Genomic DNA, 57671 nt, shown 5'->3' with positions numbered 1-57671 from the left:
CAGACACCGGCCTTTCGCCATCGCACAAACCGGTTGTAGCATGTGGTATACGGACCATATCGATCCGGAACCTCTGCCCAAGGCGAGCCTGTCCGAAACCGCCACAAGATGCCGTTGATCACCCGACGGTCGTCAACGCGGGGTACGCCGCGCGGCTTATTCGGCAACAATGGTTGAATAACATTCCACTCGATATCGGTGAGATCAAACCGGCGACGGGTCATGAGAAGCCTCCAAATCAAGGCTTCAGTGAATCAAAATCAGACCAATTTGAAAACCCAGTTTATGAGTGTGCGACCTAGGTAAAATCAGACCCGATGTTACTGCAATGCAGAACAGCGGCAAAAGCCGCTGCAGTATCCTGATAAACTCCCCCATGACACAAGCTCAATGTGATGGGCGCGAAATCACATTCGCTTTGAGCTGTTTGAACTCATCTTCATCAATAGCCCCAGAAGCACGAAGTGAGGCGATTTTTTCAAGCTGATCGAGTGGTGCAGCAGCAGTGGCATTCGATGGCGCAATGCCGTGCTGGTTTGACGTCAGTTTCGCAGTGGCATTGTCAGCAAAATTACTGCCAAAGCGGTTTGCGAGTGGTGTTGATGGCGAGCACATGAAAACCAGCAGCGCAATTTGACCGATGAGTGGCACGAACCCTGCCAAGATCCACCAGCCCGACCGATCGGTGTCGTGCAAGCGCCTGACAGTGATTGCAATGGCTGGCAGTAAATGCGCCAAGTAAACAATCGCCGTGAAAAGCCCTGCAGGCTCATTGCGCGTTGTGTCGCCAACCGTTTGGTCGATGACCATAGCCACCACGAGCATAATGAAAAACGCTTGGCTGAAAAACCAGTATTGCGAACGGCTGGCGCGCCCTGAAAACACGGCATAGTTGCGCATTGCATCGGTATAGTATAGTGTATGAAATCCCCCTAATGACACCCAAATGTGAGAAACGGCACGCCCTTTGTTTTGCGAACTGCAAAGGGGTGCCGTTAGCTCAAGCATAGCAAATATTAAATAGGAGATCAACAGTCCGTCGATTAACAGGCCGTCAATATGATTGCTGCGTGATCATGGATGTTAAAAAAATCATTGGCTGGAACTTGCGATATATTCGCTCTGAACGTGGCCTTTCGCAGGAGCGATTGGCGCTCGAAGCTCAAATCGATCGATCATATGTCGGTCGAGTTGAGCGCGGCATGGAAAATGTTACCGTTTCAACGCTCGAGGCGATGGCAACAGCGCTAAATGTGCCTGTATCAGCACTCTTCGTAGAGCCACAACCGGACGCAGAAAAGCCAAAGGGGCTTAAAGCAGGCAGAAAGCCAAAGCAGACCTAAAAGCCTCAGCTGTTGAAGCGGCCTTCGAAAAAAGATTTGCCAGTCAGGGAAAACATCAAAATTGATATAAAGTAAATACGACTTATATTATTGTCTTTTTTTGGAATGTGTCATCATGATTGAGCAAATAATATTAATTATAATCTATTGAGGCGCAGCTCCGGTCCTGCCCCCGCTACCGTGGTTTTTTAATATTTAATGTTTACTCTCTAATTTAGTACAACCTTGATATATAATTCAGTTAACTTTGTTTCAAAATATCTAAATTATTGAAATATCCGAAAATATTATCATCGCATTCTTTTATTATAAAATTTAGGCGCTACGATGAAGTGTAATTTCATCTCGAAAAACTGAAAGAAGATGAAAATAATTATTGCTCTGGTTAACCGTACAAACTGCACGAATTTACCACGCTTTTACATATCCCCGGCTGAACATATGGCAAAAGTCAGCTTTTGCCATATGTGCGCCCGCACTCCTCAGGATGCGGTTTCCGATAGTAACTTTCCTAAGGTTTGCGCAATACCTCCAGTCAGGGGAACTAAACTCATCTGCGAATGCGCACATGATTGAGGTTGTAATTACCTTAAATCAAGTTGTTACAGCCAAAACAAGATATCTTACAACGGATCTATCACGCCCTCCAAAAAATGAATTAGCAAACATATATTAAAAGTTAAGCCTCCAAACGGATCTCATCAACACAGCGAAAGAAGACAATCAATTAAAGAGAATCTATTGACCGCTTGACAGGATCACCAAAAGTTTGTTGTATGCTCGAAACGCAAGGCAACGTTGCCGATATATGCGTAGAAAAACAATCTAAGGGAACGTGGTGGCAATGAAGCCCGCAACACATCGTGTTGGCGGGATTTTTGTCGTTTGTGAGGTGAAATGGGTGAGCTGACTTGCAAGATCGGCATATTGATTTCGACAACTGGTGCTTACGCAGCCGTTGGACGTGCGATCTTGAACGGAACCCTGCTTGCTTGCGCTCAAATAAATGCTGACATTGAGTTGGGAACAACTCTGGAGCCGGTGCATTACAATCCAGGTGGTGATTTGGAAGAATATTCGGTCGCGACCAAAAAGATGATCGATTCCGGAATTCGTCATGTCGTCGGTTGCTATACATCATCCAGCCGAAAGGAAGTCATCCCGCTTTTTGAGAAGTATGACGCGCAGCTCTGGCATCCATCCCATTATGAAGGGTTCGAAAGTTCCCCAAACGTAATCTACACGGGTGCTTCGCCCAACCATCACATGTCTCCATTGATGGATTACCTTCTAACAAGATACGGTCGCAAAACATTTTGCGTTGGCTCCAACTATATTTGGGGTTGGGAAAGCATCCGCGTCCTGCGTGAATATGTCCACGTAAGAAAAGGTATTGTTCTGGCTGAGCGCTATCTCGGCGTAGGTGAGACTGATCTTCAAAAAATCATTGAAACCATCTTCGAAGAAGAGCCTGACTTTATATTCAATGCATTGATTGGTGACTCCTCCTACGCCTTTTTCGAACAGTTTCGACGCGCATGCGAGGCACGTGGCATCAATCAAACCGAACGGTTCCCAATCGCCAGTTGCAATCTTTCTGAACCCGATCTGACCGAGATAATACCCGAATGCAGAGATGGGCATATCAGCTCTTCAGTTTATTTCTCCACTCTGACCAATCCTGAGAATCGTTGCTTCGTAGCCGAGTACAATCAGGCGTTTCCGGAAGGTCCGCCACCCGCAGCAGAAGGCGAAGCTGCCTATATTGCTACTCTCATGCTCGGAAGAGCGATTTCTGCAGCTAAATCAATCGATCCTATACTGGTCAGAAACGCTGTTGCAGGAATGCAGTTACAGGCACCTCAAGGACTTGTAACAATAGACCCCGAAACCCATCATGCCTATCTCACACCCCGCATAGGACTATCGACGCGAGATGCCGAATTTCAGGTGCTTATCGAGGCACCAGAACCTGTCCGACCAGATCCCTATCTCGTATCAGCAGATAGCCTAGCCCTCACTTCAATAGGCCAGGCTAGTTTGAGGGTTGTACGATGAGCAACCGCTTCATACAGAATTTCAACAACCGCCGAGGGATCATCATCTCCCGTGATTTCAGAGCGATTAGTGCCTTGGATTCGACCTTACCAAAACTCGGTTTGAGTCCGTCATATGTACCTCTGAAAGAGGACCGTGCTGGTCTCTTAGAATCGGAACTAAATGTCGATCGTGATGTTCTGTTTGTAGATGGTGATCTGGACAGCCCGCTCTCGCTGCCTGTCAGTTCTGTCAGCGGCTTGGCTTGCGTACCGATCATTGGGTTAGTCGGTGTTGAAGCTCCCAGTCGTTTGAAGGGACTTGTGCAGTCAGGCGCCACTGCCTTTTTACGTAAGCCTGTTTACGGTTCCATTGTCTATTCCGCAATTGTTCTTGGCATTAATTCCTATCAGCAGAGGCAGCAGATGGAGACGACGATTGCTCTCCACGAAATGCGCCGATTGCAACGTCGGAGTCTGATTAAAGCAATTGTAGAGATTATGCGTTGTCACAATGTTTGTGACGACGAGGCCTACAACATTCTTCGCAAAGAAAGCATGAAAGCGCGAATGAATGTTGAAACATACGCAGAACACTTCATCAGCGAACTAATGAGGGTGAAGGACCGCGAAACAGAAACCACTCAAAGGTCAACGATCGCGAAATAACCTCCGAGGAGAATAAGAAATGTCTATGATTACAAAAACCGCAGTACTTGCGGTAACGGGAACGCTTGCGCTTTTTTCCAGTGCAGCACATGCTCAGGAGCCGATTAAAATCGGTGTTCTGGAAGACCAATCTGGCGAGTTCGTCGTCCCTGTAATCGGGAAGGTCCATGCGATCCAGCTTGCGACCGAAGAAATCAATGCAAAAGGTGGTATTGCAGGGCGTCCGATTGAGCTGGTCATTTACGACACGCAGTCAGACAATACGCGGTTCCAGGAATTCACACGCCGTGCGCTTCAACGCGATAAGGTCGATGTAATTTTCGCAGGCTTTTCATCGGCGTCCCGAGAGGCTTATCGACCAATCGTACGCCAGTTTGACGGCTTTGCCTTTTATAACAACCAGTATGAAGGTGGTGTATGCGACGCAAACATGGTCATTACGGGCGCAGTACCGGAACAGCAGTTTTCGACGCTCATTCCCTGGATGATGGAAACCTATGGGAAGAAGGTTTACACCATCGCTGCTGATTATAATTTCGGCCAGATTTCTGCTGAATGGGTCCGTGAAATTGTCAAGGAGAATGGCGGCGATATGGTGGGTGAGGAATTCATCCCGCTTGGCGTTTCGCAATTCTCACAGACCATTCAGAACATCCAGACTGCCAAGCCCGATGTTGTCGTGACTTTGCTGGTCGGAACTGCGCAAGCTTCCTATTATGAACAGGCCGCTTCAGCAAATCTGAAATTGCCTATGGCTTCATCGGTCAATGTGGGACAGGGCTATGAACACAAGCGTTTCACACCGCCAAGTCTTGCGAATATGCATGTGACGACAAACTACATCGAAGAAGTTGACACGCCAGCAAGTAAGGAATTCATTGAGCGCTTCCACGCCAAATTTCCGAATGAGCCCTACATCAACCAGGAAGCGGCCAATTCCTACATTGCAGTCAATCTCTACAAACAGATGGTTGAGCGCGCCGGCGGGTCAACCAAACGCGATGACCTACGCAAGATAATTGCCGAGGGCGACGTTTGCTTTGATGGTCCTTCCGGAAAAACCTGTCTTGATCCCAAGAGCCAGCATATTTCGCATACCATTTATCTTGCCAAAGTTGGTGATGATCACAGCGTTTCTTTCCCGAAAGTCTGGAATGATGTGAAGCCTTACTGGTTGGGTGAAGCCGGTTGCGACCTGACCAAAAGCAATCCGGGTGAACAGTACACACCATCCAATCCCCCTTCGAAGCAGTAAAGTCTCAACCGGCACACACTTTATGTGTGCCGGTTGACGAAAGACCTCCCGATTAAGGACTACTATGATGGAGTTATTGGGCTCTCTTTTTGCTGCCTTTTATCAGTTTGGCGACACGTTCGCCTTCCTCGTTCTCTCAGCATGCGGATTAGCCGTTATCTTTGGCATGATGGGCGTTATTAATCTCGCACATGGTGAGTTTATCATGTGCGGCGCCTATGTGACCGTTATGTCCACAAAAGCCGGCCTCCCCCTGCCATTGGCCATACTTACCGGCGCCTTGGTTGCAGGCCTCATCGGTATGCTACTCGAGCGACTTGTGATCCGTCATCTCTATGGCCGACCACTTGATACAATCGTTGCGACATGGGGTATCAGTCTTATTGCAACACAAGGAACGCTTATCCTGTTGGGTTCAACGATGCAGGGCATTGGCACTCCATTGGGCTCGTTCACTCTGGGAGCTCTGTCGTTTTCCTTTTACCGAGTGGTCTTGATGCTGGCAGCACTCGCCATTCTCGCAGCTCTCTATCTCGTGTTCAACAAAACTCGCTTTGGAATTCTAGCACGTGCGACGATTCAGGTCCCGGAAATGGCCAAATCGCTGGGCGTGAACACTAACTACATTTATGCACTGACTTTCGGTCTAGGTGCTGGTTTGGCCGGGCTAGCTGGCGGCCTTTATGCACCGACTATGACCTTGGTGCCTACAATGGGTTCAAGCTTCATCGTGGAGTCATTCGTAACCGTTGTTGTCGGAGGCGCTGATGTCTTTCTAGGCACCGCTCCCGCCGCCGCCATTCTAGCGGTCGTGAAAGCAACTCTTACTTCAGTGTACGGCCAGTTGTTCGGACAGATTGGCCTGCTCGTGGCCGTGATCCTTGTTATCCGTGTGCTGCCAAATGGCCTGTCAGGGCTTTTCATTAAAGGAAAAGGTTAATGGCATTTAAGCTCTTCGGGCACCTCGAAGGCCCGCAAACCAAGGGGAGAGGCCCCCTTTTCTGGAGTGGCTTTTTTGCCGTCGTCTTGCTCGCAATCATTTACCCTATGTTTTCTGATGGTTACACCATCGGAAACAATGTCTACTTCCTGATTTGGACATTCATGGCAATGGGGCTCAGTCTCATATGGGGCTATGGTGGTGCTTTATCGTTCGGGCAAACAGCTTTCTTCGGTGTTGCTGGCTATGCCTATGGAGTACTGACAATCAATATTGGAGATGCCTACGGACTTACAATTATAGCTTTGGTATTGGCAATTCTTCTGTCTGGTCTGTTTGCGGCAATCATCGGGTATTTTCTGTTTTTTGGACGCATAACTGGCGTCTTTCTGGGCATTGTCACTCTTTCGGTAACGCTTGTACTGGAGCGTTTTATGGCGCAGACCGCCGGCCCGGAATGGGCGATAGGCAAGGCACGTCTTAACGGTTTCAACGGAATGAGCGGTATGCCGCCCATTACGATACCTTGGTTCGGTGGTGATATTGCGCTCTATCCAGATATCGGACTTTACTATGTTGTTCTTGGCCTTGTAGTTCTGGTCTACCTGGCTTTGCGAGTTCTGCTCAACTCGCCATTTGGCAATGTTCTCGTTGCTATTCGCGAAAATCCGCAGCGTGCTGAGATGCTGGGCTACGATGTTCGCATCTATCAGTGGGCAGCGTTTATAATAGGTTCGATGTTAGCTGGCCTTTCAGGCGTTCTTTACACTGCTTGGGGTCAATATATCACACCATCCAGCATGAGCATTACAGCTGCTGCACTGCCGATCGTTTGGGTAGCTGTTGGCGGTCGTAGCGATATTACTGCCACGTTGATTGGAACACTTCTTGTTCTTGCAGGATTTCAGGCGCTGACAATTTATGGCGCTCAATATGCGTTGGTCGTAATGGGCGCTTTGCTTGTTTTCACGGTACTACTTGCACCACAAGGTATTGTTCTTGGTCTGGCAAATTTGGTCGGGCGTGTTCTGTCCTTCAAACGTAAGAGGTCAGCACAATGAATATTCTGGAAACACGTAACCTGCATAAAAGCTTCGGTGGATTGCACGTAACCAATGACGTCAACCTCCATCTTAAAAAGGGAGAAATTCACTGTTTGATCGGACCAAACGGTGCAGGAAAAAGCACCCTCTTCCGGCTCATTCTGGGCGAGTATCTGCCAAGCAAAGGTGACGTCATTTATAAAGGTGAAACGATTACGCGATTGAAATCGTTTGATAGAATTGACCGAGGCATTAGCGTAAAATTTCAGGTGCCTGGAATCTTCAAAGAGCTAAGTGTGCACCAAAATCTGGAAATTGCTGTTCAAAGAAAGCATCGCGGCGCAGATCTCAAACGGGAGATCAATCGTCTTCTAGATTTCTTGCAGCTAGAGGATTCTAACACAAAACTTGCAGGCAATCTCAGCCATGGCCAGAAACAATGGCTGGAAATTGGAATGGCGATCAGTCTTGAACCGGAATTGCTGCTTCTTGATGAGCCGACAGCAGGTATGACGCCTGATGAAACATTTGCCACAGGTGAAATGGTTCAAAAATTGAACGCCGAAGGCGTGACCGTGTTGGCTGTTGAACATGACATGGCATTCGTTCGACAAATTGCACAACAAGTTACCGTGCTGCATTTTGGTAAAATCTTTGCGCAAGGTTTGATCGAGGACATCGTTAAGGATGACCGGGTCGCCGCAATCTATCTGGGGCAAGCCGATGCATAAAGAAATACTACTTCAAACACGCGGGCTGTGGTCAGGATATGGTGGAAAGCCGGTCCTGCAAGGTGTCGATATCGATGTGCATAAAGGTGAAATTGTAGCCGTCATCGGTCGTAACGGCGTTGGTAAGTCCACACTCATGAAGTCGCTGATCGGGCTGTTACCAGCTGACAGAGGATCAATACATTTCAACAAGCATGACCTTACCCCTTTACCGCCTCACAAGCGCGCACGGCATGGCATCGGTTATGTTCCGCAAGGACGGGATGTTTTTCCTCGGATGACTGTTGAAGAAAATCTGGCAGTTGGAGAATCTATAACACCGGGTGCAAGTAAAGAACTTTACGACGAAATTTATGCCCGGTTCCCAATTCTTGCGGAGAGACGTCATCAACGCGCCGGAACCATGTCAGGTGGTCAGCAGCAACAATTGGCAATTGGTCGTGTCTTGATAGGACGCCCATCTCTTATCCTTCTCGACGAACCGTCCGAAGGAATTCAGCCAAATATCGTTATGGATATCGCAAAGTTATCCGTCGAACTAAACCAGAAAACCGGAGTGTCCATCGTTCTGGTTGAACAGAATATCGACATGATCCGGGCTATGGCCCAGCGCTGCTATGTCATGGACAAAGGACGTATCGTAGCAACCCTCACATCCGACATGCTGGAAGATCGGGATACGGTGCGCAGATATCTGGCTGTGTGACCATGGCAGGTGTCGGTCTTTGAGTTGCCATCCAATCTTCGATTACTCCGAGCCGCGAGTTGCTCGGGAACTTATTAGATCAAAATTTGATAGAGGAGACTTGTATGTCCTGGTTTGATGAAACGATCATGGCTCGTAAAGGCGTTGCAAAAGGTATCGCCGGAAAATCTCACCACATTAGTGAGGAAACGCAGGGGAAGTATCAATATGTTTATGGTGCTTTTGTTGAGCCTGTATTGCATGTAGAGCCGGGCGCGATCATTTCCGCAGAGACACACGACGCTTTTGAGGGGAAAATTCGTAAGGAGACTGACAAACCTTCGGAGATTTTGAATTTTCCATTTCTCAATCCCCAGAATGGACCAATCTATGTCGAGGGCGCGGAAAAAGGCGACACGCTGGCGGTATACATTAAGGAAATTCGTCCGCGCGGCGAACAGCCATCCGGCACTACTGTGATCATGCCAGAATTTGGCGGTCTTGTGCCGACAGCAGATACCGCGATGCTAAGCCCTACGTTGCCGGAGGTGGTCAAAAAATTGCATATTGACGCTGACAAGGGCATCAAATGGAACGATCGTATAACCCTGCCATATGAACCATTCATCGGTACAATCGGCACAGCACCGGAAATCGAAGCGATAAGCGCCCTTGTGCCTGACTATTATGGTGGCAACATGGATTTGCCTGATGTTGCACCGGGTGCGGTCATTTACCTACCTGTGCAAACCAAGGGGGCCTATCTGTTTCTTGGCGATTGTCATGCTGCGCAAGGTGATGGTGAACTTTGTGGTGTAGCTGTTGAACATCCAACAGTAACTACGGTTCAGGTCGATCTGATCAAAAACTGGGCTATTCGTACGCCTCGTCTAGAGAACGAAAAATTCTACATGACGATTGGTTCTTCTCGTCCTATGGAAGATGCAGCTCGACAAGCTTACCGGGAACTGATCCGCTGGATGGCCACGGATTTCGATTTTGATGAAATCGATGCCTATATGCTTTTGACACAGGCGGGACGCGTACGTCTTGGAAATATGGTAGACCCCAAATACACTCTTGGCGCTTCCATTTTAAAGACTATTTCTGGCATCGCGAAATAGTAGGGCTCTACGGTGGCGTGTTCGGGATGGTCCGCCGCCGCTACTTGCAAGCCCCTATTAAAGAGCTGAGAAGACTGAAGGCCTTCAACACGATATGACGTCAAAATTTGAGCCCCGCATTTTTCTGAAGTCTTTGTTTGATGCAGCGGTCGCTGCGGCGGACCCAGAATTGGTGATCCGCGCCAATCTACCTGTAAAGCCCAAGGGCCGTACGATTGTGATTGGTGCAGGCAAAGGCTCGGCGCAAATGGCAGCTGCTTTTGAGCGGGCATGGAATGCGCCACTCGAAGGTGTTGTGGTCACACGCTATGGCTATGGAACGCCCTGTGAGCGTATTGAAATCATCGAAGCCGCACATCCGGTTCCGGATGATGCCGGGCTTGCGGCTTCAAAGCGGCTTTTCGATGCCGTGTCTAATCTCACAGCGGACGATCTTGTCGTCGCGCTCATTTCCGGTGGCGGTTCGGCTTTGTTGCCATCGCCGCCCGAAGGGCTGACCTTGGAAGATGAGATCGCCGTCAACAAGACGCTGCTGGCATCTGGTGCGCCGATTTCGGCAATGAATGCCGTGCGAAAACATCTTTCTACCATCAAAGGCGGAAGGTTAGCTGCTTGCGCCCATCCGGCAAAAGTCTTCTCGCTGGTCGTCTCTGATATTCCCGGTGACAATCCAGCCTTTGTTGCGTCAGGCCCGACTGTGCCGGATAAAACCAGCCGCGACGAAGCGCTGAAAATCATCGAACGCTATAAGCTCGAAATGCCAGATGCTGTGCTCGCGCATATCAAAAGCGAGAAGGCTCATGCTCCCAAACCCGACGACAAAATCTTTGCCGACAATGAAGTGCGGGTGATTGCGTCAGCAGCCGTTTCGCTGGAGGCCGCAGTCAAGGAAGCGAAGCGCCATGGCGTTGAGGCGGTGGTCCTGTCCGATTCAATAGAAGGTGAGGCGCGCGAAGTTGCCCAAGTTCATGCGGCAATCGCGCGGGAGGTGGCTGATCGTGATCGTCCGTTCAAGAAGCCGGTGGTGATCCTGTCGGGCGGTGAAACGACCGTGACTATTCGGACAAAAGGCGGCAAAGGCGGACGCAACAGCGAGTTTCTGCTGTCCTTCGCGCTCGATATTGATGGTTACACCAATATTCACGCGCTTGCAGCGGATACCGATGGCATTGACGGTTCGGAAAATAATGCAGGTGCTTTTGCCGATGGCACAACAATTTCGCGGCTGCAAAAGGCCGGTGAAGATGGGGCTGCGCGGCTTAACGCCAATGACGCGTGGACGGCTTTCGATGCGATTGATGATCTATTCATACCGGGGCCAACCGGTACCAATGTGAACGATCTACGAGCAATTTTGGTTATGATGTGACACGCTCGTTTTGTCTGCTCGGTCACATTTGAAAATAGTTTGCGTATGCTCCTACCGCCTAACGGCTGGTGCCTCAACAGCGATATATGAAAGCCGACAATAGATGACTTCTGCCAATATTTTAATCTGCGATCTTCTCGGCTTACGATTTGATGAACTTAAAAAGCCAGACTTCAGTGAGATCAAGTCCTACATTGACTCCAAGGGTGGCGTTTTCCACGAGTGCGGAATCGATACCGCACCATTGCTTGAAGCGAGCAAACTCCATTTTTTCTACCAGCCGGATATTGGTTCTCCGGAGAATATTCTCAACGCTACAGCTGATGGACAATACGATGCAGTCATTGCTGCCGCCAGTTACATTCCCGAAGGGGCAAAGCTTCGATTGGGGGGAGTACGCATCGGTGCCGGCACAGGCAACATGGCATCCAGTTCATGGGGCGGTAGCAGCGGAAACGGTGGGGAAGCACCACTGATGAACACACCGGGGATCAACTCTCGTGCAACAGCCCAGATGGTCTTCAAGGCAATTCTTCGAGTTCGTCCCGATTTACCGGTAGCGAAGTTGCATCATCTAGTAGCGACAGGCAACTTCGATACCCGCAGGGAACTCAGAAATTACCCGACGGAAAAACTGGAGGGTAAAAAGCTGGGAATTGCTGGTTTCGGTCATATAGGGCATGAATTGGCGAGCCTTGGCAAAGCGTTTGCAATGCACGTCGTTGTTTTTGCACGCGAACATCATAAAGAGAGCATTGAAGCCGAGGGGTTTCAATATGCCGAAACTGTTGAGCTTGCTGCAAAAGACGCTGATGTTTTTTCGGTTCATATTGGACGCGGACCTTTTGATCAGCAAACAGGCCGTTTCGCGAATGATCAGCTGATTGGAAACAGCGTCCTTTCAAAGTTTAAGCACGGATCAGTCCTCATCAATTATGACAGAGGAGAACTCGTTGATGTTGAAGCTCTTCGGATGGCAATGGCTACGGGTAAAGTTGCACATGCGGCGATTGATGCAGATATTTTTAAAGATGTTGAAACTGGAGCGCTTAGCGGGCCAATGGTACCTTATCTCTCCCTTGTTCCAGATTTCAGTGATCGTTTGGAACTACTGCCGCATGCAGCCGCCGATACAGACCATTCATCGCGCGTGATAGGCGCCAAACAGGCCATTGATCAGATATTCAACTCAATAAAATTTAAAAAGGTTACCAATTTGATTGGTTCACTACCGCTTGGATACTCTGTTTGATACAAAAATATAAATAATCGTAGCTCTTCAAGATCTATGGACCCTATATTTCAATTATAAAGCATATAGTAAATAAAAATCACGACCTCAGCTAGAGCTTTAGCATGTCAAACACATGGCAATGATAGCGCTTTGCTCGTGCAACATATGGCAAAATTCACATTTTGCCATATGTTGCATCGTCATAACTGCGCGAAAAAATCTGATAACAATTACTTGCTTACAATGACACTCGATATAGATCTATTAAGAGCGGGAAAATCAGGAACATCCCGTGCCTCTCTGTCAACGATGAGATGTGAGATTTCGTCGATTGTACAAAACACGGAACGAGCCGGCGCACTGATTTTAGAATGATCCGCAAGGATTATAGTTTTTGCCGAATTACGAACCATAGCGCGTGCTATTTCGGCTCCATGGATGAAATGGTTCATTGCGCCTCGCTCGGGATCAATTCCCCACGGTGCCAACAATGCCACATCAGCACGATAGCGATATATGTCATTGATGGTTGATGCGCCCCAGGTTTCAAGCGGGTCTTGGCGAACATCGCCAGATAGCAAATGCACCTTATAACGATGGTAGGAATCGCTTTCTTTTCCCGAGAGCAAACGTGCAACGTCGATCGAATTGGTCAGGATATTGAGCCCCGAAAGGCCATGATGATTGGACAGCACTTCCGCCATCACCGTCGTTGTGGTGCCAGCATCAATGAACACCGTCATATCGTTTGAAAGCAGATTAAGGGCTTCCATTGCAATAGCTTGCTTTTCGAGCAGTCGTTGGTTCACGCGCACATGGAAGTCAGTGTCTTCCTTTGCAAGCGGTACAGCACCGCCCCGAACACGCTTCAGTTTTCCTGCCTGCTCAAGCTCCATAAGATCGCGACGGATTGTTTCGCGCGAGACGCCTATTTCCTCAGTAATCTGATCAATCGAGACACGACCGAAGGCCGTAAGATAGTCCCTAATTTTCTTATGACGCTCATCCTGCCACATGATTCAATCCGCTCGTTGTCCTCGGCACATCAAAAACACAAAAAAACACATACAACAACTATTGCCACATTTTTTATTTGTTGCTAGCTTTATTTAAGGGAAGTTGGGGAAATTAATATGTCAACGTCAGAACTGGATCACCTTGTCCGTTTCGCAGCCGCTTTAGCAGACAAGGCGCGCGAAACATTGGCCGATGAATCGACAAGCAATGAGAACACCGTTTCTGATATTGAGGTGAAACCTGACCGCAGCTTGGTCACGAAGTACGATCGCGCAATAGAACACCGTCTGCGTGCAGAAATTCGTAAACGTTATCCTCATCACGGTATTATTGGTGAGGAAGAAGGCAGCGTTGATGCGCAGGCATCGCATGTATGGGTTCTTGATCCAATCGACGGCACAGCACCCTTCATCGTTGGCATTCCCGTATGGGGAACACTCATCGCGCTTGCAATTGATGGCGTGCCGCAGGTCGGCGTGATCGACAATCCTGTGCTCGATACACGATGGATAGGTGCAGCGGGTCAAGCAACGCAACTCAATGGGCAATCAGTACGATGCCGTCCATGTGCCAGCCTCGCAACCGCTCTGATGACCAACTCTAACCAAGACTACATGTCAGCCGATCAGTTGCCTGCTCTCAATGCACTGCGCCGTCGAACCGCCAATCGTGTGTATGGTGGCGCGTGCCTCAATTATGGGAGACTTGCTGAAGGACGAACGGATCTCGCCATTGATGCAGGACAACAGATCTACGATTTTGCTCCCTATCGTCCAATTATCGAAGGCGCAGGTGGGAAAATAACTGACTGGAATGGTCAACCACTAACTTTATCCAGTAACGGCACCATTCTCGCGGCAGGTGACGAGCGTTGTCACACACAGGCACTGGAAGTGGTCGTTTCCAGCCTAGAAGAGACGAATTCGGCTGCCTAATACACCAACGATTCTGGCTGATAATTATAATTACAATAAAAATGGGAACTCAAATATGGGCATTAAAATTCAAACCCTTGATGTGACTTATGGAGAAGAAAACGTCATCTCCCAATTGTCATTGGATATTCCCGAGGGTTGCTTTTTTACTCTTTTGGGACCATCTGGCTGCGGCAAAACAACATTGTTACGCACGATCGCCGGGTTTGTTGCGGCGTCCAATGGCTCAATCCGTTTCGGTGACACAGACGTTACAAATCTGCCACCGCACAAACGCAACATCGGTATGGTTTTTCAGGATTACGCCCTTTTTCCTGATAAAACTGTTCAGCAGAATGTTGCTTATGGGCTGAGCGCCCGCGGCGAAAAAGGTGAGAGCGCCAAAGCTAAAATTGGTCAGGCGCTTGAACGTGTTGGCCTGAGCCATCTGGCGCAACGTCATCCGGCAGCATTGTCAGGTGGCCAGCGTCAACGTGTGGCCCTCGCCCGCGCACTCGTCATCAAGCCAGCCGTTCTTTTGATGGATGAACCGCTTTCAAACTTGGATGCCAAGCTTCGCATCCAAATCCGCGAGACAATCTGCGAGCTACAGCGCGAAGATAATATCACCACGGTATTTGTTACACATGACCAAGAAGAAGCATTGGCTATGTCAGACCGTATCGGCGTCATGAACCGTGGCGCACTTGAGCAAATCGGAACGCCCAAGCAAATCTATACGACACCACGTACCAGCTATGTTGCCGACTTTGTCGGCTCCGCCAACTGTATTTCGGTAGATGTTCAATCTGTGCAAAATGATTATGCTTCCGTCTCGGTTGGCACGCAGATAATCAATGCCGCTGATCATCGCAGCGACAAATCAGGCCCACGCGGCATCCTCATCCTTCGCCCAGAAAATCTACACATTTCCGCTACACGGTCAGGCGACCATCAGACAATCTCCGGCCTGGTACGCAGTCGTCAATACCTCGGCACCAAGACAAGTTATCGTCTCGATATTTCTAACAACCAGCAACTCGTTGCCGATCTGCATGGCCAGAACCATGATGCCTTTGGACTGGGTGATCAGGTCCATGTGACAGTCAATCCAGATCAGGCACTGGTGATTGCATCATGAAAAAATCACTACAAACACCCTGGTTCTGGTTGAGCCTACTGGCTCTGGCGCTGTTATGTGTCTTTATTCTGTACCCTCTACTAACCATTCTTAGCGCCAGTTTTGTAGGCGAAGGTCAAAATGGCTGGATGCGCCTGCTAGAAAATCCACGCTATATAGCCGCGATACAGAACACGATGATACTTGCCTCGGTCGTCACAATATTTTGTACCGTAATTGGTGTTCCGTTAGCATATGTGACAGCTCGCTATAGCTTTCCGGGCAAATGGCTCATCGCTCTTTTACCATTGATTACGCTGGTACTACCTGAAGTCATTGCGGCCCAAACCTGGCTCATGATGTTGGGTAACAACGGTTTAGTGACAAGATTTCTTAAGGGTTACGGTATCATCTTGCCAAGCTTCTACGGCTGGTTCGGCCTCATCGTATCCATGAGTTTCATTTATTATACCTACATTTACATCGGCGTTGTCGCAGCGATTGGTAAATTCGACGTGCAGCTCGAAGAGGCTGCTCAATCGTTGGGAACAAGCCCAGCCAAATCTCGCTTGCGCGTTATGCTGCCGGTCATTATGCCGACAGTTCTTGCCTCGGCCCTGCTTGTTTTCACAATGGTTGTCGGAAACTTTGCAATCTCCATGATCTTGAGCCATCGACTGCCATTACTGTCGGTCGTCACCTATCAAGCAGCAGTCGCAGAAGGCGCAAGTGACATCACCATGCAATCAACGCTTGCCAGCGTCTCGGTGTTAATCGTCATGCTCGTACTGTTTTGCAACCGGTTCGTGATATCGCGCGGGCGTTTTGAAATCGTACAGGGGCGAGGAGCAAAACCTGTGCCACTGCGAGGATTAAACGGGCTACTGGTCGCGATAAGTGCAGGATTTATCGTGATCGTATCACTATTGCCGCTTTGCGTGATCGTCGTGGGTGCATTCACAGCATCACGTGGGCCAGTGATGCAATGGGGGAATTGGACGTTTTCCAACATCGCCCGCGTTTTTGTCACAGCTCCTCAGCCACTCGTCAACTCTCTCACTTACGCAGCAACCGCTACGTTTATATCGATTATCTTCAGTGCCGTAGTGAGCTATCTGGTTGTTAAAAAGCCAAATCTGATCACACCGATTATCGATTACATATCAGCCATCCCACTTGCATTGTCCGGCACAGTTTTGGGTGTTGGCTTGCTGGCAACTTTCCATGGCGGTTGGTTACCATTATCTGGCACAGCGATGATCATCGTTCTGGCTTATGTTGTCCGCCGGATGCCGTTTGGTATGCGCAACTCACAGGCTATATTGCAGAACATTCCAAATTCGATTGAAGAAGCATCAATCAGCCTCGGCGTCCCACCAGTACGATCCTTCTTGAAGGTTGTCCTTCCTATGATGCTGCCAGCCATTGCATCCGCTGCAATCCTGACATGGACAACAACGGTGGCGGAATTATCAGCTTCCATTCTGGTCTATTCCGGTGGGCGGGAAACGCTACCAATTCAGGTTTTCCGGCTACTTGATTCCGGTCTCATGGCTTATGCATCCGCTTATGGTCTGGTGTTGGTGACTGTCATTCTTGTGCCAATCATCATTGCCACCAAACTGTTCCGGATCGATGTTTTTGCTTCCAAATAAACCTACGAAGCAGGCCAACTGCTCAATAACTTCATCAAATGCGAGGAAACTATGAAACTATCTTCTTATCTCTTAGCTGGTTCTATGTCGCTTGGTCTCACGCTGCCCGCGTTGGCCCGCGATCCTGTGCTGTACACGTCAAACCCGGTTCAAGCCTATGAAGCCGTGCAATCCGTTGTGAAAGACAAGACCGGGCAAAATCTAGGCGTGATCACGGGAGGCTCAGGCGTTTTGCTACGACGTGCAGAAGCTGAGGCATCAGCACCTCAAAGTGACATTTTCTGGTCTTCATCCGCCAACACCCTCGGCGCTTATGAAAAACTGTTTGAGCCTTATAAGGCATCGGCACTCGAAGCTATTCCACAAAACCTGCATTACAGTGGCGATCTGTTTATCCCCGCTAATGTTCACCTGGTGACAATGTTGGTAAACTCCGATCAGCTACAAGACAATGCAGCTCCGAAAACATGGGCTGATCTGGCCAAGCCAGAATGGAAGGGCAAGATTATCATGCCTGACCCTGCTAACAGCTCGACTGGCTACACCATCGCATGGGGGCTTTCAAAACTGCTCGATGAAGACACATTTAAAGCTGTCGCAGCCAATATCGTAACATCGGGTGCTGCTTCTAATGTGCCCAAAGGCACAGCAATGGGGGAATATACCATTGGCCTGACATTTGAAGCCACCGCCTATCCTTATATCGATGGTGGCCAGGAAGAATTATCCCTCGTTTATCCTTCAGAAGGCACATTCATGACGCCGGAATTTGCTGGTTTGTTCAAAAATGCCCCAAGCGGTGAGAATGCTAAGAAGGCAATCGACAGCTTGCTTTCCAAGGAAGCGCAAATTGAACTCTTGAAGGTTGCATTCCGTCGCCCAAGCCGCAATGATATCAAAGTGTCTGAATTCGTTGAACTCCCGGAGCTCACCGAGGTCAAAGTATTTGAACTTGATGAGGCCGACGCTGCCAAAAACCGCGACGCATTTCTAGCCGAATGGGCCAAGTTGCCTAAAGCTGGTGATCTACCGCAATAGAAAATCGTAATCCGCATCTTAATCAGAAAAATTGCCCTACCCACCGATCTCCATGCTAATATGTGAGTAAGTGGGAGGGCGGTGAAGATATCCCCTTCGGCTAGAAGCTTGAACTTTTTGGCGTTAGTTTTCACCAATTATATTCGAAACACTGTCGGCAGCATCTCGTATAGGATCTGGCGCCAAATGCGCATATCGTTGAGTTGTCTGAGATTGACTGCGCCCTAACAATTTCCCAACCGGGCATCAGAACCTTAAAAACACGACACAGTGTTCATAGCGTAGATAACGCGGGAACATATGGCAAAAAAGCCGATTTGCCATATGTTCCGATTGTGCAAATAAAACACTACACAATACATTATCAGTTTCCACGATATCCATGCTTAGCTAAGTCTATCACGCAATTTCAACATATCTTCGCAGACAGTTTCAAGATCATCGACATCAAAGCCATCAGCGTAGCGGAACCCGAGGCGTTTTAAGGCAGAATGTAGTGCTCCAGTGTATTGGGCGCGGCCACTTCGAACGGTCATGCCTTTTTCTTCCTCGAAAGAAGCATTCCAGGCGATGGCGTCGTGCTCACTCACACTTTCAGGCAGGTTTAAGCCGAGAGTTCTGTCGTGAAGCTTAACCGGATACCCACCTGGTAGACCATTCGGCCCCGGCACATGGCCAGCCCACGGTTTATTGGCAGCATAAGCAGCAATCAGAGTGACCCCACTCGCACCTGAAATCTCAATTGCCGGTTCGGTTGTCAGTTTTACACTTTCAAATTCTTTGAAAACATCCATGACTTCCTGACCGTCGATAAACACACGGCACGGACGTGTGCCTATGCGTTCTGAAGCTGGTTTGCGCCACGCAGCGAGGTTTTGATAATGAGCAATGACTTGAATGCGATTCTGATCGCTAATGCCTTTCGCTCCCGCAAAGACATTGGAAAGTATGGCAACATTGCCAGTACCGCTGAGAACTTTGAAGTTCATGGCGGTAATTATCGCGTTCACAACATCAGGAAAACCACAGTTGATCAATGCTGTTTCAGGTGAAAACGCACTTATAGATCGCGCCATACGACTTGAGATCAAGGCCTGAAATACTGCGGTTGCTGAAAGCCCACCTTCTGCGACCAGAGCTGTCCACTGGTTGCCTGTATCAGAGATAACACTGGAGGTCTGTATTGATGCGCCTTGCACGGCGATGGTCGGACGCATCTCTGAAATCAGCTTATCCGTTGCGCCTTCCTGCACCAGATCAATCTCATAAGTATCAAAGCTGATTGGCCGACTAAACATAGAGGCGCGTGCATTACATGCAGTTTTCAGCCAGCTCAGGCGCTCACGATTACGACCTGCAATCACCACATTCAAAGGCTCTTGAGACGTCGCAGCAAGATCAAGCGCAATGCGACCTGAGAATGCGCCAGTGCCTGAAATTAGAATGTCAATCTTCGGTCTCTCGTTTAACGAAGTCATGGCTAGTTCCTCCCCATTCATGGATTAAGCCGGTCCCAGGCGTCATTATTGGCTTTGGACAATTTGTGTTTCATGATGCGCTGGCTTGGAGTGCGTTCGAACGAATTGACGAAGGCGATATAACGAGGCATCTGATAATGTGCGAGGCGGCTTTTTAACCAGTCACTTAGTGCACCAGCACTGGGTGTTGTTCCAACTTTAGGCTGGACAAAAAGCTTGATGTCGTGCTCTCCAATATCAGCCGCAACGCCTATCATGGCGCAGTCTTCCACATCAGGATGATCCGCGACGACATGCTCAACTTCCCATGCAGAAACATTTTCGCCCTTACATCGCACGCTGTCGGTCATACGTCCGTGGAAGAAAAGATTGCCATCCTGATCCCATGAGCCAAGGTCACCCGTGAAAAAGCCATCTGGACGCAGAGCTTTCGCGGTTGCCTCAGGATTACGATAATAGCCCGGGAAAATGGCACCATTGATTGAAGTGGTGACGACGATCTCACCCTTGCCTTCTTTGATAGTCCCGCCATGCTCGTCAACAAGCTTAACGGTAAACCATGGAACCGTGCGCCCGACGGATCCAACGATGCCGCTGTCATTGAATGTAGTGAGGCTTGACGCTTCTGTCATACCGTAACACTCGCGGATCTGTACGCCAAAGCGCTCTTCAAACGAACGCCAGACTTCGATCGCACAACCGCCACCCCAAGCTATCCGCACATTGTGATCACGGTCTTTTTCCGATGGGGGCTGTTTGAGCAATATCTGAACGATGCCACCCAAATGATGGATATGAGTTGAGCCTGCCTGCCGCAACTCATCCCAGAACCGGCTCGCACTAAACCGATCAGAGATTGTGAGGGTAACGTTGCGTACCAGCGGCAAAAGCAAAACCTGAGCCCCGCCAATGTGGAAAAATGGTTCCCACATATAAAAATCATCACCGTCATGCGCGTCCGAGCAAACAGCGACGGCTTCCGCCGCCAATCGTAACATCCGGTGCGTTACCAAGACCCCTTTTGCAGGACCGGTTGTCCCTGATGTATACATGATTGCGGCTATGTCATTCGCTGTGGGAAGCGGCGCTTCAAATTCTACATCCGCGCTGAAATCCGGCAGTGCGGGTGTATCGACTGCGCTTATTGCAGGCAATTGCGCCGCCCCACAATCAGCGATTATCGGGCAATACTCGCTGTCAGCAATGATGAGTACAGGCTGGCTATGGCTTATGATATATTCAAGCCCCGCACCTTTAAGCGCCGTATTAACAGGTACCCACGATGCGCCGGAACGAGTGATGGCGTAGATAACAGCCAAAGCGACCGGGCTATTGCGCATCATAACGGCTACACGGTCTCCATGCTTGATACCGCTATCGCGAAGTTTTAGGGCGAAAATTGCCGACGCGTTTTCAAGTCTTGCAAAACTAATGTCGCCTGTCGGATGGCGTGCAAAAAGCTTTTCAGGTGTGTTTGCAGCCTTTTCAAAAAGAAGATCAATGTAAGTGTGGGATGTCAGCATGGTCTTTAAACCTGTAAACTTGGATTAGCCCGTCCCAGGCTGCTGACCCGATAATGCGGTCAGCAGCGCAGAAGGCATTTTGGGAGGATGTTCAAAGCGGGTTGAAGCTCAGCTCCGTTTAAGTCTGTCCGCCAGTAGCAGGATCACCGTGACGATGGTCAAAACCACCACCGATACCGCCGCCAATGTCGGATTAAGCTGCAAGATCATGTCGTCCCACATCTGCTTTGGTAGAGTTGATTTCAGTCCACCGCTCACAAAGATTGCAATCGTCAGTTCGTCGAATGAAGTGACGAAAGCGAACAGAAAGGCCGAAACTATGCCACCGCTGATGAGTGGAACAGTGACCAGCCGCAAGGTCTGAAAGCGGCCCGCGCCCAAAGACAACGCTGCCTGATCAAGCCGCCAATCGTAACTTTTTAGCACGGCTGCAATCGCCACGAAGGTGAAAGGGATAGACAGAACGGTATGGCCGATGACCAAGCCGGTATTTGTTGCGACCAACCCCATTTGAGCGAACAGATAAAACAGCCCCACAGCGATGACGATACGAGGCACAATCATCGGCGCAAGCATGAAGGCAAAGATCAGTCCACTCCAGCGTGAACGCGAACGGGCTACAGCCAGGGCTGCAAATCCGCCGATAAGGGTTGCCAGTATAGCAGTGACGAAAGCCACGCCGAACGACCTGATAGTTGCTGAGGTCCAGATCGGAGAGTTGAAATAGGTCTCGAACCAGCGAAGGCTGTAGCCGGGTGGCGGGAACTCAAGAAAGTTGGAGCTGGTAAAAGCAATTGGAATAACCAGCAGTGTTGGCGCTATCAGGAAGACAACCACAGCCGTCACATATACCGGAAGAATACGCAGACGCGTCGGCAGGTGATCGCTGAAAATTGACGTCAAACTCGCAAGCTTCTCGAGGAAAACAAGACCCCAGCGCCGTAGGATGCTGTCAGAGGATGCATCACGACTGCCTGCACCCGATGAAAGGGAAGACAGACCGAACAAGTGATTGTAAATCCAGCAGGCCAGCATAGCTGTAACCAGAAGCATAGTGGCGAGAACCCCAGCGAAGGCCCAATTTACCAGCTCCTGAACCTGCACAATAATTAGCTGGGCGAGCATGGTTTGCTGTCGTCCGCCTAGGAAGGCCGGGACAATAAAGAAGCCAAGTGAGGTGATGAATGTAAGCAACCCACCCGCAGCCATCCCTGGAATGGATAAGGGAAAATAGACCATCCAGAAACGATGTGAGTTACCAGCGCCAAGAGTACCCGCTGCCTGCCCTAGCCTGCGATCGATGCCAGCCATGACAGGCATCATTGTGAGCACGGCCAATGGCATCATCGCGTGCACCATGCCGACAATGACGCCGAACTCATTATACATCAGCGGTAGCGGGCTGTTGATCAGCCCCGCGCCGCCCAACAGACGGTTCAGAATACCGTCATTACCAAGCAGCAACATCCAGGAGAATGTTTTGACCAGATAGCTAGTCCAGAAGGGAACAAGCACCAGCAAAAGCATCTGGTTGCGGCGGCTTTCCTTTAGACCAGAAAGCCAATAGGCTAAAGGATAACCCAACAACGAAGAGAACAACGCAGTCAGCGCAGCAATACGAAATGTAATTCTGAGAATGCGCCAGTAAACTTCCGTGTCGATAAGGCGTGCGTAATGAACGGTGGTGAGGCTTCCACCCGTATCCTGCACACTTAACGCAAGAAGCCGGAACACGGGCACCAGAAAAAAGATGCATAGAAAGGCTATTGCCGGAAGCGCCAACCATAAAGGCCCAAATTTGAACGGGCCAGATTTCATGAAGGCAGGCAGGCGGGACGCGCTTGTTGATGTATTCATGCCACCAATACCGCCTGCTGATCAGACCAATGGTAGGTGATTGAATCACCGGCGGACGGCATGGCGCTTGCGCCATCATGCAGAACGATAACGGTTTCACCGTCCTGCAAAGTTACAAGAAGTCGCGTATCAGAGCCCACGTAAATTACCTCTGAAACAGTACCTTTGATGTTACTCAGACCAGCGCCATCGCTATGTCCTTGCTTCATTTGCTCTGGACGCAGAACAATATGTGCGTCGCTGCCAACGGTAAGTTTTTGCTTGTTGAGAACGCGAAACTGTCCATGTTGAGTTTCCACAATCGCCTGATCAGCGGACAGCCCGATAATCTTGCCGGCAAGAATATTGGACATGCCAATGAACTTGGCAGCAAATACTGTTGCAGGTTCGCTGTAAATCTGGCGCGGTGTGCCGAGTTGTTCTATTTTGGCATGATTCATCAGACAGATACGATCCGAAAGAACTAGCGCTTCCTCCTGATCATGCGTAACGTAGATAACTGTTGTGCCAAACTCACGATGCAGGCGCTTGATTTCAAACTGCATATGCTCGCGCAGGTTTTTATCCAAAGCGCCAAGCGGTTCATCCATCAAGATAATTTGCGGGCGATAGACAAAGCAGCGGGCAAGAGCAACACGTTGCTGCTGTCCACCTGAAAGCTCGCGCGGAAAGCGCGAAGCAAATTTTTCCAACTGCACTTTCGCCAGTGTTTCCGCAACACGGGCATTTACTTCTTTAGCAGCAGTCCCGCGCATCTTCAGCGGAAAAGCAATATTTTCGCTGACCGTCATATGTGGGAACAGCGCGTAGTGCTGAAACACCAGTCCCATGTCGCGTTTGTTGACTGCGGTATGGGTATAGTTTTTACCGTCGACCCACAATTCGCCATGGGTCGGTTCCACCAACCCCGAAATCATCTGCAAAAGCGTTGTCTTTCCCGATCCCGATGGGCCAAGAAGCGTAACAAACTCTCCGGTATTGACCGTCAGGTTGCTGGGTTCAAGGGCGGTAACACTGCCATATTCCTTACCCAGTCCCTTTATCAGCATCTTCGGGTTTTCATGTGGTGTCGGTGCATTCATTTGGGAACCCTGATGCGCTGAAAGCAGCGCAATTTAATTTAAGGTTTTCGGCGAAGAGAACAGACAAGCGCCCTGCTGCCTGCTTTCAGCGGTATCGTGAAAGCAGTTCATTGTGCTTGTCTGAAAACTTGATGTAGTCAGTGTTAAAACAGCAGCCAGCTATTGAACCGCTCTGTCATTTCCGCACGGTTCTCGCTCCACCAATCTTCATCAGCCAGACGCATCTTGCTAATGTTTTGCGGTGCAGTCGGCAGGATTTTTGCCCGCTCAGCAGGAATGAAGTCGTAAGCTTTTTTATTGGTCGGGCCATACGCCAGCTCTTCGGTGAACAAGGCTTGTTGTTCTGGACGTGCACAAAACCGAATGAACTGGCGCGCCTCTTCGGCACGCGGATTGCCCTTTGGAATGGCCCAGCCTTCAATTGAATACAGCCCCTGATCCCAGTGGATTTCGGCCGGGACATTTCCATCAATGGCAGACTGCAGACGTGCATTCCAGCCACTGATCATTGACACTTCACCGCTCTGCAGCAACTGCGTCGATTGTGCGCCACCTGTCCACCAGACCGAGATGTGATCCTTGATCTTGTCTAAGCTCGCAAATGCACGATCCACGTCCAGAGGATAAAGCTGGTCAAGCGGAACACCATCCGCGAGCAAGGCCTGCTCCAGAGTGTCAATTGGGTTCTTACGCAAGGATCGGCGTCCCGGGAACTTTTCGACATTCCAATAGTCGGTCCAACTTTGCGGAATATTGTCTTTCAAAAGATCTGTGCGGGTAGCGAAGATATGGCAGTAGATCGTGATGCCAAGAAAATCGTCAAACACCGCTTCCGGCATGATGTCCGGCACCTGATCCTTCGTGATACCAGTCGGTTCAAGCAGGCCGGATTCCGAAAGAATCTTACGAGCCGAAAGCGTCAGCGTGCTGAGGTCCCAGATGTAGCTTTGCGTCTCAACGATCGACTTGAACTGTGCTGTTGGCTCGGCTTCGCGTGCGACATTGACGATTTTGATGCCAGTTTCTTTTTCAAAAGGATCGTAAAAAGCTTTGCGGAAAGCAGTGTTGAACGGTCCGCCCGGATCGGCCAGCGTCAGCGTCGTCTGCGCTAAGGCGGGACGGAGAATAGCTGGCGTCGCAAGGACAGCAGTTGCACCTGCAAGCAATGTGCGACGGGTAAGATGGAAAGGTGATTTCATATTTATGGCGCTCCCTTTATTTTTGCTTCAAAGCGGCTTTCACGTCTTGAAAAAGTTCCCTTGCTCAGATTCAGTGCCTGAGCAGTTTTTTGGTCGATGTACCGACCTTATAAATGCAGGACATAACATTCGGCATATCCTGCAATGTTTTGATGCCATATCGATCAGGAGGCTTTACGTGCCTGACGCGCAGCAAAGAATGCTTCCATCATGCGGGCAGGTTCTCCGGTCGCATAGGCTTCGCGTTGAATACGCACACCTGCAGACAAAGCATCCTGGAGCCCCGTTTCAGTCATTTCATAAAAGCGCTGGCGATTGAGGCGCATCGCAACAGGAGGTTTCGATGCCAACTCTTCGCCTAAAGCCTGCGCTGCCGCTTGCACCTGATCCTGCGCAACAATCGTGTTGATGAGGCCAATGCGGTGCGCTTCGTCTGAATCAAGCAGCCGTCCCGTGAGCACCAGATCGACAGTACGCGCAAAACCTATCATTTCACGCATGATCCATGAACCCGTCGTCGTTGGAATTCCTGAATTGATTTCGGGCTGACCAATACGCACACCGGAATGCGCAATACGAATATCGCAAAGAAGAGCAACCTGAAAAGCAGACCCCGCTGCCACACCGTTAAGCGCTGCAATAATCGGCTTGGAGAGCGTTCTGATACGCGTATAGAGCTTTTCCCACTCCCCAATCCATATCTCTGCACGATCAGCATTGAATGTCTTTGTTTCATTCAAATCCTGACCGGCACCAAAAGCGCGTTCGCCTGCGCCGGTCAAAATAACAGCCTTCACGGCTACATTCTCTTCCGCTGCCTGAAACGCCTCAATCAACTGATCCCGCATCGCAGTGTTCCACGCATTCATCACTTCGGGTCGGTTCAAAGTGATCGTCAGAACCGAATTTTTCAGTGAGGTGAGAATGAACTCAGACATTCAAGTGCTCCTGTGTACTATTGTAATGCAATAATTGTTATTGTATTTTGAATTTTATAATTGCATTTTGTCAAGACTGATTTGGTAATTTAGGAAAAAGAGAGTACGGAACGCAGTGACAGAGCAGCGTTTCAAGGCCAGTTTGTTCATGTATAAACAGGCGCACTAAAGTGATTGGTCCGCGGCTGCGGACAGGGGCAATGGAGCGGATCAGCCGCTCGTATTTCAGGGCGTAGCAATGAAAGAACCAGTGAATTCGACAAAAGAGAAGCAAGAGAAGATGCTGCACGGCTCTACAGATACCCTGAGTGAAAGCTTTACCCGCGGTGACAGTCTTATGGTGCGCTCAGTCGAGAAGGCTTTCCGGGTACTTGCTGCTTTCAACTCCGATCAATCGACGCTCAGCCTCTCTCAAATCGTGAGTTTGACAGATCTTGATATGAGTGCGGCGCAACGGTTCACACATACATTGATGAAGCTTGGCTTCCTCACAAAAGACCCAATAACCCGTCAATTCGAGCTGACTGCAAAGACACTGGATCTTGGCTTCCACTATATTCGAGCGAACAAGTTGATTGATCGTGCGATGCCGTATTTGCAACATCTGAGCAAGGAAACAGAGGAAACAATCAATCTCACTGTGCCAGATGGAACAGAGATCGTATTTGTTTCGCGTTTCCTCAGCCGTCACGTACTGAATACAGACGTTATTATAGGAACACGCCTGCCCGCCTACTGCACTGCGCCGGGACTGGCTATTCTTTCCCGCTTACCCGAAGATGAAGCTCAAGAGATTTTGGATCAAACCAATTTTCGCAACTTCAATACAAATACCATCTGCGATCCTCAGCTGATCATGGCCGACATTCGTCGCTTTCGCGAAGATGGTTACGCTACAGCTTTCGAACAGGTTTATCACGGCGACGGATCTATTGCGTCTGCAATAACCGGACCAAATGGCCGTCCAATAGCCGCAATTAATATCGCTGCCTCATTGGCCCGATATACACGCGAGGAAATTATCTCCCGCTTCAGTCCCTATGTGATTGCAGCCGCACGCACAATTTCCAAGGCATGAAGCTTGCCGATCAAGCAGCAGATAAATCAGTAGTCTGAGCCCACTCTGTCGCAGTTCAAAAAACACCGTTGACAGAACCGCCTTCATGCGGAATGTTTGCATAAAAATAATAAGTATCGCATTGCAATAATTACGGGGAAGAGTTCGATGAATGCAATGGCTTCAAAAGGGCAGCTCATTGCGGCTGTTGCGCCCCTTGGCAAACCAATTTCCTTTACCTTTGACTGCGTTGAACTTCAGGGCTTTGAAGGACAGTCAGTGCTTGCTGCAATTCTGCAAAGCGGGCATGTGTTGCGTTACTCTGAATTTGACGGAATGCCACGCGCTGGCTTTTGCTTGATGGCTGCCTGTCAGGATTGCTGGGTCTGGACTACGGAAGGCCAACGTTTGCGGTCATGTTCAACCCCACTGCACCAAGACATGAAATTGCTCAGTCGCTTCGAAGCATGGGGCCAATCATGATCCGTCCTCTTATCATCGGATCTGGACCAGCCGGCATCAGCGCTGCCCAGACACTTATGGATCATGCGAAGCTGATCCAAAACTCGACCGGCCAGGCTATTGAACCCGTCATGCTCAGTGAAGCTGCTTTTCCCGGTGGTCAAGGTTTGCGCCGGCTTAACGCAAATATGCAGTTTAACCCGCAGAAATTATACCGAAACGAAGAAAAGAAATATCGTCAATTTCATGCAAGTGCGGATGAGATCATTTCGCAAATCGATTATCGCCCACTGACAACAGTCTGGTCACTTTACGAAGGGACAGCTTTTATCGAAAGTGCGGGGGAAGTTGATGAAATTCCCTACTCGCATGTGATTATCGCAACCGGTGCTACCGACAAAATAATGCCGATCAAGGGATGGACCTTGCCGGGCGTTTATTCGCTCGGTGGCTCACAGGTTGCTTTAAAGGATCAGGGAAGTTTCATCGGACGCAAAGTGGTCTTTGCCGGAAGCTCACCGCTGTTGCTCCTCGCAGCTTTGCAGTACCATCGCATGGGCGCAACCGACATTATGGTGTTAGACACAACACCGTTTCGGGCAAAGCTCCACGCTTTAACTGGTTTGTCACATAGCTTTAAAACCGCAATTCAAGGTGCGCGTTATTTAGCTGAGCTGAAGCGTGTGAGCGTTCCCATATATAACGGCGTCACACTTGATGAAATAAGTGGTGACACCCATGTCGAGAAGCTGATGTTCCGCGATCACAGAGGCGAGAGCCATACTGTCGACTGTGATGCAGTAGCGCTCGGCTATGGTCTGCGCGCCGAAACTCAGTTAGCCGAACTCGCTGGTTGCCGGTTTGAATTTGATGAGGATTTTCGCCAGTGGTTACCCGTCACTGATACTGATGGGCGAGGCAATAAAGGCGTCTATTTGGCGGGGGATGGCGCTTCAATAGGCGGCGCGGATTGCGCAAAACACAGCGGAAAGCTTGCAGCACTCTCGATGCTTGAAGATATTGCTGCGCATGCAAACATGTTGTTGCAGCCAGATGGACTGAGGCGTTTAACGGAAACAAAGCAGCAAGCCGCTCGTGAAGTAAAACGATATCGAAGTTTTCAGCGAAACCTGGCCAGAATATTCCGCTGGCCGATCGAAAATGTGTCTGCAATCACTGACGATACTGTCGTGTGTCGCTGTGAGGGGATTTCAGCAGGCGAAATCAGACAAAGCATCAACTGCGAAGTTGGCCCAGTTGAAGTCAACCGCGTTAAAGCGATTACCCGTTGCGGGATGGGGCGTTGTCAGGGGCGCTTTTGCGGTCTGGCTCTCGCTGAAATAACAGCGAACACCAGTGGCCGTGCAATATCTGAGGTCGGTCGGCTGCGAGCGCAGGCGCCAGTCAAACCACTGAATGTTGGCGCAGCTGGAATTGGTTCATAATGACATCGCTCAGCCATACACAGACACTGATCATAGGCGGCGGGCTTAATGGTGCATTCACAGCTCTTTTTCTTGCACGTTCAGGACACCGTGTAACTGTGCTTGAGAAAGGATTTGTCGGGGCTCAGTCGAGCGGAGCGAATTTTGGTAATTTACGACTACAAGGCCGTGATGTGCGGCAATATCCGTTATCCATGCGATCGCAGGAATTATGGGAGCAACTTGATCAATTGATCGGCAACACCTGCGAGTATGATCGTTCAGGTCACATTTACCTTGCTTATAATGACGAGGAAGTCGCTAAGCTCGAAGCCTATGCCAAAAATTCTCGCAACTTTGGTCTGGAGATTGAAGATGTTGATGGGTACGAGATACGAAAGCGCTATCCTTATCTGAGCAAAAATATCGTCGCAGGCACTTATTCTTCACGCGATGCGACAGCCAATCCACGCCTCGCAACACCTGCTGTTATGCGCGCAGCAAAGGCTCATGGTGCGGAGCTAATCGAAAACTGCGAAGTCATCGGTGCCAAAACCGGACAAAATGGTTTTCTTGTTGAAACGCGGGAACATGGCGACTTTCAGTCTGATCAGTTGGTAAATGCAGCCGGTGCTTGGGGTGGCGCTATAGCACAACAATTTGGCGAGGAGGTCCCGCTTTTCTCTGCTGGCCCTCCGCAATTTGTTACAGAACCTTTGCCTTATTTTATCCGCCCGTCAGTTCAGGCAGTCGCCGGTAACGTGATCTTCCGTCAGATTCCGCGCGGCAATGTAATTGTCGCTGGATATCCGCGCACCGCCAGCGATTTGAAGCACCAACGAACGGTGGTCCCACCGAATAAAACGCTTTCGGGGATGAGAAGCCTAGCTGAAGTTTCGCCTGTTTTAAGCAATGCTCAGGTCATACGGGTCTGGTCTGGCATGGAGGGCTATTTACCCGATATGATCCCCATCATAGGACCAAGCGCAACGACACAAGGACTGTTTCACGCGTTTGGTTGCTGTGGCCATGGGTTCCAAATCGCGCCAGGTGTTGGCATTGTTCTAGCTGAAATGATCCAACACGGCACATCCAAAACATCGGTAAATGACTTCGGAATCGAACGATTCCGCAACACTATCGTAGCACATGATAAGATCAAGAAGGAGTTTGACTAAACACCTGGTAGGTGATGCTACCGCACCAATGCCTAAATCCTTCTACCTGTTTTCCAATCAAACAAATGCACGCGATTTTGGTCTCCTCTGACGTGCAGCTGTTGTCCTAGCTCCAACTCACTATCACGTGGAAACTCAACAGTTAGCATCTTGGAGTGGCCAGTTTCGACATAACCGAACATCTGGCTTCCCAATCGTTCAACAACCGCAAGTTCACCGCTAAACCATGCTTCATGCGCAGGACAAATTGACAAATCTTCAGGCCGAACGCCAAGTGTGACATGATCCTGAAGGCTGACCTGATTGTGGTGCAAACCGAGTGAGACATCTCTGTTCATGACAGAGAGAACCATAGCCTCTTCGCTATTCTGTCGGACTATTGCAGGAATTGCATTCATCGTCGGACTGCCAATAAACTGGGCGACAAACAAGCTGGCTGGCTTTCGATATATATCGAGCGGTTTGCCAATCTGCTCTACGTTCCCTTTGTTCATAACTACAATACGGTCGGCGAGTGTCATGGCTTCGACCTGATCATGCGTCACATAAACGGTGGTCGCTTTAATCTTTCTATGCAACTTCGCGATTTCGAGCCGCATTTCAACACGCAGAGCCGCATCAAGGTTTGACAATGGTTCATCAAACAAGAATGCATTCGGTTCTCGCACAATCGCGCGCCCCATAGCGACACGCTGACGTTGCCCTCCCGATAGCTGCGCAGGCCGACGAGCGAGAAAATCACCAATTTTCAGCGTCTCAGCGACAGTGCCAATGCGCGACGCAACGTCATTATCATTCGAGCCCCGCATTTTAAGGCCAAAAGCCATATTCTCTTCCACACTCATGTGCGGGTAGAGCGCATAGTCCTGAAAGACCATTGCGATGTTACGCTCTGAAGGCGAAAGCTCATTGACTATCGCATCGCCAAACTTCAGTTCACCACCCGATATATCCTCCAGACCAGCAATCATTCTGAGCAAAGTAGATTTACCACAGCCGGAGGGACCTACGAGAACAACAAACTCTCCACTCTCAATATGAAAGTCGAGATCATGGATGACTTTATGCGTGCCGTAAGTCTTCTGGATACGCTCCAACGTGATGGCGATCATGCTATCTCCTCCCAGAGTTTTTGCTTGACGTCTATTATCGATATTATTATCAATAATGATAATTGAAGTGTTAGGCAAGAAGGCTCGACATCGGCGTGGCATATTTTTCACCCAAACTCGTTCAGAGCAGACCCCCAAAAGCGACAGTCGTATTTGAAGCGCTGAAGCGGGATATTATGCTTGGCGCCCTCCCCGCTGGGGCCAACCTGACAGAGCTGGAAATCGCCGCACATTTTCAATGCAGTCAGGGCCCCGTGCGTGAAGCGCTGCTTCAGTTGCAGGAAGAAGGTCTCGTCCTGAGACAAGGTCATAGGGGTACTCAGGTATCTCTATGCACCCCGGACGAAGCAGTTGAAATGTTTCGCCTGCGCAACTCCATTGAATGTAACGGTATCCCACGCGTGATGATGCGGCGCTCCAAAAAGCTCACGGATGACCTCAAAGTAATGCTGGACGGAATGCTAGAGGCAGCCGACGAAGAAGACGAATATCGTCTGGCTGCAATTGACCGTGACTTTCACAGGCGCATTTTCGATGAAGCAGATTTGCCTGCCCTGAACCCCATTTTGCATCGTTGCCTTGTTCACAACCATCGCTTCAAAATTTCACAAAGCGGCAACACGCGCGACCTGCGTGGAACCGCACTGCGACATTGCTCTATCATTGATGCAATTGAAGCCGCCGACGCTGAGGCTGCACAGACTGCGATGCGTCATCACATTGCGACTATTGTCGATTTTGGGCCAGCGGTATTCCCCGAAGAGGGTCGCTCGTCATGACAAATATCATCAATCAAGAACTACTGCCCGAAATGCGGACTCTTCTCGAAAAAATCACAACCGAGTTCGCAGGCACCCCTGATCCGACGACGCTTCCATCAGCAGAGGGGCGTGCACTCGCGGAAAAGAACAACCGGCGCTGGAATATCAATCTTCCTGAAATGCAGGATGTGCGCTCAATAGATTTAGCTGCGAACTCATCCATTAGCTCGCAGAAAACCCAATTGCTTGTTCTGGAGCCGATCAACAAAAAGCCCGGAACCATTCTTTTCATTCATGGCGGTGGCTTTGCGTTTTGTAGCCCCAAAACGCATGAACGGTGCGCACGGGTACTTGCAGAGAAGACCCGTTTAACCGTGGTTTTACCCGATTATCGACTAGCACCAGAGAACCCTTTTCCGGCAGGCCTAAACGATGTCATCGGCACCATGCGGGCGTTGATAGATGGGAGATTGGAAGGGCTGGATGGCCCCGTTTACATCGCAGGCGATTCTGCTGGCGCCAATTTAGCACTTTCAGCAATGCTGCATGAGTCGGAAAACAACCGTATGCTGCCTAAAGGCGCGCTGCTCTTTTATGGCAACTATGCCATAGATTTTGAAACCCCATCTTATCAAGCTTTCATCAATGGTCCAGGGCTGACCACCGACAGAATGAAGCGTTACTGGAGCTGGTATGCGCGTGGGCAGGATATTGCTTCAAACCCACTAGCCTGCCCGCTTCACGCCAGTGATGCAGCACTTAAAAAAATGCCACCGCTTTATTTGACAGCAGCAGGCATCGACCCCCTCTTTTCCGATACGACTTTGCTACACCGGCGGCTTTCAAAGATTGGTCGTAAGGACGAATTAGCCATCACAGAAGGCGTCGTTCATGGCTTTCTGCAATACACAAATGAACTAACGGCAGCTGAAGCAGCGTTGGAGGACGCAGCAGAGGCATTAAGCCGAATGGCCTGAATATAAGAGGCCTTTTTAAACAACTGGGAGGAGTTGAAATGTTGAAATCTCTTATGCTTAGTGCGGCATTTACCGCTGCACTCACTATTTCTGCACAGTCCGCCGAAACCGTCCGCTTCTGGTATCACTTCGACAACCCAGAAAATCCGATGTCGGAACTTGTTGCCAAATTTGAAAAAGCCAACCCCGACATCAAAATTGAAGCGGAAAACATTCCTTGGAACAGCTATTACGATAATCTTTACACGTCGATTATTGGGGGCAGTGCACCTGACGCGGCAATGGTTAAGCTGTTCGCCCAACCGCGACTAACCGAAATGGAAGCGCTTGAACCGCTTGGAGACCAGATCAACGGCTGGGCCGGGAAAGATGATTTGCTCGATAACCTGCTTGAACTGAACAAAGCAGCGGACGGCAACCAATATTACCTGCCTATTCAGTATGTCGTTCTCTATCTCTATTATCGTGCTGATCTCTTCAAGGAAGCAGGCTTGGAGCCTCCTAAAACCTGTGAGGACTTCCGCAACGCCGCAATAAAGCTGACCGACGCTCCCAATCGTTATGGCTTTGGCCTTCGCGGCGGCAAAGGCGGTTGGGATCAATGGGGCGCCTTCGTTCTTTCACAAGGCGGCGACATTAAGCCAGGAGGTTTAACGACACCATCAGCCGTGGCGGCTAATCAATGGGTGATCGATCTTTTTCAAAAAGACAAGGTCATTCCTCCGTCAGCACCCAATGATGGGTTTCAGGAAATTATCTCGGCTTTTAAAACCGGCAAGACCGCTATGACGATTCACCATATCGGCTCGTCCAAGGACCTCGTCTCTGCGCTCGGTGATAAGGTCTCGGCGGTTCCTGTTCCTGAATGCGGTGGTAATCGCTGGACATCCTATGGCGATGAATCACTTGCGATTTTCTCGTCCTCAGAAGTGAAAGATGCTGCATGGAAATGGATATCCTTCCTTGCGGAAGGTGAAAACAACGTCTCCTTCAATAGCGCGACCGGCCAGATGACCGTCACTAAAAGCGGCTCAAAAGACTGGAAACTGCACGATCGCCGATTTGTTGATGCGACAGTCGATTCACTGCCATTCGCGCATGTACTGCCGCAAAGCGAAGGTACATCAGAATTCGTGAACACGGCGTGGCAAATTGCAATGCAACGCGCACTTGCAGGGCAAATCACATCAGAGCAGATGATGCAGGAACTCGAAAAGCTGTTCGAAAACTAGGTAATTAGTTTGCGGGGTTAGCACAGTGGTCAAAAAGCGCCGCCATGCTCCCTACAAAAAAACCTTCGAAATCCAGTTCTTTCATCAGCATGGATAGTTAACCTATGTCCGCTTTGCCCTCCGCTTCCCGAGCACCGACGCGCCTTCGCCGCCGAAGCAAAACACTGCTGCCGTACTGGTTGCTTAGCCCTGCCGTTATAGTCACACTGGTGATCGTCTTCTTGCCTATGGTTCAGGCAGTTTGGACGAGCTTTTACGATCTGCTGCTTTTCAAGCCGAAAGCGACGGCCTTTATTGGCCTCGCTAACTACTTCAATTTGTTACAGGACCCAGTATTCTGGGCTGCATTTTGGAACACATGCATCTGGATCGGCCTAACCGTCCCACTCCAAATGGGGCTAGGACTTATAACCGCCCTCCTGCTCAACAGAGAGTTTCCGTGGCGTGGTCTGGCACGTGCATTGGTCATTATTCCATGGGCGTTACCGAGTGTGGTTATAGCACTGATGTGGCGCTGGATTTACGACCCTAATACGGGTGTTCTCAATGAGATTCTACTCAATCTTTCAGTCGTTAGTCACGCAGTTCCATGGCTGGCCGATCCTAATATCGCGCTTTACGCAATCATTGCCACGCTGACATGGCAGGGTTTCCCTTTCTTTGCGATCATGATCCTCGCAGGTTTGCAGGGCATTCCTAAAAGCCAATATGAGGCTGCTTCAATCGACGGTGCGTCACCGTGGCGGCAATTCGTGAACGTAACATTGCCCGGCATCGCGCCCGTTTTAGCGACGGCTGGCCTACTCCGCGTGATCTGGGTCGCAAACTCCATGGACGTGATCTTCGTCATGACAGGCGGCGGCCCTGGATATTCGACCTATACCCTGCCCCTCTATGCATTTGTGAAAGCCAGACAGAATCTCGATTTCGGTTATGGCACAGCCATCGCTGTCACCTTCACACTGCTGCTCGGTGTTCTGGTCGTTCTTTATCTTGCCCGCACAATGCGTGAGGTCGAAAAATGAAACGCCAAAGCACTTTCAAACGCATATTGACCACCGACCTTCCGGTCGCATGCATCGTGCTATTCGCCTTGGCTCCTTTCGCGTGGATGGTTTTAACCTCGCTCACACCAACCGAGCAATTGTCAGCCAATGGGGTTTCACTTTCACCATCTGGATGGAGCCTCGATAATTACGAAAGGCTGTTTAACAAAGCGCAGTTCTACAAAAACATGCTCGACAGTCTCGTGATAGCAGTGGGCACGGTGGTGCTTGGTCTCGCGGTTTCAGTAACGGCAGCCTATGCGCTATCGCGCTTTCGCTTTATCGGGCGCAAGCTGTTTATGATGCAGTTCTTGCTCATCAACATGTTTCCGATTGTGCTGCTGATCCTGCCACTTTTTATCCTCATGCGGAAATATGGCATTCTGGATACCTATTTCGGGCTTATCCTTGCAAACTCTACGGTCGCAATTCCTTTTTCGGTCTGGATGCTGACGAGTTACGTCGCAGCTATTCCCAAAAGCCTCGATGAAGCCGCTATGATGGATGGCTGTTCACGCCTTGCTGCACTGCGTCGCGTGATCATACCGCTGATGATGCCAGGTATTATTTCAACCGGCATCTACATCTTCATCACGGCCTGGAACGAATATCTTTATGCGCTGACACTTGGTGGCAGAAATGTACGTCCAGTTACCGTCGCGATCCAAACCCTGATTGGTGAATATCAGATCGAATGGGGACTTCTGGCAGCGGGTGCCGTTGTTGGCGCAATGCCCGCAACCATTCTTTTCCTTCTCGTTCAAAAACGGCTTATCGGCGGCCTCACACAAGGGGCGGTCAAAGGCTGACACCATTCACTCCCCCAATAATTCTTCAAGCAATCGAGGAAATATCATGAATCCCATTGGGTTGATTTCAATGCAATATGCCCGGCCTTTCACAACCGAACATTTCCCGCTTTTCCATAAAATGCGCGAGCACGGATTTGATTTTGTTGAGTTGCTGGTGCCTGAACCCGGCGAACTTGACCTGGAAGAGACACGCAAAGCACTCGATGAAGCAGGACTTGGCGTCGTGCTTGCGGCACGCGTTAATCTTGAACGGAACATTTCGTCCGCTGACAAAAAAGCCTATGAGGGCGGCGTCGATTATCTCAAATACACGGTGGATTGCGCCCATGCACTCGGTGCGCAGGTTGTCGGTGGACCACTGACCGGGAACCCTCTCGTTTTTGCTGGTCGCCCGCCACAGCCAGTTTCAGAAGATGAGCGTTTGCGTCGCAAAGATAGCTGCGTGAATGCCCTGAAAATTGCAGGTGAATATGCACAAGGAAGCGATGTTGTACTCGCAGTCGAGCCGCTGAACCGGTTTGAAAGTGATGTCCTTTGCACCACCCAACAGGCAATCGAATTGTTGGACGCGGTTGATCAACCCACGATAAAATTGATGCTAGACACCTTCCACATGCACATGGAAGAAAGCTCAATTCCAGAAGCAATCCGGCTTGCGGGCGATCTGGTTGTGCATTTTCAGGCCAACGAAAATCACCGCGGCTTTCCCGGTACAGGCGCAACAGACTGGGTAGCGGTTTGTCGCGCACTACACGAGATCGGCTATACTGGTCCTATTTCGCTTGAACCTTTCCGCCGTCAGGATGATCGCTTCGGTGTTCCTTTTGCCCAATGGCGTGCGCCGCACGAAGACGAAAGTGATCGTCTATCGGCCAGTACCGCATTTATGAAAAGTCACCTCCTTCTCACGGAATATCGTCGATGACACTCAAAATTGGTTGGATTGGTTGCGGTATCCACGCAACCCAAATGTTGCTTCCACAGCTCGTTCGTTATGATGTGGAAATTGCCGCTCTTTGCGATATAGACCCAGAACGCTTAAAAAATGCCGGACGGCAGTTCAGGGTGCGGACACTCACAACTGACGTTGAGGCTTTGCTCAACACACCCGGTTTAGACGCCATTGGCATGGCAGTTGGTCCTGATCAACATCTTGCCTTTGGCAAAGCTGCATTGGAACGTGGCCTGCCCGTATTCATGGAAAAACCGCCTTCGGGATCAGCCGGAGGTGCTCGTGAGCTTTTGAAAGCGTCAGAGAAAGCTAAAAAGCCTCTGCTGCTTGGTTTTATGAAGCGTTATTCAATCGGCAACAAGATCGCAGCCAATATCATACGGTCGGGTCAATTCGGTGACGTATTGGGGCTGACAGGCTATTATATGACAGCGCCCGGCTATTTTGCGGGTAATGTCGATTACACCGGCTTCTTCCTGCATCATTGCGTCCATTATATGGATCTCGTCTCTCATCTGGTCTCTCCAGTGCGAAAATTGACAGCCAAGAAGGTTGAAAAAGAACCGGGCAAACTCCTCATTCATGCAGCATTCGATTTTGAATGTGGAGCGATTGGCACAATTGCTATGGGGACTATGCAATCGCGCGGAACACCCGTCGAGCGCATCGAGTTGATGGGAGATCATCAACGTATCGAAGTGGATGATGTCATTGATGTGCGTTGGCATCGCAACCCTGCATTCAAGATCGACGATCCGAAAGCAACACTATCAGGCGAGTGTGATACACTCACTTGGAAGCCTAACTTCACCGCCGCAGCCAATGAAGATCCTAAGGGCTACCATTCGCTGCTGGCCGATATCGTTCCCGCGCTTATGGGAGCGGAAACACCAGCACCAACCATTATAGACGGTGTTATTGCCATGGAACGATTAGAGGCCATGCGAAAGGAAATAGGCTTATAGTGCGAACTGATGTTTTATATCAGAACGAAACTATCGAAGAAAAACAGACAAAGATTTGCCTGAGTTAGCTTTCTTTTAGGCATTTGACGTGCCCCGTTAAATCAGGCAATTCAGAACTGGATTTTTTTTACCTATGATCCCTTACCGGGGTTTACAATTCACCTCGCGGGAAACCTTCAGGAATGGACACCAGAAGGTTTCACGACAGTTTTGGACCCCTAATCCAGAATGCAGCACAGACGATTTCAGAAGCGAAAAGATCATAGGACTTCAAGCCAAGACAGGGCTATAATATTCAAGGCGTTGTTACAGAGAAATAACCTTGATTGCGGCACTCGCCAGTTCGAGCATGGCTGGTTGCGGCTGTGTTTCATCCAACCCGCGCACACGGCGGACATGATTCACCGCAGCCTCAAGAGTGCCAAAACGATCAGCATGATGCATATGCATATAGAGAGCGATGGCTATTGCTGAACGGCTGCGACCACCCCGGCAATGAACCAGCAAATTGCCACGCCGATGCGCCGGATAATGCAACTTTCCGGGGCTTTCCTGTTCGACAATGCCCCGGATCGCAAACACTGCGGCCAGCAGATGCTCTGGTGCATTGCCGGGACCGTCGATAAGTCCAATATGCGTGCGGCGAACATGGGTGCCATCTGGCAGCGAAAGTGGCGCAATTTCAATATTGATTGCGAGGTTCATTGTGGAAGTGATGTTGTTCTCATTTAAGAGAATTGGGTCCTCAGCCACCACTTTGTTACCGATGAACAGCTTGATCCCATGTGATCCTGTTTCTTCCAGTACAGGGAGAAGAACGGCAAGCTTGTCCTCCTGAGCTTCGGTAAGGGCAGTTGGCTGGGTCATGTTCATGCGGCACTTCCACGGTTCAAGGTTTGGCTGGTATATGCTTCTACAGAGTGGTCGAGAACGAGACGGCTTCCGAGTTTTTCCGCAAGCTGCGGCATCATTTCAGGGTGGACGAAAACTGGCATGACGCGGCGTGCGGCAGTCAGATCTGCCAAATATAGCACATCTTCCATACGAGGATGAACGTTCCAGCCGTGCCAGTGCGCCTGTTTGCTAGCAATCAGTCGTTCAGCCGGTGTTCCACAAGGCACATGGCTTGAAAAGATAAAGCGGAACCCCTCATCAATTCGCGCTATAAGATTTGCAGATGAACCAGCTTCTCCGTTGGCTTCCGTGACTATGAGGATGTCGGAGGGTTGCCAATCTTTTTCGTTCGGCTGAGGCAGCATCTCCAAAAATGCCTTGAGGCTCTTCTGCATCTCTTGGCCAATCGTCTCCGGCATTTCCGCAAGCCGCGCGATTTCATCCCGAATTTGCAAGCTGACTTTTACCTGCAGTCCCCGAGACGCGAGAGCCAGCGCCATCTCCGGTCCACGTCCCCCCGAAGGAACCGGTAGAACCGCACCTTCACGCGCCAGAGACGCGATGACATTTATCTGTTCGGCAAGGCTTTTCTGCCTGTCGCCATAGGAGGCATCCGTCACGATGAGGTCTGCGCATGGTGGCATATCGAACCAAAGGAGCAGCGATTCCAAACTCCAGTCGCCCGTATACAGAATCCCGCCATCCGCAGCAAAATGAAACCAGACGCCCCCCGGCGCATGACCACAGCGTCCGACAGTCACCGGAACCGTTTCGATGAGCGCCTGCCCTCTTTCAGGCAGTACACGGCAACGCGGATCGGTCAGCGGATCAATGCCGATCTGCACGAAAGTGGCGTCTGTCGCATAGATGGGTGGATTGCCAACTTCTTTAGCGAGATGCAGTGCGCCGACATGATCGATATGGGAATGCGACAAGCAGATCGCATCTACGATGCCGATTTCGCTTATATCGGGGAAAATGCCTTGTTCAGGGCCTTCGCCAAGATCAAGCAGCAGGCGCTTGCCGGACACCTCAAGCAGGAAGGCGGCAGGGAGCTTTCCGCCCAATCCGCTGATTGCCGTCAATCGTGCCATGGCAAGGCTCCCTTCGGCAGACGATTTGCAAACAGCGAAGCGATGCCCATAAGTGCGAGAACAATCAGGATCATCAGGCAACCGACCGCTGCGGCGAGCGTCGAGGAACCGCCTTCCTCAAGGAAGACGATCATTGGTCCGATAGTCCGCGCACTTGAGGAAACCAAAAGAATAGACACCTGGATTTCGTTGAGCGCTGACATGAAGACGATGATGCCTCCGGCGATGACGGCAGGCGCCAGCAACGGCAGGATAATATCGCGTATGCGCTGGAAAAAATCAGCCCCCGCAACGCGTGCGGCCTCGTCCAGTGACCGGTCGATCTGGGAGAAACCACCCAGCATCGGGCGAAGTGCCAGCGCCAGAAAATTGGAAAGATAGGCGGCGAGGATGATCCAGATCGTGCCGTAAATACTAAAGCCCAAAAGTGGCAGCGGCAGGAGAAAGAACAGGATCATGGCGACGCCGAGAATAATGCCCGGCAGCACATAGGATAGTTCTGACGCCATCTGGATCAACCGCACAAGTGTGCTCTTTTTCCAGCTAATGAAATAGGCCAGCACCAGCGAAATGACGCTCAGAAGAATGACGGTCGCGACCGTTAGCATGAAGCTGGTTGCAAAAGCATCGCGGATCGAGACGTGATGGAAAAGCGCGTTGGTGTAGTTTTCAGGCGTCAGCGTATCAAGGGTGAGCTTCTGCCCAAAGCCTTTTACCAGCGATGTTGCGACGAGCGCCGACATCGGCAGCAGGAGTGTTGCTGCAAGGTAGAGCCACGCACCGGCCTCGACGAGTTTTTTCCAGCGGCCAAGATTAATCTGGGCTGGTCGTCCACCTTCCTCGACACGCAGGTCACCACGTCCGCCAAGCCAGGTGCTAAGGCCAAGAGCGATCACCGTGATCAATGAGAGAAGCAACGACAGCGATGCCATGTCAGACAGTGCTGAAGGACCGTAGCTGTTCAATTGCTGATAGATGAGCGTAATGAGTGTTGGAAAGCGAGCGGGAATGCCGAGCATGGCCTGAATGCCGAAATTGCCAATCGCTGAGACGAAGGCAATGGCTGCGCCAGCAAAAATGCCTGAGCGGGCGAGCGGGAACAGGATGGTGAAGATGAGCTGAATATTTCCGGCGCCCGAAGCGCGTGCAGCTTCCGAGAGATTTGCTGGAAGGCGGCGCAGTGCTGCGCGTACCGTGAGGAAGACCAGTGGTGCATTGTAGATGCCGAGCAGGAAGATTATCCCCCAGGCGGAAAATAGCGGATGACGCATACCGGGTGTTAGTGCCAGACCAAAAAAGCCCAGTACCGGGCTGGTCGGCGAAAAGGCTTGCACCCAGGCGAGCGCAGTTACTTGCGGCGGGATCATCAGTGGCAGCACAAAGCCGAAAACCCAGGCAGCCTTGTAACGCATATTGCAATGAACGGTTATCAATGCGGCAAGACTACCAATGATGACAGCGAGCAGTGTCGAGGCCAGCGCCACGTAGAGCGAGTTAATTGCTGCGGTAAAAACACGAGGTTTTGCGAGCGTGTTCCATGCACTGGTAAGGTCCAGAACGCCCTCCGGCGCGATAGCCGTCAGCGCAAGTCTGCCAAGTGGTGCCAGCGAGATCGTTGCCACGAAGAGCGCGAGAATGCCAAGTATGATGGTCTCAGGGCTGGGGCGGAACACCGGCTTAAGCCGGTGTTCTCCTGGCAAAATTGCGGTTGTATCTGTCATCGATCAGCCGCCGAAGACTTCCGTAAATTGCTCGCGCACGGCCTTGTCGTTTTTAACGGCCTTGTCGGCATCCATTGGCAGAAGCTTGATGTCAGAGAGCTTCGGGAAGCCCGCTGGCGGCGTAACAAATGCGTCAATTGGCAGGTTGCCTTGTTTAGCAACGAGTTCCTGACCTTCTTTCGACAGCAGGAAGTCAACAAAGCGCTTTGCAGCTTCCGGCTGCTTGGCAGTCGACATGATGGCGACCGGCTCGGTGATGAAGGAAACACCGTCCGTTGGGAAAATCAGATCGACTGGCGAACCATTTGCTTTGGCTCTGATGACGTCTGCGTCTGCGATGATGCCGTATTTGGAAAGACCGCTTGCAACAGCCTTAAGGGCCGGACCATTGCCTCCTTCTGGTGCAACGTCGAGTTCGGCGAGCTTCTTGTAAAAATCCCAGCCGATGCTGTCGACGTAGATGACGCTATGAAGATGGTTGAGGGCGGCACCGGAGTAAAGCGGGCTTGGTACGGCGATTTGTCCCTTATTATCCTCGACAAGCAGCTCGTTCCACGTTGCAACCGGCTTGGCTATCTGCGTGTTGTAGGCGATGCCTGTGGAAATGATCTTCGTGCCGAAGAACATTTTGTCCTTGTCAAAGGTGCTGGCATCATAGCCATCGACCCTGGCTTCCGGATAGGGCATCAGGCGACCTTCAGCCTTGAGCTGACCGAGATTGATGGTATCGGCAACCAGAAGCAAATCCGGCTTCACTTCGCCAGCGGCGATTTCAGCGCGCAGGACATTCATCAACTGGCTTGTACCATTGCGGGTCCACTCGACCTTGATGTCAGGATATTTGGCCTGAAACGCATCCACCGTCTGCTGCGCGATTTCGGGAGACTGAGACGTGTAAAGCGTAATCGTTTCAGCGCTTGCCGTTCCTGCCATAAGGACCAGCGCGAGGGTGGAGAGAAGACGCATGAGATATTCCTTGAATTTTGTGTTGGGAGGAGAAGAAGAAATTCAGGCTGCCTCGGGAATGACCCAGCCATCCCCAACGCGAACCGAGATCGTATCGCCAGCAGAAACAGGATGGTCATGGGAGGCATGAAGGCTGAGAAACAAATCGGGCGCATGTTGAGGGCGGAAATGCACCTGCACATGACTACCGCGATAGGTGGTGTGCTCAACCTGCGCGCTAAAGCCTTTATCGGGGTCGTCCGCAAGCATCAGATCGCCTGGATGCACACCGAGGCTGGCTTCGGTCTTTCTTGTCTGATCCTTGCGGGCGCGCACTTCGCTGCGGTGTCCGAAAATATCAACATTGACCAGACCCTCAGCGCTGCCACGCTGGAGATCGGCCACGGGCAGGACAAGGCCATTGCCGATAAATCGTGCCACCATTTCGCTTTGCGGTTCGCGATAGAGTTCGTTTGGCCGTGCGAATTGAACGATGCGCCCGGCATCCATCACCGCGATCCGATCTGCCAGCGCCATTGCTTCTGATTGGTCATGAGTTATGTAGACCATCGTCGCGCGGGTGCGGCGGTGAAAGTCGGCAAACTCGCGTTCCATTGCAGCGCGTAGATGCACGTCAAGATTGGCGAGAGGTTCATCAAGCAGCATGAGCGATGGGCTGGCGGCGAGACAGCGGGCGAGCGCTACGCGCTGGCGCTGACCGCCGGACAGATCGGCGGGCGCGCGATCAGCCAGAGTTTCCATTCCGACTGTAGAAAGGGCATCAATACTGCGGCGGCGGCGTTCGTCAGATGAAACACCGGCAATGCGCAGGGCGTATCCGACATTCTGCTCAACACTCATGTGTGGCCACAGCGCATAGTTCTGGAATACGATGCCAACATTGCGCCGCTCTGGCGGGAGGCTGTTATCTGGCGAAGCAATGATTTCGTTATCGAAATGCAGCGTACCGGAATCCATTTGTTCAAAACCGGCAATCAACCGCAGCATGGTTGTCTTGCCGCAGCCAGACGGCCCAAGAATGGCGACGAATTCGCCGTTTTCAACTTGCAACGAAACGTCATCAAGGACGCGCTTCTTTGAAAAGTCCTTGGTAATTCCCCTAAGAGAAATCGAAACCATCGCGATTAGAATCCCGCTTCTGTCTACTCAATGTCGGCTGCATCATCTGCATTCGTGAGTGCAATAGGGACGTCGTGATTCAGTTTTATGACGGGTGCGATTGAGACTGGTGAGCAATGGCCAGGAAAAACGCGAAATAGGCAAATATCGTGAAGCGTGCAAACACATCACGTGATCAGCAATCTTTTGGTATCTTGACGCCGGAGCCTGGGTGTCGAGCGAGGTTTGTGAAACGGTTCTACTGGCGAGAGCTGCAAAATAACTGCGGTTCCTCGTCTTATTCAAGAAGCCGGTTAGCACCGTCATTGTTCCAGACTAAGCATGTTTTAGGAAAAGCTCGTGGAAGAATTTCTAACAAGCCAACATGAACCTGCGCATTCACGTACCCTGCGCTGAATGAAGGGTCGTTATGCCAGAAGATAACTCCTCTCTCCTCCATATATCGTCACTGACTATCGGCTTTTCTCTCCAAAATCGGAGCCAACAGAGTTCACAAACATCCTATGAAGCTGAAAATTCTGCTTTTGCGATCGTATTGCGGCCGCATTTTTTACTTGTGTAGAGCTGGTGATCGGCATGCTGAAGCCAGAGAGAACCACCCATGTCCGGATGCGTTCGTGCGGAGGCTATACCAATGCTGACAGTTACGGTGGAGCTTACAGCGGAACCGGGATGCGGAATATTTAAAGATTGTATTTGTTGCTGGATTTCTTTTGCTGTAGCGAGCGCCTTTTCCGGATCTGCTCCTGGCAAAACGCAGGCAAATTCTTCGCCGCCATAACGCGCTGTCATACCGGAAACCTTGTGAACGGCACGTGTAAGCGCTGCCGCTACCATCGCAATGCATCGATCCCCTTCTGGATGCCCATAAGTATCGTTAAACAGCTTGAAAAAATCAATATCAAGCATAATAACCGAAAGCCAAGCACCGGTCGGAGCCAGACGCGAGATTTCTGCTGTCAATATAACTTCCAACTGCCGACGATTGCTGAGCCCCGTCAAGGCATCGGTCACGGCCATCTGTGCAAGCTGATCACGCAAACGTTTAAGCTCAATATGGTTTGAGACGCGCGCACGCAGAACAATTGGATTGATCGGCTTTGTTACATAATCAATTGCTCCAAGCGAAAGGCCACGAACTTCAGCGTCCTGATCGTCAAGCCCGGTCGTGAAGATTACAGGCACATCAGCCAACAGTCTGTCACTCTTCAAACGCGCGCAGACTTCATATCCATCCAAGCCTGGCATCATAACATCAAGCAAAATCAGATCGGGCAATACCGAGCGGGCGACTTCCAGCGCTTGTTCACCTGAAGTGGCAAAAGATATTTCATAATAATCTTCCAACACCGCGTTCATGATCTCGATATTCGATACTTCGTCATCAACGATCAGGACGGTTGCACGAGCGGACATGTATTTTACTCCGGTAGTTTTAAATTGTCGCTGACTATGCTGAACGACGGCAGACATAAAATTCTCTAAGTGCTAAGTTATTATCTTGAATGCAACTCAATGCATTGCGCAGCCGCTAAGGATTAGCTTTTAGGCAGAGGATCGCTGCCAAAAGCTTCCTCCAGATTGCGCTGGGCTTGCTCGTAATCAAGCCTATCAAGCGCAGTTCTTATCGCCCGCAAAGCTTCTGCCCTTTTTCCATCATGAGCATCAGCACCGAGAAGTTGCAGCAATGCATCAAAATTGCTCCGCGCACGCATACTCCTGCGAGTGAGGTTGTCGCGAAGTGTGGTAATCGCGAGCTCTATATCCGCTAACTGGATATCAGTTTCGGCTTTTTTCAAAGGTAGGGCGACATCATTCTTCAGACCAGCAGCCGCTTTCAAGGCAGGTTTCATCGCGGCATTGAGTGCTGAAAGTGTTGGCTGAAGACCGACAACTTGTTCATTAGCGATAGCCAGTTCCACTTCAGCCGATATACGAGCGATTTCTGGCAGCTCCAGAGAGGCAGCAACGCCCTTTAAGGTATGCGCTAATCTTCGCGACGAAGTGAGATCACCTTTGGCAATCTGGTCCATAAGTGTTTCAATGACATTTTCAAAATCATCATGGAAACTTATAATGAGACGACGCAGGAGTGCCTGTTTTCCATTTACACGCACAAGTGCTCGTTTTAGATCAAAGGGTGGCAGGCTCTCAGGTAATTCATCTCGCACAAAGCCAAGGCTCTTTTCGTGTAATTGAACAGCAACAGCTTCTGCGCGCCGTGGCTTCATCCAACGCTCCAGCGTACCAATAAGAACGCTCGGTTCAATTGGCTTGGCTATGTGGTCATTCATCCCCGCTTCCGCACATCTACGGCGCTCTTCTTCATAGGCATGTGCGGTGAGTGCAATGATTGGCAAAGCCTCCGCCGTCCAGTCACGACGGATGTGGCGCGTTGCTTCCAGCCCGTCCATTTCCGGCATTTGAACGTCCATCAGCACCGCAGAATAAAGTTTGCCGGATCGTGCAACAGCTTCACAAGCGATGCGGCCGTTTTCTGCAGTATCAACATCAAGGCCCGCATCACTGAGCAACTGATAAGCGATTTCGCGATTGATGGCGTTATCTTCTACAAGAAGAACACGCGCGCCGCGTAAAGGTTCGGCGATGAGCTCAAAATCTCCAGCAGTATCGGTCGTATCTTTCAACGCAGGGAAAAGAGCATTGAGCGTTAGTAATATTTTCTGTGCTTCTATGGGCTTGGGCAAATAAGCAGCAATACCGGCACGCGAGGCCTCAGCTTTGAATTCATCACTACCATAGGCGGTGATCAAAATGATCTCCGGCAGTTTCGTCAGTTTTGCATCCGCGTATAGGTGGCCGACGGTTTCCAACCCATCCATACCCGGCATCTTCCAATCAAGCAGTAAGACGTCATAGGGCTGACCACGTTCCAAAGCCGTTTCCAGTGCACCTATTACTTCGTTACCCGAAGCAACCAAATCGACTGCTATCGACCAGTCCGCAAAAATACCTTGCAGAATCTCACGGGAAGCAGGGTTGTCATCTGCCACCAGCACGCGCAGTTTCTGAATGTGAACTTGTGGTGTTTCGATAATCGAATGCGCGCGATCGACATTGCCAAGCGTCGCTGTTACAGTAAATATAGTACCCTTTCCAGGTGTACTTAGCACTGTAATGTCACCGCCCATCTGTTCGATAATCTGCTTACTGATAACCAGGCCCAACCCGGTGCCACCGAAGCGACGTGTTGTCGAATTATCTGCCTGCGAAAATGAGCTGAACAACTTTGACTGTTGCTCAGGCGTCATTCCAATACCTGTATCAGCAACGGTAATCCGCAACGTGTAGGGGCCGTCATCATCGGGCTTCCCGCTAACACGCAGGGTAACTGAGCCATTTTCACTGAATTTGATAGCATTACTCATCAAATTAAGAAGAACCTGCCCCAGCCGCATCTCATCGCCGACAAGCTGATCGGGCACATCCTGATCAATGTGCAAATTTACGTCCACATTCTTAGCACGAGCGTCAGCGCCGGTGATTTGCATCTTACGATCAAAGAGCGCGCGCAATTCGAACGGTCGGTTTTCAAATGTTAGTTTTCCGGCATCATTCTTAGAGAAATCAAGAATATCATTGATCAGGCGAAGCAAAGACCCGCTCGCGGCATTAATTTTAGATAAATAATCACGCTGACGCTCGGTCATATCCGTGCGCAGCATAAGATGACAAAAGCCAAGAATTGCATTGAGCGGGGTGCGTATTTCATGACTCATATTAGCCAGAAACATGCCCTTTGCTTTGTAGGCTTGCTCGACTTCGGCTGAACGCGTTTCGATCTCGGCATTCTTGACCATAATTTCATCGCGCATCTTGCTGATGCTGTTAACGCACGCAACCAGCATATCGGAAAACCATACAAGTACGGCGGCTTCAAGGGCCACAATAATTGCGTGGATCATCACTCGACGAATATCGCCACCGGTTGGAAACACCAGGGATGGTAGAAAGTAATCAAAGGTAAGATGGTGTATCGCCACAGCAATTGCAGCGATAATCGTGGTCCTGCGGTCGCACCAACCAATGGTAAGAGCGAGCATCGCGAAGAAATACATATGCATGTCCATTTGCCATATGTGCCCACGCAACAAATACAATAAAATTGCAGGTTCAGCGACAAGTGCAACGGCTGAAAAAAAACGCGTTGCCGGTGCGATGTCCGCGCGCCACCACATCAGATTATAGGCTATTGCAAGAAACGCTGCCGCGAGCGCTCCGCCAATAACCGAAGCGCCGGTCGCATATGCGATTGCCGCAAAAAGCGGTACATGCAACCAGAAGAGAACGACCAGAAAACGCGCAAAGCGCCTGCGGATATCGTCAAGTTCAATAATCATGATTGGTTAAGCCTCTGGGACTTTGAGATCAAAACAGCTTGAAAGTTGTGACGGTTCGAAAACCAGCCATGCACCGGCATCGTAAAATGCTGAAACTGCATCGGAACGCGCCGCGTGAACGATCAGAATGTTTAAAGGCTCGTTGAAGGAAATAATTTGGGCATCAGTCTCGTTTACCAGCGCAACGACGTCGGAAATACCCGCCCAAGGCTTTAGCAGAACCGCAAAATTACTGCTTTCACCCCGCGGCAGAAGCATTGCGTAAGCAAGTGCGCAAAGACCAAAAAAGAGAAGCGCGAGCGCTGGCAGCAAGTCCTGCAGACGCCACTGGCTCTGCGTCGAAGAGCAATTCATGTGTGTTCATCCGCAAATCAGAAAGCGACTGTAATTGGTGTCTTAATATATAAAAACGAGCGTGTCTTGTAGTATGCACTAATTTAAGATTGCATTTTCAGTGCATAACTCGATCTCAAGGCTATGCAATAACAGGTTTCCAAAAACCTGACTTTTTATCAGCTCAACCCAAAAAATAAATACACGTTTATTTCGAGCAAGAAACGTAGCTGTTGGAGTGGCGTTCTCATGCGTTGCTAACTCTGCTGATAACATATTGTATCAGACGGCCTCTCTAGGAAGCACAATAGTCCACAACCTGTCGAATCTATCCGCTAGGATGGCTTTTAAAAATAGGCATAAGTATTATCAATACAATGCATAGCTACTTCACAAAAATTGGGAAATTGGATATTATTATATAAATAGATTTTATTACAATAAATCATTTATCATATAACAAATATTCTATCATCTATATTGTATTTTAATTCTTTATGTAAAAATAATTCTGTTAATATATTTATAAAAATGGTACCCCCCGTTTTTAACGGGGTTCGTCAGTAGAATTCACGCGGCCATTTTCAGTTTCTGTGCGGGCGTTACGCCGCCGATGCCCATATTGGGACGTTCGTTGTTGTAGGTCCATAGCCACTGCGTGGCAAATTCCTGCGCCTCCTCGATGCTTTTGATGATGTATTGGTCGAGCCATTCATTCCGAACGGTGCGATTGTAGCGCTCTACATACGCATTTTGTTGTGGCTTGCCGGGTTGGATATGGCTCAAGGCGACGCCTTGGTTGGCAGCCCATTCCATCTGTTTGTCACTGACGTATTCCGGCCCATTATCAACACGAATTGCGAATGGTTTGCCGCGCCATTCGATGATCTGGTTGAGGCTGCGGATGACGCGTTCAGCAGGCAGCGAGAAGTCTACCTCAACGCCCAAACCTTCGCGGTTGAAGTCATCCAGGACGTTCAGCAGTCGGAATTGCCTTCCATCCTCCAGCCGGTCGGCCATAAAACCCATGGACCAGACCATATTCGGTGCATCTGGCACTGTCAGAGCATCAGGCTTGTCCCGCTTCAACCGCTTGCGTGGCTTGATCCTGAGGTTCAATTCAAGCTCACGATAGATGCGGTAGACGCGTTTATGGTTCCAGTGATGTCCCCGGACATTGCGCAGATAAAGGAAACACAGGCCGAAGCCCCAAGTCTTCTTTGCCCGCGTCAGTCCAATCAGGAGATCGGCAATCTGCTCGTTCTCGTCGTTCAGCTTGGCGCTGTAACGATAGCATGTCTCGCTGACCTCGAAAGTGCGGCAGGCAAGCGCAACGCTCCCCCCTCGCAACGCCACTGCTTTCCCGGCCATCTCTCGGCGTTGAGATGGCCCCGTCACTTTTCTCCAAGAGCCTCTTTAAGCAGTTCCGCCTGCATGCTCATCTCCGCATACATCTTCTTCAAGCGACGGTTCTCGTCTTCCAGAACCTTCATCTGGCTGATCATCGAGGCATCCATGCCACCGTATTTGGATCGCCATTTGTAGAATGACGCAGTGCTCATTCTATGTTCCCGACATAACTAGGGTACAGGAACGCCGCCTTCCGCCTGGCGAAGGATCGCAAGGATTTGCGGTTCGCTGAAGCTGCTCGTCTTCATCAAAATCTCCTCGATCATATACCCCGAGAAAATTCTACTTTTGAAGTCCGTTATTTGCCGGGGGGATTACCGTCTGTCTGGCGCTATGTGCAAAAACTGGCGTAATAAAAGTGGGCTCTTAAAGCGTAAGCGATGTCTTGATCACACGTTGTCTTGATAATTCCATGGCAATAGTTGGTCGATGTGGCTCTGCTTATGGCCATTAACGATTGCAGTGAGCGTGCTTGTCAGCCATTTCTGCGGATCTACTGAATTGAGTTTGCACGTTTCGATCAGCGAGGCGATCGTAGCCCAGTTATGAGCGCCTGCTTCATGACCTGCGAAGAGTGCATTCTTACGGCCGAGCGCAATTGGCCGGATTGTTCTTTCGACGCTGTTGTTATCCAGCTCGACACGACCATCAGACAGGAACAGACACAAGCCGTCCCAGTATTTAGCGATGTATTTCAACGCCTCGCCCAATGGCGCTTTTGCCGACACGCGTGCGCGGTGATGCGCAAGCCATGTTTGCATATCGATGATCAGCGGCTTTGATTGTGCCTGACGAACTGCGAGCCGCGCTTCTGGATTGAGACCACGCAATCCAGCCTCGATCTTATAGAGTTCGCCGATCCGTTTTACACCGTCTTCAGCAATCGGGGACGAGCCTGTGCGCGTGATGTCAATAAGCTTGCGACGCGCATGAGCCCAGCAGTAAGCCAATTGTATATTCGGACCAACACAATCTGGCGCGACCAACCGATTGTAGCCTGCATAGCCATCCACTTGCAGGATACAGTTGAAGCCCTGCAATATCTGTTCGGCATATTGGCCAGATCGTCCGGGCGCATAAGTGAAGGCGACACCGGGCGGGGCATTGCCGTCCCATGGTCGGTCATCCCGCGCCAAAGCCCAAAAATATCCTGTTTTGGTCTTTCCTGATCCGGGATCAAGAACCGGTGCACGCGTCTCATCCATGAAGAGTTTGTTCGATCGCTTCAGATCAGCAATCAGCGCATCAAAGACAGGGCGCAGCTCAAAGGCTGCCCGTCCCACCCAGTCAGCCAGTGTCGAGCGATCTATGTCGATGCCCTGACGGCCCATGATCTGGGCCTGGCGATAAAGCGGAAGATGGTCGGCATATTTGGAAACCAAAACATGTGCGACTGTTGCTTCCGTCGGTAAGCCTGACGGGATCAATCGCGCTGGAGCTGGCGCTTGCACAACACCATCAGTGCATGCGCGGCATGCGTATTTAGGACGATGCGTGACAATGACACGAAACTGCGCAGGGATCACATCCAGTCGTTCAGAAACATCTTCGCCAATGCAATGCAGACAACCACCGCAGGCGCAAATCAGACTTTCCGGCCCGATCACTTCATCGATACGCGGCAGGTGCTTTGGCAAAGAACCGCGATTGGTGGCACGTGGCTTTGAGGCAGGCTTGGTGGAAGTTGTATCCGCTTCATCTTCTGCATGGATCGCCGCTATAGCTGTTTCCAGATCTTCCAGAGCCAGATCAAACTGCTCAGGATTAATCTTCTCTGACTTGCGTCCAAAAGCGGCCTGTTTGAAGGCTGCAACCAGCTTCTCCAGCCGCGCAATCCGATCATCTTTACGAAGACCGAGCGCTGTTGCTGCGATCAGAAGCGCATTCAACTCAGCAATATCGTCAGGCAGATCGGCAGCGTCCAGCATGCGCCAAACTTACCAAATCCGGCCTTGATTTGTCTGATGAATATGGCGGCAGAGTCACCGTGTCGCAGCATTTAAACAGTCATAGGCGCTCGTGCTTCCACTGCACGGACACGTCGCCAGTCGAGCCCTGCAAACAACGCCTCAAACTGCGCATGGTTCAACGACATCAGCCCATCCCGGACATCCGGCCAGCTGAAGGTATGCGTTTCCAACCGTTTATAGGCCAGAACCATACCCGTGCCATCCCAGTAGATCAGCTTGAGCCGATCAGCCTTGCGCGAGCGAAAGACAAATACAGTTCCCGTAAATGGATCCTTGCGCAGTTCGTTCTTCACCAACGCAGCAAGCCCGTCATGGCCTTTGCGGAAATCGACAGGTTTGGTAGCCACCATGATCCGCACCCGGTTGGAAGGGAAGATCATTTGAGATCCGCAAGCGCGCTTGCAACAGCTGCAATCCGAGAAGCAGACGCACCTTCTTCCAGCCGGATGATAACGGTCCCGCTGAATATCTCAACGCGCGAAACTGGTGTTGTCACCGGTTCAATTGCAGACTCCGTTACTATGATCGCCGCAAATTCCGTATCATCTTCGGGCGGAGGCAGTACAAGCTTGCCCTGGCGTGCCAGCGTGCGCCATGAAGACAAATAATTGGCACGCACGCCATAACGATCGGCAACTTCCTGCACCGTAACGCCAGGGCGCAAGCTTTCCGAAACAATCCGGGCTTTTAAATCAGCTGGCCACTGACGATGGCTGTCACGCTTACTCTGATCGCTTGAGAGAAACTCCATTCGAGGCTCCATGGAGAAACTCCGTTCTGTCCATTCGCTAACTCTCAATGACAGAGTGCAAAATCAAACAGAATGTGGGGCCAGAACAGCGGTTACCTTAAAGCCCGCTCGTTTCGTTGTTCTCACTCATGCTTGCCTTCTTCTCCTTGTCTTTATCGTAGTGCCACTTGATGGCAAAAAACATGGCCACGCCTAAAACGAGAAGTTTGAACGTACCGGCGACGATGGGGAACCATTCCATTTTATGAATATTTCCATGCTTCTATCTATCCTGAGAGCACCTAGCACAATATGTCTGGTCTAACAGCTCATTTTTCTTGAGACCCCCTCTTTCACCAAGCTTTCTGCAGATAAGACGAACTTCTGTAAGACCGTATCGGAAATTTTGCAGCCAGAAACGGCAGCGCATATCGTGATAGCCATCAAGCACATAATTGTCAGCTGGGCGCATACCCGACATACGAATTACATTAATATGGTCATTGCTTTCTTGTATTGCACGACAACCTTTTGAGATAGTAAACTAAGCGTCCCACTCCTACAAGACGCCTTTCAATAGTGAATTCTTACTCATCAGAGAGTTATCTTCTGATCAAAAAACCCTTAAAATATTAATCAGAATTTTATAATATTAAAATTCTCTGTAATTATCTTGATCACGTTTCATTGTATTAATATTTGAATAATCATGGAAATTACAATGGATTTAATTAATAATTCTAAATATCTTTTAGTTTCAATATATTTTCATACAATTCTATAATTGGTTTTTCGACATTACCACCAGATATATGTTCATGCAACTGATCGATTTGATCCCATTGAATCGCTCCACCATCTTTCGGATTTGCAACACGCTCCAGAATATCTGCCAGCTTCTTGACAATTTCAGAATCCGAATTCTTACTGCTGCTCTCACTGACAAGCGCGTAACTGGTTACGCACTCACAGATTCTCTCAGCAGTCGCAATTGCAGGCAACCACGCTAGCGCCTCCGTACTCGCAGGCGGTGGCTCAGACGTCGAGCGCTGGAGCTGCACACGCAAATTGGACAGTTCGCTATAGGCCGAACGCCGCTTTGCAGCGCTCTGGTCGAAGATTTTAGGCGGAGTTTCATCCGTGGTAGCCGAACGAGTAACGGTACTACGAAGATAATCCGCAATCGTTATCAGAGCTTGAGAGAAATTGCTTTTGATCGACTTATCAATTGACTTCGGCCATATGAGATAGCCGAAGATCAACACGATTCCGGCACCAATCACAGTATCGGTGAGGCGCTGCACACCATAATTCACGGTTGGTCCCGCGACTATAAGATCAATAAGTATAAGTATGAGCGGCGTGAGCAAACTGCATTGCAGAGCATAGCCCTTGAGCGCTGCCCACGGAATTGTCGCGCTCAAAATTGCAATAACAAAAACCAGATAAAAGTCTTTCGGCATGACCATTAAGATTGCAGTTGCAACCAACACACCAACCAGTGTTCCGGCACTCCGCTGCACGGCTCTCACAAAAACCGACCCGAAATCTGGCTTCAGAATGACCGCAACTGAAAGCGGTATCCAGTACGAGCGGTAGCCGGGAGCCGTAAACTCGGCAACCATCGCAATCAGCATACAGATTGCAAGCCTGATTGCCGCATTCACGACTTCTGGACCCAACAATAATCGGGCCCTCAATCTGGAAAGGCTAAAGTCCGGCTTCGAACGATCAAGCGAAAACAAATGCAAGATGGGAAATAGTCGAGCAGACTGATTGGGTGAGCCGATAACACTCGATAGCTGTGAGAGATTGTAAAGCAAAGGATTGGTGCTCTGGCTATCAATCTTCATTGCATTTGGCGTAGCTTTGTACATGATTGTTTTGGCCAAAAACGCCAAACGATCCGCTGCCAGTTTCAATACGTTGGTATCATCCGTCGATGTGTTTAAAAGAGCAGCAATTCTATCCGTGATGGAGAGGATGTTGGCGCTCCAGTCTCTCGCCACCGAACGTCCATCGGCATGCAACTGATTATGCATCAAGGCTGCATAGGCTTTCGACTGCGCATCGTTCACGCTGCGAATGGCCATTTCGATCTTGGCGTCACCCGGTTTTGTCTGAACATATGTTCGCGCAAGATGAGCGAGTGCGTTAAGTAAATTCGCCACGATCTCACGTTCAGGTCGTTTCGGGCTAACGAGCGCTTCTATAGCAAGCAAGGTTGCGGCAAAAGCTGCGCCGCAAGCAAACAGTGACGGCATCAGCCAGATCGAAGCGGTTGAATGCACATGTGCTGCTACAATCGTCATCACCAGCATCTGAAGAGCGCCAGCAGAAACCGCTGCACCATACCCACTGACCAAGCCCGATAGCAAAGCGACAACGACAACACCTGCAATCGTTGCAACACCATGACCGCCGATAAGAGAGCCTAGGAGGTAGCCACTCATTCCCATAGGCGTGGCGATTAATATGCGGCGAAACCGCGCGAGATATGGATCGTTCTTCTCACTGGTGCCAGTGAGAAGACCGCCGAGGCAAACGATCATTGCTGGCAGAATATGGCCGGTTAGAAGCCCAACAATCATCGGCACAGTGGTTACCAACGTCAATCGTAAAGACTGACGCCACGGCCAATAAGGCGCAGGCGAAATCTGAGCTAGATTGCGCAGCCATTGCGCCGGTTGATATGCCATAAATTACAACGCTTTATCGCTGGTAGAGCGATTGCAATAACAACCGCTCACCTGTTGGTACCAACTATTCATCCCATGGGTTGATGAAACAGCTTTGAGAAAGATGTCTACTTGAGCAGAATATCCGTCGCATCAAGAACCTCTATGGATGAGATTTTATCGAGTGCTGCGATCTTAAGTTCGTTCTGCGCAAACAGCCGATTAAGATCAAACTTGATAAAGTTTATTGCATCGTAAGTGCGCACGTAAAGCGCATTGTTGGTCAGGTCGCCAAGCACTGTCCATGATGTATATTCGGTTTTGTATTCCTGACCATCTGATGCCAAAGCGCCTTCAATATCCAATCCACCCGACTGTGGAGGATCAATCGTGATCCCGCGCGGACGATCAAAATTGTTCATGATATGGCCAAGTGCACGGATTGCCTTTTCCGGAGCTGCTTTTTCAGCAAAGTGCGCGTAATAGGCCGCGCGCACAAAACGCCCGACAGACGTATTAGACGCAGGCAAACCTGCGGTCGCGATACCTGAATCTGGCTGCGAAACCTCAAGATCCCCAAACTTGCCTGTCGACTGATCAAGGTTGTTTAGGAAGGTATAATTATTGAGATTGGTCAGATGCCATGTGAATTCCGGCCCATTGGTCATGACACCTACCGGATTGTCATAGACATTTTGACGATCACCCGAAAATTCAATGACAATAGATCTGCCCGTGCGGTCATGCACGACAAAATGGAAAGGCGTCTTTGCACCGTGAAGGGGCACCAACGCTGTCAGAATAACCGTGTTGTCACTAAGCGCTGTTTTCACTTCGGCAGCAGTGGCAAACTGGCCCAGAACCCATGCTCCGAGATCGATTGCTGCAAGCATCGCTTTTGTCTTTGCAGCATTATCCGCAGGCCCGGACGCACCGGCGAAAGCGAGTACGCTAAAGGTAAGACCTGCTTCGTTCAAACCTTCGACAATTTTCAGATCAGCAAGACTGCCATTTGGGACGGCAATCCCAAAAACTCCGTATTTGGACTGGAATTCTAGCGGATCGTGGCCATCGACCACGGAAGAAAACTGATGTCCTTTCGGTATGCTCGCCACCACGTAAGGCAGTTCCATGGACAATTCCATGGTACGTCCGGCATAAGCGCCGCCGCCCGCATCGCGGAACATAAGAGCCGTACATGCAAGCCATAGATCCTGGGGGATATGGTAGGCAGATGCTTCTGATAGGAACGGTACGACTGTTGAGATCAAAGACACTGTTTATTCCCCCTTCAACGCTGACACTTACTTTTCTGCACTTCAGAAACTTTCATAAAAGAAATAGCCGCCAGAAATAAAACTATCAATCAATTATCAAGAAAAATCCGGTTAATAGATAACTTATTTAATTTGCATCCCGAAAGCCGTTTCCAGTTTTCGGGATGCATAATCGGCTCATATGTTTCGTTATACTATTTCGTGCTTTTGACCACCTCAGTATCCGGAATGATATGATGCGTTGGTCGCGCACGTGGATGCATAAAGAAGTGTCCATCCGGAGCATTATGCAACTTGATATGCACCATCTTCATACCCGTAGATTTCCCGCTCTTGTCATGTACAGCGTAGACAATAAAAGGAATAACCAGAACGACGAGGAAGCTGATTACCAGCAGCGTCACATAAGTTTCGTCTGCGCTCTCACCACCGATGGAAGTCGGCGGGTAGAACGACACGAAGAATGCAAGCAGCGACACGAGGAAACCAACCACAGCGACGGTAATTTTAAACCCGTTACTGCCGGGCACACGGAATGTCCGCTTGAGTTCCGGCTGTTTCAGGATCAATTGAATGTAACCGAGGAACAGCAGGAAATAAGTGCACAGATAGATAACCACGGTCAGCGCAAGGGCGATCAGAAACGACATATTGCTGCCGCCGCCTGTATTGGTCAGAACGATGATCGCAATAGACGTCAGGATAAGCTGCGCGACAACCAGCGGAACAGGAACACCGTTCTTGTTCACCTTAGCGAAAGCTGTAGGAAGAATGCCCTTCTGCGCCGTAACATACATTCCACGCGCCGGTCCGACGATCCATGCAGCAATTTCGGCAAGAACACCAAGCAGAAGCAACGCTGCAATGATACGAACAGTCCACTCAAATCC

The 57671-nt window shown here is 50.1% G+C and carries 51 protein-coding genes and 1 pseudogene (2 of these 52 cut by a window edge); 26 read left to right on the top strand and 26 right to left on the bottom strand.

All coding sequences use genetic code 11. The features are described 5' to 3' along the window. Together CEV31_RS14595 and CEV31_RS14590 are read right to left on the bottom strand one after the other, a co-directional pair. The gene (locus tag CEV31_RS14595) for an IS5 family transposase (RefSeq protein ID WP_094507802.1) occupies positions 1–224 on the bottom strand (it extends 540 nt beyond the left edge of the window). Within the gene, positions 1–224 belong to an annotated coding region that runs on past the window's edge; the region does not span the whole gene. A 163-nt stretch (positions 225–387) separates the two neighbouring features. Next, positions 388–900 carry a DUF805 domain-containing protein gene (locus tag CEV31_RS14590; protein WP_094507800.1) on the bottom strand — a complete coding sequence of 171 codons (513 nt, stop codon included), beginning with the start codon at positions 898–900 and terminating at the stop codon, positions 388–390. Positions 901–1076: 176 nt separating this feature from the next. Between CEV31_RS14590 and CEV31_RS14585 the strand changes: the two genes are divergently transcribed. From CEV31_RS14585 to CEV31_RS14535, 11 genes are all read left to right on the top strand, one after another. Next, positions 1077–1343: a helix-turn-helix domain-containing protein gene (locus CEV31_RS14585; protein ID WP_094507798.1), complete on the top strand. Its 267-nt coding sequence runs from the start codon at positions 1077–1079 to the stop codon at positions 1341–1343. Positions 1344–2240: 897 nt separating this feature from the next. Continuing rightward, complete coding sequence (locus CEV31_RS14580; RefSeq protein ID WP_094507796.1) at positions 2241–3401, top strand: transporter substrate-binding domain-containing protein; 1161 nt, start codon at positions 2241–2243, stop codon at positions 3399–3401. Beyond that, a complete protein-coding gene (locus CEV31_RS14575) occupies positions 3398–4048 on the top strand; it encodes an ANTAR domain-containing response regulator (protein ID WP_094507795.1) in 651 nt (216 codons plus the stop codon). The genes CEV31_RS14580 and CEV31_RS14575 overlap by 4 nt, the downstream gene beginning before the upstream one ends. A gap of 19 nt (positions 4049–4067) precedes the next feature. Further along, on the top strand, positions 4068–5303 hold the full coding sequence (locus CEV31_RS14570; protein WP_094507794.1) for an urea ABC transporter substrate-binding protein: 1236 nt from the start codon (positions 4068–4070) through the stop codon (positions 5301–5303). Positions 5304–5370: 67 nt separating this feature from the next. Beyond that, the gene (locus tag CEV31_RS14565) at positions 5371–6243 is read left to right on the top strand and encodes an ABC transporter permease subunit (protein WP_094507792.1); all 873 of its coding nucleotides are present in this window, start codon (positions 5371–5373) and stop codon (positions 6241–6243) included. Then, the gene (locus CEV31_RS14560) at positions 6243–7304 is read left to right on the top strand and encodes an ABC transporter permease subunit (protein ID WP_094507790.1); all 1062 of its coding nucleotides are present in this window, start codon (positions 6243–6245) and stop codon (positions 7302–7304) included. The genes CEV31_RS14565 and CEV31_RS14560 overlap by 1 nt, the downstream gene beginning before the upstream one ends. Then, entirely contained in the window at positions 7301–8017 is a 717-nt protein-coding gene (locus CEV31_RS14555; protein WP_094507788.1) for an ABC transporter ATP-binding protein, read from the top strand. The genes CEV31_RS14560 and CEV31_RS14555 overlap by 4 nt, the downstream gene beginning before the upstream one ends. Further along, positions 8010–8723, top strand: coding sequence for an urea ABC transporter ATP-binding subunit UrtE (gene urtE / locus CEV31_RS14550; protein WP_094507787.1), 714 nt, complete (start codon positions 8010–8012; stop codon positions 8721–8723). The genes CEV31_RS14555 and urtE overlap by 8 nt, the downstream gene beginning before the upstream one ends. A 104-nt stretch (positions 8724–8827) precedes the next feature. Continuing rightward, positions 8828–9826 carry an acetamidase/formamidase family protein gene (locus tag CEV31_RS14545; RefSeq protein WP_094507785.1) on the top strand — a complete coding sequence of 333 codons (999 nt, stop codon included), beginning with the start codon at positions 8828–8830 and terminating at the stop codon, positions 9824–9826. A gap of 94 nt (positions 9827–9920) precedes the next feature. Next, positions 9921–11195, top strand: coding sequence for a glycerate kinase type-2 family protein (locus CEV31_RS14540; RefSeq protein WP_094507783.1), 1275 nt, complete (start codon positions 9921–9923; stop codon positions 11193–11195). Positions 11196–11298: 103 nt separating this feature from the next. Further along, positions 11299–12447: an NAD(P)-dependent oxidoreductase gene (locus tag CEV31_RS14535; RefSeq protein ID WP_094507782.1), complete on the top strand. Its 1149-nt coding sequence runs from the start codon at positions 11299–11301 to the stop codon at positions 12445–12447. Between the two features lie 212 nt (positions 12448–12659). On the opposite strand, the gene CEV31_RS14530 is transcribed toward CEV31_RS14535, so the two are convergent. Beyond that, positions 12660–13445 carry a DeoR/GlpR family DNA-binding transcription regulator gene (locus tag CEV31_RS14530; RefSeq protein WP_094507780.1) on the bottom strand — a complete coding sequence of 262 codons (786 nt, stop codon included), beginning with the start codon at positions 13443–13445 and terminating at the stop codon, positions 12660–12662. 117 nt (positions 13446–13562) lie between these two features. Here CEV31_RS14530 and CEV31_RS14525 point away from each other — a divergent pair, with 117 nt between their 5' ends. Genes CEV31_RS14525 through CEV31_RS14510 form a run of 4 tightly spaced genes read left to right on the top strand, consistent with a single transcriptional unit; the run spans position 13563 to position 18173 of the window. Beyond that, positions 13563–14381, top strand: a complete 819-nt coding sequence (locus CEV31_RS14525) for an inositol monophosphatase family protein (RefSeq protein ID WP_094507778.1) — start codon at positions 13563–13565, stop codon at positions 14379–14381. Between the two features lie 55 nt (positions 14382–14436). Beyond that, on the top strand, positions 14437–15501 hold the full coding sequence (locus CEV31_RS14520; protein WP_094507776.1) for an ABC transporter ATP-binding protein: 1065 nt from the start codon (positions 14437–14439) through the stop codon (positions 15499–15501). Continuing rightward, the gene (locus tag CEV31_RS14515) at positions 15498–17135 is read left to right on the top strand and encodes an ABC transporter permease (RefSeq protein WP_094507774.1); all 1638 of its coding nucleotides are present in this window, start codon (positions 15498–15500) and stop codon (positions 17133–17135) included. The genes CEV31_RS14520 and CEV31_RS14515 overlap by 4 nt, the downstream gene beginning before the upstream one ends. Before the next feature lie 51 nt (positions 17136–17186). Then, positions 17187–18173, top strand: coding sequence for an extracellular solute-binding protein (locus tag CEV31_RS14510; RefSeq protein WP_094507773.1), 987 nt, complete (start codon positions 17187–17189; stop codon positions 18171–18173). A 386-nt stretch (positions 18174–18559) separates the two neighbouring features. Here the strand turns inward: CEV31_RS14510 and CEV31_RS14505 are convergent, their stop codons facing one another. From CEV31_RS14505 to CEV31_RS14480, 6 genes are all read right to left on the bottom strand, one after another. Next, on the bottom strand, positions 18560–19651 hold the full coding sequence (locus tag CEV31_RS14505) for a hypothetical protein (RefSeq protein ID WP_094508537.1): 1092 nt from the start codon (positions 19649–19651) through the stop codon (positions 18560–18562). 17 nt (positions 19652–19668) lie between these two features. Continuing rightward, positions 19669–21174 carry an AMP-binding protein gene (locus tag CEV31_RS14500; protein ID WP_094507771.1) on the bottom strand — a complete coding sequence of 502 codons (1506 nt, stop codon included), beginning with the start codon at positions 21172–21174 and terminating at the stop codon, positions 19669–19671. A 108-nt stretch (positions 21175–21282) separates the two neighbouring features. Continuing rightward, positions 21283–23031 (bottom strand): ABC transporter permease subunit, encoded by a 1749-nt coding sequence (locus tag CEV31_RS14495; RefSeq protein ID WP_094507769.1) that lies wholly within the window; start codon positions 23029–23031, stop codon positions 21283–21285. Beyond that, positions 23028–24113, bottom strand: coding sequence for an ABC transporter ATP-binding protein (locus CEV31_RS14490; protein ID WP_094507767.1), 1086 nt, complete (start codon positions 24111–24113; stop codon positions 23028–23030). The genes CEV31_RS14495 and CEV31_RS14490 overlap by 4 nt, the downstream gene beginning before the upstream one ends. 143 nt (positions 24114–24256) lie before the next feature. Continuing rightward, the gene (locus tag CEV31_RS14485; RefSeq protein ID WP_094507765.1) at positions 24257–25312 is read right to left on the bottom strand and encodes an ABC transporter substrate-binding protein; all 1056 of its coding nucleotides are present in this window, start codon (positions 25310–25312) and stop codon (positions 24257–24259) included. A 164-nt stretch (positions 25313–25476) separates the two neighbouring features. After that, positions 25477–26250 (bottom strand): enoyl-CoA hydratase/isomerase family protein, encoded by a 774-nt coding sequence (locus CEV31_RS14480; protein ID WP_094507764.1) that lies wholly within the window; start codon positions 26248–26250, stop codon positions 25477–25479. A gap of 238 nt (positions 26251–26488) precedes the next feature. On the opposite strand from CEV31_RS14480, the gene CEV31_RS14475 reads away from it, so the two are divergent. The 4 genes from CEV31_RS14475 (at position 26489) to CEV31_RS14460 (ending at position 30371) form a co-directional block, all read left to right on the top strand. Next, the gene (locus tag CEV31_RS14475) at positions 26489–27328 is read left to right on the top strand and encodes an IclR family transcriptional regulator (protein ID WP_235818115.1); all 840 of its coding nucleotides are present in this window, start codon (positions 26489–26491) and stop codon (positions 27326–27328) included. A 147-nt stretch (positions 27329–27475) separates the two neighbouring features. Further along, positions 27476–27790, top strand: coding sequence for a (2Fe-2S)-binding protein (locus CEV31_RS14470; RefSeq protein ID WP_094507763.1), 315 nt, complete (start codon positions 27476–27478; stop codon positions 27788–27790). Continuing rightward, positions 27787–29214, top strand: a complete 1428-nt coding sequence (locus CEV31_RS14465) for an FAD-dependent oxidoreductase (RefSeq protein WP_094507762.1) — start codon at positions 27787–27789, stop codon at positions 29212–29214. Before CEV31_RS14470 ends, CEV31_RS14465 begins: the two co-directional genes overlap by 4 nt. Further along, entirely contained in the window at positions 29214–30371 is a 1158-nt protein-coding gene (locus CEV31_RS14460) for an NAD(P)/FAD-dependent oxidoreductase (RefSeq protein ID WP_094507761.1), read from the top strand. Before CEV31_RS14465 ends, CEV31_RS14460 begins: the two co-directional genes overlap by 1 nt. Positions 30372–30403: 32 nt before the next feature. Here the strand turns inward: CEV31_RS14460 and CEV31_RS14455 are convergent, their stop codons facing one another. After that, positions 30404–31483, bottom strand: coding sequence for an ABC transporter ATP-binding protein (locus tag CEV31_RS14455; protein WP_094508532.1), 1080 nt, complete (start codon positions 31481–31483; stop codon positions 30404–30406). Between the two features lie 95 nt (positions 31484–31578). Between CEV31_RS14455 and CEV31_RS14450 the strand changes: the two genes are divergently transcribed. The 7 genes from CEV31_RS14450 (at position 31579) to CEV31_RS14420 (ending at position 38228) form a co-directional block, all read left to right on the top strand. Continuing rightward, entirely contained in the window at positions 31579–32262 is a 684-nt protein-coding gene (locus CEV31_RS14450; protein ID WP_094507760.1) for a GntR family transcriptional regulator, read from the top strand. Next, positions 32259–33221: an alpha/beta hydrolase gene (locus CEV31_RS14445; RefSeq protein ID WP_094507759.1), complete on the top strand. Its 963-nt coding sequence runs from the start codon at positions 32259–32261 to the stop codon at positions 33219–33221. Before CEV31_RS14450 ends, CEV31_RS14445 begins: the two co-directional genes overlap by 4 nt. Before the next feature lie 38 nt (positions 33222–33259). After that, positions 33260–34453 (top strand): ABC transporter substrate-binding protein, encoded by a 1194-nt coding sequence (locus tag CEV31_RS14440; RefSeq protein ID WP_210190929.1) that lies wholly within the window; start codon positions 33260–33262, stop codon positions 34451–34453. A gap of 104 nt (positions 34454–34557) precedes the next feature. After that, entirely contained in the window at positions 34558–35478 is a 921-nt protein-coding gene (locus tag CEV31_RS14435; RefSeq protein ID WP_094507758.1) for a carbohydrate ABC transporter permease, read from the top strand. Beyond that, a complete protein-coding gene (locus tag CEV31_RS14430) occupies positions 35475–36308 on the top strand; it encodes a carbohydrate ABC transporter permease (protein WP_094507757.1) in 834 nt (277 codons plus the stop codon). The genes CEV31_RS14435 and CEV31_RS14430 overlap by 4 nt, the downstream gene beginning before the upstream one ends. A gap of 46 nt (positions 36309–36354) precedes the next feature. After that, positions 36355–37236, top strand: a complete 882-nt coding sequence (locus tag CEV31_RS14425; protein ID WP_094507756.1) for a sugar phosphate isomerase/epimerase family protein — start codon at positions 36355–36357, stop codon at positions 37234–37236. Next, positions 37233–38228: a Gfo/Idh/MocA family protein gene (locus CEV31_RS14420; RefSeq protein ID WP_094507755.1), complete on the top strand. Its 996-nt coding sequence runs from the start codon at positions 37233–37235 to the stop codon at positions 38226–38228. The genes CEV31_RS14425 and CEV31_RS14420 overlap by 4 nt, the downstream gene beginning before the upstream one ends. Before the next feature lie 306 nt (positions 38229–38534). On the opposite strand, the gene CEV31_RS14415 is transcribed toward CEV31_RS14420, so the two are convergent. From CEV31_RS14415 to gadC, 16 genes and pseudogenes are all read right to left on the bottom strand, one after another. Continuing rightward, the gene (locus CEV31_RS14415; protein ID WP_094507754.1) at positions 38535–39101 is read right to left on the bottom strand and encodes a dual specificity protein phosphatase family protein; all 567 of its coding nucleotides are present in this window, start codon (positions 39099–39101) and stop codon (positions 38535–38537) included. Next, positions 39098–40216 (bottom strand): MBL fold metallo-hydrolase, encoded by a 1119-nt coding sequence (locus CEV31_RS14410; protein WP_094507753.1) that lies wholly within the window; start codon positions 40214–40216, stop codon positions 39098–39100. Before CEV31_RS14410 ends, CEV31_RS14415 begins: the two co-directional genes overlap by 4 nt. Next, the gene (locus tag CEV31_RS14405) at positions 40204–41937 is read right to left on the bottom strand and encodes an ABC transporter permease (RefSeq protein ID WP_094507752.1); all 1734 of its coding nucleotides are present in this window, start codon (positions 41935–41937) and stop codon (positions 40204–40206) included. The genes CEV31_RS14410 and CEV31_RS14405 overlap by 13 nt, the downstream gene beginning before the upstream one ends. A 3-nt stretch (positions 41938–41940) precedes the next feature. Further along, entirely contained in the window at positions 41941–42903 is a 963-nt protein-coding gene (locus CEV31_RS14400) for an ABC transporter substrate-binding protein (protein WP_094507751.1), read from the bottom strand. A 42-nt stretch (positions 42904–42945) separates the two neighbouring features. After that, positions 42946–44022, bottom strand: a complete 1077-nt coding sequence (locus tag CEV31_RS14395; RefSeq protein WP_094507750.1) for an ABC transporter ATP-binding protein — start codon at positions 44020–44022, stop codon at positions 42946–42948. A gap of 501 nt (positions 44023–44523) precedes the next feature. Next, positions 44524–45438 carry a diguanylate cyclase gene (locus tag CEV31_RS14390; protein WP_094507749.1) on the bottom strand — a complete coding sequence of 305 codons (915 nt, stop codon included), beginning with the start codon at positions 45436–45438 and terminating at the stop codon, positions 44524–44526. A gap of 122 nt (positions 45439–45560) precedes the next feature. Further along, positions 45561–48383 carry a response regulator gene (locus CEV31_RS14385; RefSeq protein ID WP_094507748.1) on the bottom strand — a complete coding sequence of 941 codons (2823 nt, stop codon included), beginning with the start codon at positions 48381–48383 and terminating at the stop codon, positions 45561–45563. A gap of 6 nt (positions 48384–48389) precedes the next feature. After that, positions 48390–48737, bottom strand: coding sequence for a hypothetical protein (locus tag CEV31_RS14380; RefSeq protein WP_094507747.1), 348 nt, complete (start codon positions 48735–48737; stop codon positions 48390–48392). A gap of 549 nt (positions 48738–49286) precedes the next feature. Continuing rightward, a pseudogene (locus CEV31_RS14375) lies at positions 49287–50374 on the bottom strand (IS3 family transposase). Between the two features lie 141 nt (positions 50375–50515). Continuing rightward, a complete protein-coding gene (gene tnpC, locus CEV31_RS14370) occupies positions 50516–52054 on the bottom strand; it encodes an IS66 family transposase (RefSeq protein WP_094507746.1) in 1539 nt (512 codons plus the stop codon). 71 nt (positions 52055–52125) lie between these two features. Then, complete coding sequence (tnpB, locus tag CEV31_RS20960; RefSeq protein ID WP_079211003.1) at positions 52126–52476, bottom strand: IS66 family insertion sequence element accessory protein TnpB; 351 nt, start codon at positions 52474–52476, stop codon at positions 52126–52128. Then, positions 52473–52859 (bottom strand): transposase, encoded by a 387-nt coding sequence (locus tag CEV31_RS20955; RefSeq protein ID WP_132229998.1) that lies wholly within the window; start codon positions 52857–52859, stop codon positions 52473–52475. The genes tnpB and CEV31_RS20955 overlap by 4 nt, the downstream gene beginning before the upstream one ends. Positions 52860–52944: 85 nt before the next feature. Beyond that, positions 52945–53088: a hypothetical protein gene (locus tag CEV31_RS21135; protein WP_094507745.1), complete on the bottom strand. Its 144-nt coding sequence runs from the start codon at positions 53086–53088 to the stop codon at positions 52945–52947. 478 nt (positions 53089–53566) lie between these two features. Beyond that, a complete protein-coding gene (locus CEV31_RS14355; RefSeq protein WP_094507744.1) occupies positions 53567–55525 on the bottom strand; it encodes an FUSC family protein in 1959 nt (652 codons plus the stop codon). A gap of 107 nt (positions 55526–55632) precedes the next feature. Continuing rightward, positions 55633–56781, bottom strand: a complete 1149-nt coding sequence (locus CEV31_RS14350; protein WP_094507743.1) for a linear amide C-N hydrolase — start codon at positions 56779–56781, stop codon at positions 55633–55635. 194 nt (positions 56782–56975) lie between these two features. Beyond that, positions 56976–57671, bottom strand: partial view of a glutamate:gamma-aminobutyrate antiporter gene (gadC, locus tag CEV31_RS14345; RefSeq protein WP_094507742.1) — the final stretch only. Its footprint extends 852 nt past the window's final position; 696 of the gene's 1548 nt are visible here — the last part of the coding sequence; its start codon lies off the right edge, out of view; its stop codon occupies positions 56976–56978.

The sequence above is a fragment of the Brucella thiophenivorans genome (assembly GCF_002252445.1).
Classification (GTDB): domain Bacteria; phylum Pseudomonadota; class Alphaproteobacteria; order Rhizobiales; family Rhizobiaceae; genus Brucella; species Brucella thiophenivorans.
Note: the sequence above shows the minus strand (reverse complement) of the source record. Positions and strands in the feature narration are given on the sequence as shown.

Bases quoted from the DNA above. Each gene is read 5' to 3' on its own strand.
- CEV31_RS14410 (WP_094507753.1), bottom strand. From the start codon at position 40,216: ATGGCACGATTGACGGCAATCAGCGGATTGGGCGGAAAGCTCCCTGCC.
- CEV31_RS14565 (WP_094507792.1), top strand. From the start codon at position 5,371: ATGGAGTTATTGGGCTCTCTTTTTGCTGCCTTTTATCAGTTTGGCGAC.
- CEV31_RS14500 (WP_094507771.1), bottom strand. From the start codon at position 21,174: ATGCTGACATCCCACACTTACATTGATCTTCTTTTTGAAAAGGCTGCA.
- CEV31_RS14460 (WP_094507761.1), top strand. From the start codon at position 29,214: ATGACATCGCTCAGCCATACACAGACACTGATCATAGGCGGCGGGCTT.
- CEV31_RS14555 (WP_094507788.1), top strand. From the start codon at position 7,301: ATGAATATTCTGGAAACACGTAACCTGCATAAAAGCTTCGGTGGATTG.
- CEV31_RS14415 (WP_094507754.1), bottom strand. From the start codon at position 39,101: ATGAACATGACCCAGCCAACTGCCCTTACCGAAGCTCAGGAGGACAAG.
- CEV31_RS14385 (WP_094507748.1), bottom strand. From the start codon at position 48,383: ATGATTATTGAACTTGACGATATCCGCAGGCGCTTTGCGCGTTTTCTG.
- CEV31_RS14485 (WP_094507765.1), bottom strand. From the start codon at position 25,312: ATGAAATCACCTTTCCATCTTACCCGTCGCACATTGCTTGCAGGTGCA.
- CEV31_RS14445 (WP_094507759.1), top strand. From the start codon at position 32,259: ATGACAAATATCATCAATCAAGAACTACTGCCCGAAATGCGGACTCTT.
- tnpB (WP_079211003.1), bottom strand. From the start codon at position 52,476: ATGATCTTCCCTTCCAACCGGGTGCGGATCATGGTGGCTACCAAACCT.
- CEV31_RS14580 (WP_094507796.1), top strand. From the start codon at position 2,241: ATGGGTGAGCTGACTTGCAAGATCGGCATATTGATTTCGACAACTGGT.
- CEV31_RS14525 (WP_094507778.1), top strand. From the start codon at position 13,563: ATGTCAACGTCAGAACTGGATCACCTTGTCCGTTTCGCAGCCGCTTTA.
- CEV31_RS14505 (WP_094508537.1), bottom strand. From the start codon at position 19,651: ATGACTTCGTTAAACGAGAGACCGAAGATTGACATTCTAATTTCAGGC.
- CEV31_RS14545 (WP_094507785.1), top strand. From the start codon at position 8,828: ATGTCCTGGTTTGATGAAACGATCATGGCTCGTAAAGGCGTTGCAAAA.
- CEV31_RS14585 (WP_094507798.1), top strand. From the start codon at position 1,077: ATGGATGTTAAAAAAATCATTGGCTGGAACTTGCGATATATTCGCTCT.
- CEV31_RS14590 (WP_094507800.1), bottom strand. From the start codon at position 900: ATGCGCAACTATGCCGTGTTTTCAGGGCGCGCCAGCCGTTCGCAATAC.
- CEV31_RS14530 (WP_094507780.1), bottom strand. From the start codon at position 13,445: ATGTGGCAGGATGAGCGTCATAAGAAAATTAGGGACTATCTTACGGCC.
- CEV31_RS14355 (WP_094507744.1), bottom strand. From the start codon at position 55,525: ATGGCATATCAACCGGCGCAATGGCTGCGCAATCTAGCTCAGATTTCG.
- CEV31_RS14520 (WP_094507776.1), top strand. From the start codon at position 14,437: ATGGGCATTAAAATTCAAACCCTTGATGTGACTTATGGAGAAGAAAAC.
- CEV31_RS14535 (WP_094507782.1), top strand. From the start codon at position 11,299: ATGACTTCTGCCAATATTTTAATCTGCGATCTTCTCGGCTTACGATTT.
- CEV31_RS14560 (WP_094507790.1), top strand. From the start codon at position 6,243: ATGGCATTTAAGCTCTTCGGGCACCTCGAAGGCCCGCAAACCAAGGGG.
- CEV31_RS14470 (WP_094507763.1), top strand. From the start codon at position 27,476: ATGAATGCAATGGCTTCAAAAGGGCAGCTCATTGCGGCTGTTGCGCCC.
- CEV31_RS14495 (WP_094507769.1), bottom strand. From the start codon at position 23,031: ATGAATACATCAACAAGCGCGTCCCGCCTGCCTGCCTTCATGAAATCT.
- tnpC (WP_094507746.1), bottom strand. From the start codon at position 52,054: ATGCTGGACGCTGCCGATCTGCCTGACGATATTGCTGAGTTGAATGCG.
- CEV31_RS21135 (WP_094507745.1), bottom strand. From the start codon at position 53,088: ATGGAATGGTTCCCCATCGTCGCCGGTACGTTCAAACTTCTCGTTTTA.
- CEV31_RS14420 (WP_094507755.1), top strand. From the start codon at position 37,233: ATGACACTCAAAATTGGTTGGATTGGTTGCGGTATCCACGCAACCCAA.
- CEV31_RS14515 (WP_094507774.1), top strand. From the start codon at position 15,498: ATGAAAAAATCACTACAAACACCCTGGTTCTGGTTGAGCCTACTGGCT.
- CEV31_RS14380 (WP_094507747.1), bottom strand. From the start codon at position 48,737: ATGAATTGCTCTTCGACGCAGAGCCAGTGGCGTCTGCAGGACTTGCTG.
- CEV31_RS14510 (WP_094507773.1), top strand. From the start codon at position 17,187: ATGAAACTATCTTCTTATCTCTTAGCTGGTTCTATGTCGCTTGGTCTC.
- CEV31_RS14435 (WP_094507758.1), top strand. From the start codon at position 34,558: ATGTCCGCTTTGCCCTCCGCTTCCCGAGCACCGACGCGCCTTCGCCGC.
- CEV31_RS14475 (WP_235818115.1), top strand. From the start codon at position 26,489: ATGAAAGAACCAGTGAATTCGACAAAAGAGAAGCAAGAGAAGATGCTG.
- CEV31_RS14390 (WP_094507749.1), bottom strand. From the start codon at position 45,438: ATGTCCGCTCGTGCAACCGTCCTGATCGTTGATGACGAAGTATCGAAT.
- CEV31_RS14480 (WP_094507764.1), bottom strand. From the start codon at position 26,250: ATGTCTGAGTTCATTCTCACCTCACTGAAAAATTCGGTTCTGACGATC.
- CEV31_RS14425 (WP_094507756.1), top strand. From the start codon at position 36,355: ATGAATCCCATTGGGTTGATTTCAATGCAATATGCCCGGCCTTTCACA.
- CEV31_RS14440 (WP_210190929.1), top strand. From the start codon at position 33,260: ATGTTGAAATCTCTTATGCTTAGTGCGGCATTTACCGCTGCACTCACT.
- CEV31_RS14490 (WP_094507767.1), bottom strand. From the start codon at position 24,113: ATGAATGCACCGACACCACATGAAAACCCGAAGATGCTGATAAAGGGA.
- CEV31_RS14430 (WP_094507757.1), top strand. From the start codon at position 35,475: ATGAAACGCCAAAGCACTTTCAAACGCATATTGACCACCGACCTTCCG.
- CEV31_RS14400 (WP_094507751.1), bottom strand. From the start codon at position 42,903: ATGCGTCTTCTCTCCACCCTCGCGCTGGTCCTTATGGCAGGAACGGCA.
- CEV31_RS20955 (WP_132229998.1), bottom strand. From the start codon at position 52,859: ATGGAGCCTCGAATGGAGTTTCTCTCAAGCGATCAGAGTAAGCGTGAC.
- urtE (WP_094507787.1), top strand. From the start codon at position 8,010: ATGCATAAAGAAATACTACTTCAAACACGCGGGCTGTGGTCAGGATAT.
- CEV31_RS14540 (WP_094507783.1), top strand. From the start codon at position 9,921: ATGACGTCAAAATTTGAGCCCCGCATTTTTCTGAAGTCTTTGTTTGAT.
- CEV31_RS14395 (WP_094507750.1), bottom strand. From the start codon at position 44,022: ATGGTTTCGATTTCTCTTAGGGGAATTACCAAGGACTTTTCAAAGAAG.
- CEV31_RS14455 (WP_094508532.1), bottom strand. From the start codon at position 31,483: ATGATCGCCATCACGTTGGAGCGTATCCAGAAGACTTACGGCACGCAT.
- CEV31_RS14570 (WP_094507794.1), top strand. From the start codon at position 4,068: ATGTCTATGATTACAAAAACCGCAGTACTTGCGGTAACGGGAACGCTT.
- CEV31_RS14405 (WP_094507752.1), bottom strand. From the start codon at position 41,937: ATGACAGATACAACCGCAATTTTGCCAGGAGAACACCGGCTTAAGCCG.
- CEV31_RS14465 (WP_094507762.1), top strand. From the start codon at position 27,787: ATGATCCGTCCTCTTATCATCGGATCTGGACCAGCCGGCATCAGCGCT.
- CEV31_RS14575 (WP_094507795.1), top strand. From the start codon at position 3,398: ATGAGCAACCGCTTCATACAGAATTTCAACAACCGCCGAGGGATCATC.